Genomic DNA, 44,061 nt, shown 5'->3' with positions numbered 1-44,061 from the left:
AACCCTCACGGACGCTGATTCCCTCAGGGTTCCCCTCACGGACCGGAGCTACTTCTTGACCGGGTAGGCCTTCGGCGAGCCCTCCTTGTCGACACCAGCCGCCCCGTACTTGCTCACCCAGGCTGGCACGAAGCCGACACTGGTCGACAGGTCCTTGCCGGTCTTCGCGTCGAGAACGATCGGCTGCTTCCCGCTCGTGTAGCCGTACAGCGCGCCGTGCCAGGCGACGGTCAGGCCGCCCGGCGGGACGCGGTTCGCGGCCTGATCCGGCAGGCTCCACAGCTTGGTCCCGGCCTTGGCGTCGTACGCGGTCAGCACGCCCGAGTCGGTGCAGGCGAGCACCGACTGCTCGTCGTACAGGCAGTCACCGTACGAGTCGGGGCCCAGGTTCCGGGTGCCTTCCGCCGAGAACTTCTCCGCGCCGCTCGCCGGGTCGACGAACTTCAGGAAAGCGTGGCCGGAGCTGTACTCGCTCGCCTTGAGGACCACCATCGCCGGGTCGCCCTGGAGAATCTCGACCGCGCTCGATTTGGCGGCGGCGACCCATTTCTGCTGGCCCGTGGCGACGTCGAGGGCGGTCGCCTGGACCATCGAGGAGTTCTCGGCCACGTTGGAGTCGACGCCGACCACGACGTCGCCGTTCAGGCTGCCCGCGTCGTAGTCCTTGCGCTCCCACAGCTGCTTCCCGGTCGCCGGGTCCAGCCCGACCGTGAGCTGGTGGTCCGACTGCGCGAAGCTGGCGACCACGGCCTTGTCGGTGACCCCGACGACGTGCGTCACCGAACGGCCGCCGCTGATCCCGTACTGGTCGTCGGTGATTTTCGCGTTCGTCTGCCAGGCCTTGGCCCCGGTTTCGGGGTTCACCGCGATCACCGCGAGCGCGACATAGCCGGGCGTGGTGCCCTGCTCGGGCATCCGGAGCGGGACCGCGCCGACGGCCAGTTTGTCCGTGACGAGCGGCGGGCGCGGGCCGCTCTGCTCGACGAACGGCCCCTTGTGCGCGTTCGGGTCGGCGGGCGGGCCCTCGATCTTGGTGTTCCACTTCTCGCCGCCGGTGAGCACGTCGACCGCGCTCAGCGATTCGGGGGCGATGATGTAGCCGGTGCGGTCGCGCAGCGTCATGAACTTCGACGTCACCGAGCCGCCCATGTTGGCCTGCAGCGACGTTTTGGGCAGCGAGACGCCCTTGCCGATGTCGAAGGCCAGCGGCGGATCGGCGGTCACCGCCTCCGGCTGGGCGGACGAGCCGGGCGGCTGCTGCCCGACCGGTCCCCCGAGGTCGGTCGGCAGCTGGGGGACGGTTTCGCCGCACGCGGCCGTGGCGGCCAGCACCCCCAGGCAGGCCACTGTGATCAACGTTCGCCGCATCGGCATCCCCATTCTCCGGAACCCACTGCTCCATTCGGAGTCAGCACGGGAACCTAGCCGAACGAACGGCCGGATGCGCACGAGATCGCACAACTGCGGCGAAAAAGGCGTCCCGGACGTCGAAGCCCGCCCGGACGGGTGAAACTCCGACCCATCCGCCGCCGGTCCGGCCGCGAATGCCCGGCATGACCTCCCGTCTGCGGATCCTCCCGGCGGCGCTCTGCGGAGTGCTCGCCCTGGTCGCGGCGCTGGCCGCCGGACATCTGGCGGCATCGCTCGGCAACGTCAACGCCTCGCCTTATCTCGCGGTCGGCAACGGGGCGATCGATCTGACGCCGCTGCCGCTGAAGGACTTCGCGGTGCGGACGTTCGGCACCTACGACAAAGCGGTCCTGCTCGGCGGCATGGCGGTGGTGTTGCTGCTCGTGTCCGCCGCGGCCGGGGTGCTGTCGCGGCGCTCGCCGTGGCCGGGGGCGGCGATCATTGTCGCGTTTGGACTGATCGGCGGAGTCGCGGTAGCCGCCCGGCCGGACCTGACCGTCGTCGCGTTGCTGGCTCCCCTGGTCAGTTTGCTCGTCGGGGTCGCGGTTTTCCTGCTGCTGCACCGGATCGCGTCGCGGCAGCAGGCGACGGAATCCTCCCGGCGGTCGTTCTTGCTGGGCAGTGTCGGGACTGTCGTTGGCGCCGGTGTCCTCGGTGGTGCTGGGCAGCTGATCAGCGGCACCCGAGACGCGACCGCTTCCCGGGCGGCGATCGGGCCGCTCGTGCCCGCGGTTCCCGCCCCGCCGATCCCGGCCGACGCGGATTTCGCCAAGCTGGGCACCCCGGCGTTCCTCACGCCGAACCGGAGCTTCTACCGGGTCGACACCGCGTTGTCCGTTCCGCAGGTGCGGGCCGAGGACTGGAGCCTGCGGATCCACGGGATGGTCGAGCGGGAGGTCCGGTACCGCTATCGCGATCTCCGCGACCGGCCGCTCGTCGAGCGCACCGTCACGATGACGTGTGTGTCCAATGAGGTCGGTGGCGACTATGTGTCCACTTCGAACTTCATCGGCGTCGATCTCGCCGATCTGCTGGCCGAAGCCGGAGTACAGCCCGGTGCTGAGCAGCTGTTCTGTTCCAGTGTGGACGGTTGGACGTCCGGCACCCCGGTCGCCGCCGCGCTGGACCGGTCGCGCGGCGCGATGCTGGCGATCGGGATGAACCGCGAACCGCTGCCGCTGGAACACGGTTTTCCCGCGCGGCTGGTCACTCCCGGGCTTTACGGCTACGTCTCGGCGGTCAAATGGGTGGTGGACATCGAGGTCACCACCTGGAAAGCGCGCCAGGCGTACTGGCTCCGGCGCGGCTGGGGCGAGCAAGCGCCGATCAAAACCGAATCGCGGATCGACACGCCCAAAGGGTTCGCGACGGTTCCGTCCGGCGCGGTGCGGATCGCGGGCGTCGCCTGGGCACAGCACACCGGGATCACCGCCGTCGAGATCAAAGTGGACGGTGGTGCCTGGCAGCCGACAACGCTGTCCGCTGAGGTGAATACGAACACCTGGCGGATGTGGTGGACCCAAATCTCGGTGAAGCCCGGAACGCATCAGGTTCTCGTGCGCGCGAAGGACAAATCCGGCTACACGCAGACCGAAGCACGCGCTGGCACCGTGCCCGACGGGGCGACCGGCTGGCATTCGACCACTTTTATCGCTTCCTGACCAATCCGGCTCCGCCCTGGTGCCGAATACCCGCTGAACAGTCCACTGTGAACGGAGAATTCCCGTGAAGACCCTTCGCCTCGCCGGTATCGGCGCCGTCGCCGCTCTCGCCCTGACCGCGTGCGGCAGCAGCACTGACAACAAGGCCGCGGACAGCGCCCCGCCGGCGGCACCGTCATCGGCACCATCGTCGGCACCGATGTCCAGCAGCAGTTCCGGCGTCACCACCAACGACCAGGTGTTCGGTCCCGCCTGTTCCCAGCTTCCGCAGGGCAGCGCGCCGGGCTCGCTCGACTCGATGGGCCCGCAGCCGGTCGCGTCCGCCGCCTCGACGAACCCGCTGCTCACGAAGCTGGTCGCGGCGGTCAAGGCCACCAACCTGGTCGACACGCTCAACAGCCAGCAGGCCATCACCGTCTTCGCGCCGGCCGACCCGGCGTTCAACGCGCTCGGCGACGCGAAGTTCAAGGAACTGGCGAGCAAGCCGGACCAGCTCGCGCCGATCCTGCAGTACCACGTGGCGGGCAAGCGCTACGACGCCAAGGGCCTCGAACAGGCCGGTACCGTCACCTCGCTGAACGCCGCGGGCGGGCCGCTGAAGATCGAGGGCTCCGGCGAGAACATGACGGTCAACGGGGCGAAGGTCCTGTGCGGCAACATCCCGACCAAGAACGCGACCGTCTTCGTGATCGACAAGGTGCTCACCCCGGGCACCAACAAAAACTGAGCCAACCGGCGCGGGCCTCGTGAGTGGCTGTGCCGGTTAGAACCGGCACAGCCACTCACGAGACTTGGGTGCCGGGCTTGCGCAGCGGCCATGCGCCCCAATGTGGCATTGGGTGCGTCAGATGCACCCAATGTGGCGTTCGGTGCGTCCCACGCACCCAATGCCACATTGGGGCCGCGCTCGCCCTGGCTTCCCGGCGCCGCGCTGCCGACGCCGTCGCAGCAGGCCTGCCGCGCGTGGGGTCTTGTGAGTGGCTATGCCGGTTAGAACCGGCATAGCCACTCACGATCAGCTGAGCGAAGAAGCCACGTTCAGGTCGGTATTCCTGGTCTCCGGAGCCATGAACACGCTCACGATCGCGCCCAGCGCGGCGATCCCGGCGGCGATGTACATCGTCGCCGACAGCCCGAGATTCGTGAGCGACCACGGTGTGGCGAAGGTGCCGATCGCCGCGCCGATCCGGCTGATCCCGGTGCACAGGCCCACCGCCGACGCGCGGATGTCGGTCGGGAACAGTTCGTTCGGGTAGATCCATTCCAGAATGGACGGTCCGCCGTTGAACACCGCGTACACCGCGAAGGCCAGCGTGATCAGCCACAGCGCGGCACCCGGTTGCAGGCCGAGGTAAAACAGCCCGGCGGCGGAAATCGCGAAGCCCCAGATCAGGACCGGGCGACGGCCGAGCCGGTCCACCAGCAGCAGTGCGGCGACATTGCCGACGAAGAAGAAGAAATTGATCAGCCCGTAGCCGAGGTGCGAAAGGTTGCCGTCGCCGAGGTTGAACAGTTCGAGAATCTGCGGGCCGAACGCGTAGATCGCGAACAGCGGGACGACCGTGCACGTCCAGAACACCGAAATGAACACGACCCGCTTGAGATAGCCGCTCCGCCACAACGCCGAGAACGGGGTTTTGGCTTCCGGTTCCGGCAGATCGTCCAGCGACGCGTGCTCGCCGATCGTCGTGCGCAGCACCTCCAGCGCTTCGGCGTCGCGGCCCTTGCCGTGCAGCCAGCGCGGCGATTCCGGAATGCTGGTGCGGGCGATCACGATCAGCAGCGCGGGCACCGCCGACGACAGCAGCATCCACTTCCAGCCCTCGTCCACGTTCAGCAGGAAGAACCCGACGAACGCGGCGACCGTCGCGCCGACGAACCACATCGCGTTCAGCCCGCCGACCAGCCGGGCCCGCCACGCCTTCGGCGCGAATTCGGTGACCAGCGCGGTGGCGATCGGATAGTCCGCGCCCACCGCGATGCCGATCAGCAGCCGCAGCACGAACAATTGCGCCGCGTCGGCGACGAAGAACTGCAGCACCGAGCAGACGATGATCGCGATCAGGTCGATCGTGTACATCAGTTTCCGGCCGATGCGGTCGGTGAGCGGGCCGAACACCGCTCCCCCGATGAACACGCCGACCAGCGCGGACGCGCCGATCAGGCCGGACCACAGCGCGTCCATCTGCCACTGCGGGCCGATCTGCACCAGCGCGATGCCGATGATGCTGAGGATGTAGCCGTCCAGGAACGGCCCGCCGGACGAATACAGCGCGAGTTTGCGGTGAAACCCGTTTAGCTTGGCGGAATCCAGGGTCGCACGGACCACATTGTCCGATGCGCGGTCAGTCTTCATGTCGGTTGGTCTCCTCGCTGCCGACCGCCGCCACGGCGTCGATCTCGATGCGTTTCGTCCCCCGGAATCCGGCGACCTGGACCGTGGTCCGCGGCGGCAGGTCGATGCCGGCGAAACGGTCGAGGTAAGCCTGGTGGTAGGCGTCGAACTCGCCGAGGTCGGCGAGGAACACCGTCAGTTTGAGCAGTGTGCGCAGGCTCCCTCCCGCGGCCCGCAAGGTGTCCTCGAGGTTGTCGAGGGCGACCCGCACCTGCTCGTCGATCTCCTCCGGGACGCTGCCGTCCCGCCGTGCCGGAACCTGCCCGCACGCCCAAATCACTCCGCCGAAAACAGCGGCACCGGCGTACGGCCGCGGTCCGTGCGGATGCGCAACCAGCTCGCGCGACGCGGTCATCGGCCCTCCCGGTGGTCCGGAATCAAGAACCCGCGCGCGATCGAGTACACGTGAGTCCACAGTGGAGTTGAGACAGCCACACCGTTCGTGACCGCTTCGCGATGCCGTTGTTTCCGTTCCCCCGCAGTAGAAAGCACTTCGCCAGCAGGAACTTCGGACAACGGCCGGATCACCAAACCCGCGACCGGCGGACGCGGCTCGGCGATAGCGGGAAGCCGAAGCAGGTCGCCGTCCGGAGTGACGACAGTACGTTCGCCACCGTCCGAAAGGGACAGTGCCCGGCCGGCCCGCTCGGCAACGTCCAGCGCTGCCCAATCCAGCACCGGGCTTCCCGCGATCCCCGGCACCACCAAGGTGCCCACGACCGCAGCCGTCTCGCACGCCGGGACGAACGCCTGCAGCGGACCGCGTGATGCCGGGTCGTGCGCCACGGCGTAGCCGTCGCAGTGCTCCAGCCGCAAGCCGACGCGTCCGGCCGGAACCCGTGCCGTCTCGGTCCGCAAGGCATCGAGCCCGACCCCCGCATGGACCTCGGCGGATGCCACTACCTCGGCCAGGTATTCCGCCTCGCCGCTGCTGAGCCCCGAAGCCCGCAGCGCACGCAAGGCGACCTCGTGGATCTCCCGCACGGACACCCGGGTCCGCACGGTTTCGGCCGCCGAGACCCGCTCGGCCCTGGCGGCGGTCATTGCTCCGCTCCCGGGAACACCGTGTCGAACAGCCGGAGCCAGTTGCCGCCGAGCACCTGCGCCACCACGGTTTCCGGCAGTCCGGCTTCGAGCAGGCCTTCGGTGAGCACCGGGAAGTCGGCCGGTCCGCCGAACCAGCTCGGCCACACCGGCCACTGCGGCTCCACCGGCACCGCGGACGCGGGTCGCCAGCGGCCGTTGCGCAGCCACGCGACGTAGTCCTGCGACCAGTTGCGCGTGCAGTCGCTGCCCAGCGCGACGTGGTCCGGCCCGATCTTCTCGACCAGCCCGGCGACCATGTCGCAGAACTGCCGCCGGGTCGTCTTCTCGCCGCCGATCACGTTGGGGTACAAGCAGCAGCCGAGCACTCCGCCGCGCGCGGCGAGGGCTTCGATGACGTCGTCCGGCTTGTTGCGCGGAGAGTCCACAAACGACAGCGGGTTCGCGTGGGTGATCGCCACCGGCCCGGCCGAGGCGTCGATCGCGTCGCGGCAGGTGCGGTTCCCCACGTGCGAAAGGTCGACCAGCATCCCGACGCGGTTCATTTCCGCGACGATGAACCGGCCGTAGGCGGTCAGCCCGGAATCGTGTTCGTCGTAGCAGGCGCCGCCGACGAGGTTCTGGATGTTGTAGGTCAGCTGCGCGACGCGGACGCCGAGCCGGCGGAACACCTCGACCATCCGGTAGTCGTCGCCGAACGGCGAGGTGTTCTGGAAGCCGAGCAGCACCGCCAGCCGTCCGTCGCGTTTCGCCGCGCGGATGTCGTCGGCGTTGTCCGCGAGCACGACCAGATCGGAGTTTTCCCGTGCGAGTTCGTACCAATCCGCCACCGCGCGCAGCGTTTCCTGCGGGCCTTCCCAGACCGCGCACGTCGCGTTGACGCCGGTGACGCCGCCCGCTTTCAGCTCCTCCAGTACCTTGCGGTCCCAGTTGTTGATCTGCAGTCCGTCGACGACCGTGAGGTCGCCGTGCTCCAGGCGGTCCACTTAGGACTCCTTTCTGGGCTTGCGGGTGAACAGCCAGTCGTCGTCCACTCCGGGCTCGACGTCACCGGCCCGGGGCGCGCCCGAAAAGAGCGTGACGCGCAACCAGTCGGTCGACTGCGGGCTGTAGTTCTCCATGCCATAAAGGGCGAGCTGGAATCGCTGCAGGTGCAACGGCAGGAAATCGTCGGCGAGCAAATTCGCGCGGACCTCGCCGTAGCGAAGCCCGGCGACGGACTGCACTCGCGCGACAATCCCGCGGTGCCACGGGAATTCCAGCAGGAATTCGGCCACCGACCGGCCCGAGTCGGCTCCGGCCAGGTCGTGCCGGAGGGCGTGCACGGCGCGGGCGACGTCGATCGGGTGCTCCATCGATTCGCCGGGGTCCTGTCCGCGCTTGCCTCGGCGCGGCTCTTCGTTGTCCTCCGCGGAAAACCAGAACCGCGCCTGTTCGTCCGGGTCGGTGAAGTCGAACTCGCGGGTCCAGTCGTACCGGTCGGCCAGCAGGTCGCGCAGCTGCCCGCAGGTCTGGGCGACCTCGACCCGACGGCGCTGGTCGCAGGTCAGCAGCTCCTCGATCGCCGTGTCGAGCGAGTCGTCCAGCTCGACCAGGACGGTGTGCAGCACCGCCTGTGCCTCCGCACCGAACTCCGCCACCCGGTCGTCTAGGTCCCGCCACCGGAAGCCTCCGCCAGGGAATTCGGCCAGGATACGAGCGATTCCGTCCAGCCGGTCAGCCAGTTCGGGGCCAGTCAGGTACGGCGCGGTCGTCAGGGTGTCGCGCTCGCGGAAGTACCGGCGCGCGCGGTCCAGCAGTTCGCTCGCCCGCCGCACCGAGCCAGCGTCGGCCGCAGTGTCGAGGGCATGGGCCAGCGGCAGTTCCCGCGCCGAGCACCACGCGTCGAGGATGCTCGGATGGTTCACCACGAACGGGACCATGCCGAGCCCGGTCGCGTTCCCCAGGCCGAGGTATCGCCGCCAGTCGCCGGAAAGCGTTGCCGCCGCTGGGTTTCGGCAGGCGGCGCAGTGTTCGGCCAGGTCGTAGCTGAACTCGCGCAGCAGCCACGCGGCCAGCATCTGTGCCCGGTACGGCACCCGCAGCGGCGGGATCTCGGCGAGCCGGTCGAAGTCGGCGAGGCCGAACTTTCCGTTGCTGTAGAAGGCGGTGCTGCGCAGGATGTAGCACGCGTCGCCCATCGTGGCGCAGTCCGGCTGGGCACCGGCGGCCAGCTGAGCGACCACGTAGTCGAAGAATCGCTCGCTGCGGTTCGCCCGGGTCCACACCAGCGTCGCGGCGTCGGCCCGGCCCGCCTCCTGACGAGGCACTTCACGACGCAGCTCGGCCAGCCGGTCGTCCGGGACTGGGCCTTCCACCAGCGCGGCGGTCACGTCCCAGCGCTTCGCGATCACGCGGTCGGTGCGCTCGTTTTCTTGCAGTACAGTGGAAAACACCGCGAAGTGCAGCAGCGTACCGTCGGCGTCGATCCGGTACACGGCTTCTCCGTGCCCGTTGTCATCGAACTCCCAGCGGACGGTGGAGACCGTCCAGCGCTCCCGCGCCGCCTGGCGGAGGAACGACCGCGCGAAGCTGTGCCGCGTGTAGCGGGCGGCACCCAGCTCCGCTGGCGCGAGCGCGGCGTCCGCTGGCCGGGTCACGATTTTTCCTGAGAAGTCCGCAGGTACGCCGTTTTGGTCCAGGTGAAGAATTCCGCGGCGGATTCGCCGTTCTGCTCGCGGGGAGCGGGGAACGACGAGTCCTTGAGCCCGCCGAACGGTGCGTGCACCTCGGACCCGGTGTTCGGCGCGTTGACCTTCACGATGCCCGCGTCCAGATCGCGCAGGCACTTCCGCACCGCGCGCTCGTCGTCGGTGAACACCGCCGCGGTGAGCCCGAACCGGGTCCCGTTCGCCAGCCGGATCGCCTCGTCCAGGTCGGCGGCGCGCAGCACGGTGGCGACCGGGCCGAACACCTCCTCCTGGCTGATCGTCAGCTCGGGCGTCCCGGCCAGCAGCGTCGGCGCGACGAACGCGCTGCCCTCCGGCCGATCCGCGCGAGCCAGCACCGTCGCGCCCTCGTCGACCGCCTGCTGGATCGCACCCTCGACCTCCTCGGCGGCCCGGGCGGACACCAACGGCCCGATCTCGACCCCCGGCGTCGTCCCCGGCCCGACAACCAGGCCCTTGACCCGGGCGGACAGCTCATCGACCAGCCGGTCGTAAGCGTCGCCGACCGCGATGATCCGGCGGGCCGCGGTGCACTTCTGCCCGGCCCCGCTCATCGACGCGGTGACCAGCGCCGCCGCGGCCTCCGCCGGGTCCGCGTCGGGAAGGACGATCGCCGCGCTGTGCCCGCCAAGCTCCAACTGCACCTTCGCCCCGCGCGGCACGACCGCGGCCTGGATCGCACGGCCGACCGGAACCGAGCCGGTGAAGGTGACGCCGGACAGCTCCGGCCGCTCCACCAGCTCCGCGCCGAGCGAACCGGGCGCGAGCAGCAGGTTCAGCACACCGCCCGGAACGCCCGCCTCGATCAGGATCTCGGCGAACGCGACCGCCAGCGCGACCGTGTCGCTGGCCGGCTTCCACACCACGGCGTTGCCCCACAACAGCGCGGGCGCCAGCTTCCACGCCGGGATCTGCACCGGGAAGTTCCACGGCGTGATCACGCCGACGACACCCAGCGGACGGCGCACGGTCCGGACCACCTCGTCCGGGTTGCCGGACGGGTAGAGCACGCCGTCGGCGCTACGCGCACGGCCCGCGTGATAGTGCAGCGTCTCGACCGAGGCGGCCACCTCGCCGCGCGACTCCGCGAGCGTCTTGCCCTGCTCACGGGTCATCAACGCGGCCACCGACTCGGCGCGCTGGGCCAGCAGCTCCGCGGCCCGCCGCAGCACGAGACCGCGCGCGATGGTGCCCCGCCGATCCCACTCCGGCTGCGCCGCGACCGCCGCGCGCACCGCCTCGTCGAGCAGCTCCGGACCGGCCGTCCGGTACTCGGCCACGATCTGTGCGGGATCCGCCGGGTCGGCACTCTGCGCGACCGGTCCGTCGCCGGGAACCCACCGTCCCGCTACGAAGTGCTGCAACGACAATGCGTGATCCACGGGTGCTCCTCGACGTTCGCGACGGTGCTTGTCGTCCATCACGCTAAGTCGCGCGGAACACAGAGTGAAGTATCTATTGCCTACACACTGATAAGGAACCATTATCAGCGGCGTGGAACTCCGCCAGCTTCGCTACTTCGTCGCGGTCGCCGAGGAACGCAGCTTCCGGCGCGCGGCCGAACGGCTGCACCTCGCCCAGCCCGCGCTCAGCCAGCAGATCGCGAAGCTGGAGAAGGAGCTGTCCGTCCGGCTGCTGCTGCGGACCACCCGCAGCGTCGAGCTGACCGAACCGGGCCGGGTGCTGCTCGCCGAGGGCCGCCGGGTGCTCGCGGACAGCCAGCACGCCCTCACCGCGGTCGCGCACGCCGCGCGGGGCGAACTCGGGCTGCTGCGGGTCGGGTTCGTCAGCTCGGCCGCGCTGGAAATCGTGCCCGCCACGGTGCTGGAGATGCGCCGGCAATGGCCGGACGTCCGGTTCGAACTGACCGAATCGACCACCGACGCGCAAATCGCCGCACTCGGCGACGGCCAGCTCGACGTCGGCATCGCCCGCGAGGTCGGCGGAGCCGCCGGGCTGACCGTGCACCCGCTGGGCCGCGAACGGCTGATCGTGGCCGTGTCCGAGACGCATCCGTTGGCGGACAACGAAACCGTCGAGATGGCGGAGCTGGCCGACGAGCCCTTCCTCGCCTTCCCGCGCACGCGCGTCTCCCGGCTGCACGACCACATCGAGACCCTGTGCCTGCGCGCCGGCTTCCGGATGCGGGTGGTCCAGGAAGCCGTCCAGTTCCCCACCATGCTCGGCCTCGTCGCGGCCGACACCGGCATCGCGATCGTGCCGAACGCCCTGCGCGCGCTGCAGTTGCCCGGCCTGCGCTATCTCTCCCTCGCCGACCCCGGCGCGTTCTCCACTGTCTCGGCGATCTCGCGCACCGATCACCAGAACAACCCGGTGGTCGACCGTTTCCTCAGCGTCGCCCGCGTCGGATGATGGCCACCGTGGACTTCGAACCGCACCGCGGCGAACTGACCGCCTACTGCTACCGGATGGCGGGTTCGTTCCACGAGGCCGAGGACCTGGTGCAGGATCTAGCCGCTCCGCGATCGCCGATGCCAGGGACCTCGTCCGTGAGGGGAACCCTGACGGACTCTGATTCCCTCAGGGTGCCCCTCACGGACGGCAAACTCCCGCCCCCGCGTGATCACTCGCCGGGCCGGTAGCGCCGCTCGATGTGCCCCTCCAGCTCGTCCGGATAGAAATACACCGGCCGGAGGTCACCCTTCGCGTACCGTTCGGCCTGGTCGGTGAAGTGCGGCGAGTCCGGATGCCCGCTCGCGCCGCCCTCCCGTACCGCCATCGCCCGCAGCCTCGGCCCGAACTCCACCACCGCCACGAAGGTGTTGCCACTGGTCCCGTAATACCGCTTCGTCGTGCCACCGGACGGGGTCGGCTGGGGTTTCGCCCCGAACGAGGCGAGGGAACCCGCCGCCCCGGGCGCGAACGGCACCGGGATGCTCGGCTTCGCGTCGTCGAATTTCTGGTCGATCGCGTCGTCGAGGCGCTGGAACCGGTTGATCTCGCCCCAGGGCACCTGCCAGCTGCCGAAATCGCGCGTGAGCTGTCCCATCGCCGTCTCCAGCGAGGCGAGCAGCTGCTCGTCGGTGCCACGGGGCAGGATGGCCCAGAACATGGCCAGCGAGGTCGCGGTCGAGTCCGCGCTCCAGCGGCAGTCCCAATCGCGCAGCAAGCCGACCGGCCCGGCAAGCTTCGCCTTTTGGGCGCTGTCCGCAGGCAGTTTGCTCCACGCTTCGACCAGTCGCGGAACGAGACCGCTCAACGGCTCCCCGTTCCCCGCGTCCGGAGCGAAGGCGGGGAGATGGGAATCGAAGGCGACGTCGCGCAGCGTCTGCGCGCTGAAGACGGGGTGCGACGTCAGCAACTGGGCGGCATGCGGCCCGCGTTCGGTCTCGCCGGCCTGGTCGAAATACCGCGGATAGTCGGCGGCCCGGGGACTGTCCGGGCCGGCACAGGTCCACGGCCAGTTGTTCGTATTGAACACCCAGCCGTTCTTCGGATTCACCGCCTGCGGCAGGTTTTCGAGGCGGTAGAGCCCTTTCCAGTCGGTCGCCGGGTCGCTGCCGTCGACGGGTTTCGCGTAGTCGAACCGATCGTCGCGGATCGGCATGAACTGCGGCATGAGGAAGGCGACGTCACCCTGAGAATCCGCGAAGATCGTGTTGTTCGAGCTGTTGGCCTTGAACTCCGCCACCCGGAGGTATTCCCGGTAATTTCGCGCCTTGGTGCGCAGATAGCTTTGCTGCAGCGCCTCGACCGGCTTGTTCATCAGCGCGAACGCGATCCACTTGCCGTCCGCCTCGCCCACGATCGGGCCGTGGTGCGTGGCGAAAACCGGGAAGGTGCGCTGACCCCGTCCGCCGTCGGCGGTGCGGTACGCCAAGGTGATCTTTTTCGTCGTCACCGGCCGCGTTTCGGTGCCGTACCGGTAGAAAAGCCCGCCGTCCGCCTTCCGCACGATCGTCTCGGCGAACTCGTCGACGTTGTCGGTGCCGGTCGAAGTGTGCATCCAACCGGCGTTTTCGTTGAATCCCTGATAAAGGAAGAACTGACCCCAGGTGGCCGCGCCGTAAGCGTTGAGTCCTTCGCCGCTCGTCACGTGCTGTTCCGAGCGGAAGTAGAAAGTGGTGTGCGGGTTGATCAGCAACAGCGCATGGCCGTTTTGCGTGCGGTGCGGCGCGATCGCGATGCCGTTCGACCCGGTGGGCTCGCGCGGCGGCTCGGGCTCCTCGTCGGTGCGCGCCGCCGTGTGGTCGTAGAAAGCCTGGAGCCGGGGAAGCGGCACCCGCGTGATGTCGCCGCCGATGCTGCCTTCGGTGAAGCTCAGCGCCATCCACGGCTCGAACCGCGTGAGCACGAGCGGCCGCACCTCGGGATGCGTCGCGAGGTAGTAGTTCAGCCCGTCCGCCCACGCCTGCATCAGCTTGCGCAGCCAGGCCGGGCACCGCGGATAGAGATCGCGCTTCAGCACCTCCGGATCGACGAACAGCCGCTGGCGCAGGTCCTGCCAGAGCGCGCTCTCGCCGTTGGCCTCGGCGAGCCGGCCGAGGTTGGTCAGGTAGTTGATTTCGATGCGGGCGAAGTCGTCCTCGGCCTGGGCGTACATCATCCCGAACACCGCGTCCGCGTCGGTCCGGCCCTTGACGTGCGGGATTCCCCAGTCGTCGCGGGTGATCGTCACGCACGCCGCCCGTCCGCGCCACCGCGCGAGGTCGGGTGCCTGCGCCGGAGCGGCGGCCGCCTGACCGGAGGTCAGACCCGCCGCGGCGACGGCCGCCGCACCGCCCAGGAACAGGCGACGGCTCAGCAGTTCGCGGTGCGCGTCGTTCATGAGGTAGTCCGCCTTCCCCCTTGGCTCATGCCTCGTCGAGATAACGACACTCCCCCGCCATGGCCATGTCAACCGCCGAAGACCGATGAGTTCTCGCGGGCCCGCCGGTACGTACTGGCGGCACCGACTGAAGGACCTCCGCCATGAGCGTCATCGTCATCTCATTCGTCACCCTCGACGGCGACCTGGCCGACGCGGTGAAACACGAGGAGCGCGGTGCATACGCTGCAGGCGGCGGACCTGATCGACGAGTACCGGCTCCTGACCTTCCCCACCATCCTGGGCACCGGGACCCGGCTGTTCCCGGCCGACACCGGTACCGCGCACCTGGAATGCGTATCAGCCGAACGCGTCGGCGCGGCCACGCTGACGCGGTACGTGCGCGATAATTCGGTGGAGGAGTCCGGGCAGTAGGCCGTAACGTCGCTGGCCATGTTGCTGCTCGTTTCGGGCGCGTCCGGCGTCGGCAAGACCACCGCCCGCCTGCACGCGCGGCACCTGCTCGGCGAAACGTTCGAGACCGCCGAACTGTGCACGCTCGGGCCGATCCCGGCCGCGCCGACCGTCGCGTGGCGGCAGGAGCAGGTGGAAGCCGCGGTCCAGCGCGCGATCGTGCTCGAAGCCGAGGGCAGGCATCTGCTGTTCGCCGGCGATCCGGTGCCGGTCGGGGAAGCGCTGGCGGCCCCGAGCGCGGACCGGATCGACATCGCCGCCTGCCTGCTCGACGCCCACGACGAAGCCCACCTGGCCCGGCTCGCCCGCCGCGGCGAGCCGAGCCAGACCATCCCCCTGCATCAAGGGTTCGCGACGTGGCTGCGCGCGCACGCCCACGACCCCGGGCACGTCCCGGAAGCCGTCACGACGGGTGCTTGGCCGGAAATGCGCTGGGACCGCTGGGTCGGCCGCCAGCCGGGTCCGGAGTGGGCGATGACAGTGCTGGACACGTCTTCGCTCGGCCCGGAGGAGGTCGGCGAGGCGGTCGCGGGGTGGTGCCGCCGGGCGGTGGCCGGGGAGGCTCCGGTCTTTCCGGCGGGCTGGTTCGTGCGCTGAGCTGGCCTTCCGCAGCTGGACCATCCACAAAGGACACCAGAACCGCCGAATTGCCCGATTAATGCCCGAACGACCGCATTCGAAGGTCCGTGAGGGGAACCCTGCGGGAATCAGAGTCCGTGAAGGTTCCCCTCACGGACGACCCCAGCCCCGCGCCAGCCCGGTTCCGCAAGGGGGCCTTCACGGACCTCCGCCGCTCAATCCGCGTAACCGTGCTCGTGCGCGTACCGCACCGCCTGCGCCCGGGTCCCGCACCCGGTCTTCGCGAAAATCCGGTTCACGTGCGTCTTCACCGTCGCCTCGCTGACCAGCAGCTCCCGCGCGATCTCCCGGTTCCCCCGCCCGGCCGCGATCTGCTTCAGCACCTCCACCTCCCGCGCCGTCAGCCCGTGCTCCGGCGGCGCGGCCGGACGCCGGGCCGCGGCCAGCAACGTCCGCTGCACCGCCAGGTCCATCACGGTCTGCCCGGCGGCCGCGGCGTGGATCGCGCGGCCGATCTCGTCGCCGTTCGCCGCCTTGGTCACGTAGCCGACCGCGCCCGCGTCGAGCGCGCGCACGATCGACTCGCTGTCCGCGTAGGTGGTGAGCACGACGACCCGGGTGCCCGGCAGGTCCGCGACGATCCGCCGGGTGGCCGTCGCGCCGTCGCAGCGCGGCAGGTCCAGGTCCATCAGCACGACGTCGGGCTGCAGCCGCGCGGTTTCCTCGATCGCCGCGAGACCGTCGCCTGCCTGCCCGACGACCTCGATGTCCGGCAGCAGCCCGACCAGCAGCACCAAGCCCTCCCGCACGGCGGGCTGGTCCTCGGCCACGAGCACGCGCACGATCGTCATGCCGGGATCCTCACCGACAACCGCCACCCCGCGCCATCCGGACCCGCGGCCACCTCGCCGCCGACCAGTTCCGCGCGCTCGCGCAAGCCGGTCAGGCCGTATCCGGAGCCGGCCAGGCCAGAGCTGGAACCAGTCCGGTTGACGACCGACATCATCACGACATCGTCCAGATAGGACAGTTCGACCGACACCGGGGCGCCGGCGGCGTGCTTGCGGGCATTGGAAAGTCCTTCTTGGACAGTGCGGTACAGCAGCAGCGTGACGTCCGCGGCGAGTTCCCGGGGTTCGCCGGTCACCTGGATCGACGCGTTGTCTGGCAGCGAACCGAACAGCTCCGGCAACGCCATCGGATCGCCGCGCAAGGCGTGCACCGCGCGGCGCGTCTCGATCAGCCCCTCCTGCGCCAGCTCGCCGGCCTTCCGCACACACGCGGCGAGCTTGTCCTCCGGAGACGGCAGCTCGGCCACCAACCGGGACGCGGCCTGCAAATGCAGCGACAGCGCCGAAAGCGAATGCGCCTGGATGTCGTGGACCTCCCTGGCCAGCCGGGCGCGTTCCTCCAGCGTCGCGCCGCGCGCCACGGCCTCCTGGGTGAGCCGCGTCTGGTCCAGCAGCTCCCGCGCCTGCCGCGCCTGCACCCGGTACTGCCGCCGGTTGAGCCCGAGCAGCACCACGACGGCCACCGCGAGTGCGTTCCCCGCCACCAGACCGCCCGGCTGACCGGCGAAGTACCCGCCGACGGTCACCGCGACCCCCAGGAACGCGGCGACCGTGACGATCTCCGCCGGGCGGATCGCCGCGAGCGAGGACAACACGAGCAAGGACAGGCACACCAGCGACGGCCCGGTGAGGCTCTCGTCCGCCACCGTCACGACCGCCCCGAAGACCGCGGCCATCGAGAGCAGCACTCCGGCCACCCGCGGCCAGCGCAGGTCGAGCGCGCCGAACGCCAGCCCGCTCGCCGCGGAAGCGGCCAATGGCACCCACTCCCACTCCGCCGCGGGCCGCGCGGTGAGGAGGATCGCGACGAAGGCGACCGGCGTGAGCAGCCGCAGCAAGACCACCGGCAGCCGAGTCATCGCAGTCCCCCTCCGTCCGATGCTCAGCGTAGTCAGGCCCGCACCGGCTGCGCGTCGGCGGATTCCAGCCGCCGCGACCGCCACAGCACCCCGCCGGCCCGCACCGCGACCATGGCCAGCGCCATCAGCACGAAGAACAGCCCCACCCCGTCCTTGTCCACCTGCGTGCTGACCAGGAACTCGCCCACCTGCACGGCGAACGGGCGCACGTTCTCGACCGCCCACACGAACACCAGGCGTCCGACCAGCACGACGAGCCAGATCAGCAGGTACGGCCAGCCCGCCCAGGTCTGCACGCGCCCGGTGACCGGGCTGCGCTCCACCCGGGTGGTGGCGATCAGCCCGGCTCCGGCGATCGCCCCGAGCACGGCCCCGACCAGCCCGGAGACCACGTTCGGCGCGGTGATCGCGATGCCGCCGGTGAAGTACAGCACCCCGATGACGGTGCACGAAACGAACGGCATGATGCCCATGACCAGGTTGTGCCTGCGGCGGCCCACCTGGGTGAAAAGAACGAGGGCGAGCAGGATCCCGCCCATGATGAGAGCGTCGGTCATCGCGGCCTTCCGTGGAGTCAGGCGGGCCGGAACACCCGCGTTTCCGACGCTAGGGCGCGGCGCCCGCCGAATCGTCCACCCATTGCCCGATTCCGGGTGGACGTGACGTACACCCGGATCACCGGATCGGGCGCGTCCCGGTCGGTACACTGTGGAGCGTCAGCGGCCGGAGCCGGCTGGGCCCGACCGGAAAGCCGTGGAGCCGCACGAACGATGTTGATTCCCGCACTGATTGTCCTGTCGGCCGCGGTTCTCATGCGCGCGCTCGCGGCCAAGCAGCTCGACCGGTGGAACATCGCCGCCCCCGTGCTGATGGTGGCCTGCGGGGTCGCGACGGCACTGTTCGCGAATCCGGAAAAACTGCTCGAGGTGTTCAACACCGAAATCGCGCAGCACGTCGCCGAACTCATTCTCGCGATGCTGCTTTTCGTCGACGCCACCGAAGTCCGCGGCGGACGTCTGTGGGGTCACGCGCCAGGCCTCGTCGCGCGGGTGCTGTTCCTCGCGCTGCCACTGAGCCTCGGCCTGGCGATGCTGGCCGGCTGGGCGTTCTTCCCGGATCTGTCGTGGCCGCTGCTGCTGATCGTCGCGTGCATCGTCATCCCGAGCGATTTCGCCGCCGCCGAACGCGTAGTGCGCGACAAAACCCTGACCCCGCAAGTGCGCAGCGTGCTGAATGTCGAAAGCGGATACAACGACGGGCTCGTTTCGCCGCTGTTCCTGTTCGCGCTCATTCTCGCGCGCAGCGACAATACCGCGAACACCGCCGGAAAAGCGCTCGCGACCGCGTTGCCGTTCGCGATCAAAGCCATCGTCGCCGGCGCGATCATCGGAACGGTGATCGGCTTCCTGCTGTTCCTCGCGGTGCGCGCCGGCTGGACTTCCGGACAGGGGCGGCGCATCGCGATCCTGACGACTCCTTTGCTGGCGTACGCGGCCACAGTCGCCATCGACGGCAACGGATTCGTCGCCTCGTTCGTGTGCGGGATCGCCTTCCGCTACGTCTACCGCGCCTTCGCCGCGCGGCACCTCCGCACGCCGGCCAGCCCCGGCCGGGAGCACTTCGCCCGGCCGTCCGAGGATCTGCAGCTGCTCGAAGAGGTCACCGGAATCCTGACGATGGCGATGTGGTTCGTCGTCGGCGCGGCCGCGGTGGTCGTGGTGGCCTTCGGCGTGCCGTGGGAGCCGATCGTGTTCTGCCTGCTCGCGCTGACCGTGCTGCGGATCGTCCCGGTGATGCTGTCGCTGACGCGCACCCGGATGCCGTATCGGGACCGGTTCCTGGTCGGCGCGCTGGGCCCGCGCGGCACGACGTCGATCGTGTTCGGGCTGCTGGCGATCAACGGCCTGTCCGGCGAGGAGAGCGACACGGTGCTCACGCTGACGGTGGTCTGCGTCCTCGGCAGCGTGGCGTTGCACGGCCTCGGCTCCACGCCGCTCATCACACGGTTGATGACCCTTCGCACGCACCCGGCCGAACGTCCGTGAGGGGAACCCTGGGGGAATCAGAGTCCCTCAGGGTTCCCCTCACGGACGATTCGCCACGGTCAGCCCGCGTCCGTCACCGTCCCGGTGAGGTCGCCTTCCGGACCGGTATCCGTCATGTGCAGCGACACATGCTTCACCGGATCAGACCCGGAATGCCGGACCGTCGGAATCGTCAGGTCGGCGCTCAGCTTTCCCGCCGGAATCTGCACCGACACCGTCAACCTGGTCTCCGACAACGGCTGCGACTTGTCCGGGTCCAGGTAGTGCTCGATCAGCCACTGCCGGTCGATGTCCGAGGTCATCAGTTCCGGCCCGGTCTTCGGCGCTTTCACCTCCGCCGTCAGGTAGACGTCCGAATCGGCCACAGTGGACAGATTGATCGGCCAGGCCAGCACGCCGCCCTCGACCGCCGACACGTCCGCCTTGCCGACGCTCACCACCGGCTCCGGGTCGTCGTTCTCGACGTTCACCCCGCCCTCGGCCGCCCCGACGACCGTGCCGCGGGTGGCTTTCACTTCGGCCTGCAGCCGGTACGGCCAGCTCCACCGGGTGTTCCCGACGACCGTCGCGGGCAGGTCGAGCGTGTGCTGTCCCGGCGCGAGCGTGACCGCCTGATACGTCCACTTCGTCGCACCCGACGAGGTCGGCTCGCCCCGGAAGACGCGCAGCGAACCGCCGCCGTCCCCGGTCACCGTGACCGGGATCTGGTACGTCTTCGAGCCGGAATCGCCTTCCTTGACCGTCATCGAGCCGAGGTCGATCCGCGTCAGCGGAGCCGGGTTCGGGTCGGGCAGGCCGGGCCGCCACGCGTACGCGTCCAGCAGCCACGCTTCGCTGCCCGCCTTCTGCGGCGTCAGTTCCAGGCTCGCCACCTCCTGGTGCGGCGGCAGCGGGACGCGGACTTCCTGTCCCCAGAACGACTTCGTCCGTTCCGTCCCGGCCAAACCGGTCACCGTGAACGAGCCCAGTTTCGTGCGCTTGCCCCGGGAATCGGTAGCCGCCACGTCGAACGACTCGGCCGGGGCGTTCTCCGGCGCGATGACCCGCATCGCCAGCGAACGCGCGCCGCCGGCGGAAACCGGGCGGGGCAACTGGATCCGCGCCGGAGCCCCCGCCGAACGCACGTGCACGGCAGTCCGGGTCGGATCCGGAGCGTCTTCCAGACCGACGAAATGCGGCGACTTGAATGCACCGGCACCCGTGAGGCACCGCTGATCCGGGCCGACCTGCTGGCAGACGTCGCCGCTGCCGGTGACCTTGGTCGACGAATCCGGGATCAGCACCGGCGTCCGCGCACCGCCGAGCGCATGCGCCAGCACGTGTGCCGGATCGGCGGATGGCGCCCGCACGCCCGAACCGTCCAGCAGCGGCTCCACGCGCAGATCGTGCTTCTGGAACAGCTGCGCCGCCGCGGCGACATAGGTCGCGCCGACCGCCCGCTGCTGCGCGTCGGTCAACCGCGCGGGCACTCCGGGCGAGCAATTCGGGTCCGGCTCGGGAGAGTAGAAATCATCATTGGCCGGAGCCACCGCGACGCCCGGGGTCCATTCGGAGTTGAAGTAATTGTGGTTCGCGCCCGAGATGTAAAGCGCACTGTGCAAGGCCGTGTCCCGGCTGACCCCGCGCGCCGCGTCGATGTATTGCTGCCCTTGGAGATCCGAGACGTCACCGTCGCAGGACGGCAGGAAGGTGACCGACGGGACGTCCGGCGCCGGGTTGAGCCCGAACACGGTCGGCGCGATGAAGACGTTGCCGCGGATCTTCCACCGGACCGGCCCGGAGAACCCGGTGTCGCCCGGCGGCGGATACAGACTGTCCATCGCGGCCCGGTTCACGCCCTCGCCGCCCCGGGAATGCCCGACCAGCAACACATTCGACAGATCCGCCGTCGGCGAATCCCGCACGATCGCCGGAGCGCCCGCCCGCGCGCTGCCGGACCAGTCCGCCCAGTGCGCGAGGTGCAGCCGGACCAGCGACGACCGGGCCTGCGCCCCGCCGTCCTCCGCCGCGTGGTCGAGCGCGTTGATCGCGTCGGCCGAAACGGACACCGTCACGAATCCCTGCGACGCCAGCAATTCCTGGGTCTGCAGGTAGCCGCGGTAGCTCGGGACCGGCAGCGTCCCGGCCTTGCACGGCCACGCGGCCGAGAAGTCGTTCGGATCGTTCGGGTTGTAACAAGGCTGGTGCCTGCCGTGCAGGAACACCACCAGCGGCCGGTTCCCTGGCGCGTTTTTCGGCGCGACGACGAGGCCCTGCATCTCGATCGGCCCGTCCAGTCCCGGCAGCCGCACCGGGTCGAGCGAGTACTCGCCCTTGACTGTCGAGAACTGCCCGGGTTTACCCGGATCCGTCGCATTAGCGGGCAACGCGGGCAGCGGTGCCGGGGACGGCTGATTCGCCGTGGCCCGGGGCGCTTCGGTCAGCGAACGGCCGCCGACGCGCACTTCCAGCCCGCGCGGATCGCGGATCCCGGCCGCGGGCAGCGAGAACGTCCGCAGGTCCGCGCCCGGCTGGGCGCGCCCGAGCAGCTTGCCGCCGGACCAGAATTCCACCGCACCGTCGCCGAACAGCGGTTTCGGCGCGGTCCAGACCAGCTTTCCGTCCGCGACGCGCCATTCGGGCGATGCCGCCGGACCAGGGGCGGGACTCGCCGCCGCGGGCTGCGCCAGCGTGATCGCCATGACCGCGGCCGCCGCGATCGGGACAAATTTGCGCAGAAGGACCTTCACTGGGTGCTCCCTCCCCGAAGATCTTTCCTTTCTACCGGGAGAGCAGTCCGCCGTGCCAGGCCGAGGGTCAGCCGCGGCCCTCCGGAAGCGACCCGGTGCGCAGCCCGGCGACGACGATTTCGCCGAACGCGTCGCCGATCTGCCGGGGCGTCATCGCGCCGCGCGGATCGAGCCAGGTGTGCGCCCACGCGGCCACGCCGATGACCGCGAACGCCAGCACCCGCGCGGTCGCGACCGGTTTGAACGCGCCGCTTTCGATCCCGCGCTCGACCACCCGCGTGACGAGCGCTTCGAATTCCTCGCGCTTGCGCTCGACCGAGGCGAACGCTTCGCTGGAGAGAAACCGGCGTTCCTGCTGGAGAATCGAAATCTCGGACCGGTAGATGCCGATCGGCTCGACCAGGACCTCGGTCATCACCCTGCGGAGCACCCGCTCCGGCGCGCCGCCCTCGGCGAGCACCTCACGGATCCGCCGCAGCTGGAAATCCATGAACTCGTCGTGGATTTCGTGCAGCACGTCCTCTTTGGTTTCGAAGTGGTAGTAGAACGCGCCCTTGGTGAGCCGCGCGGCGTCGACGATCTTCTGCACCGAGGTGGCGTGGAAACCGTCCTGTTCGAACAGCTTGAGCGCGGCGCTCAGCAGCGCCCGCCGGGTGGCGTCGGGATCGCGCGGCGCCCGGCGTCTCCCCGCGGACGGCTGGACAGCGGCCATCGAAACGCTCCTCACTGGCATGCCGAGCCAAGAACGTAACAAACAATCGCGCCCGGCCAGCGCGAAATCAGCAGATCCGGGCCCGCCGCGCCAGGGCAGAATTGCCCTCGCACCAACCGGGTGCCCCGAACGGAGCAACGGGCTTACCATGGACCGGAGCAGCGGAAAGGCGGTGCGGCCATGGCGACTCTCTCCCGGTTCTCCGTGCTGCACACCGCCGACCTGGAGCAGTTCCGCGCCACCGCCTCCCGGTATCTCACCCCGCACCGGCTCTCCCCCGCCGGGCGGGACGAGGGGCTGCAGACCGACGTCGCGATGGTCGAACTGGGCCCGGTCACGCTCGTCTACTGCCGCAATACCGGCGCTGAGCTGCGGGTGGAGCTGACCGAACAGGTCGACTACTACGACGTCAACCTCGCCCTCGGCGGCGCCAACCTGCTGTACGCCGACCGCGACGAGGTGTACGTCGACGCCGGTACCGCGGGCATCCTCTCCCCCAGCATGGTCGCCCGCATGGCGCTGTCCGACGGCTACCGCCAGCTGCACGTCCGCGTCGAACGGCACGCGCTGGAACGGCACCTCGAAGAGTTGCTCGACCGGCCGATCGCGGCCCCGATCCGGTTCCGCCCGGGCATGGACCTGGCCCGGCCCGCCGCCGCGTCCTGGGCGCAGGCCGTCCGGCTCCTGCTGCGCGACCTCGACCAGCCCGCCGGGCTCGCCGGCGCGGGCGGCGACAGCCCGTGGCCGCGGTTCCTGATGACCGGGCTCCTGCTGGCCCAGCCGCACAACTACCAGCGCGAACTGGAGCACCGGCGGACGAGCCCGCGCCGGTCGTCGCCGGTCAAGCGCGCGATCGAGCTGATCGAACGGGACCCCTCGGCCGAGCTGTCGATCGAGCGGCTGGCGCTCGAGGCCGGGACCACCCCACGGTCGCTGCAACGGCATTTCAAGGAATACGTCGGCTGCACCCCGCGCGAATACGTGCAAAGCATTCGCCTCGCCCGCGCGCACGAAGACCTGCGTTCCGCGCCGCCCGGTACGACGGTCACCGAAATCGCGTACAAATGGGGATTCAGTCACGTGCCGCGATTCGCCGGGGCGTATCAAGCGCGCTACGGCGTACGGCCGTCGGAGACCCTGCGCTGACGATTCGTGTCGCGCGGCGGATCGGCCTGTCGCGAAGCGGATCGGCGCTGCGGCCAACCGTTCCTAATCTCCTCTCACGGGTTCCTTCCCGATGGGAGACAACAGATGCACCACGACTTCGACGTCGCAATCGTGGGCTACGGACCGACCGGACTGGTCCTCGCCTCGGCACTGGGCAAGAAGGGGCACCGCGTCGCGGTGTTCGAACGCTGGCCCGGCCTGTACGGGCTGCCCCGGCTGACGCACATCGACGGCGAGACCGCGCGGATCGTCCAGGCGACCGGCGACCTTGACCACGCCCTGCGCGACGCGATGCCGCTGCCGCACTACCGCTATCTGAGCGCGGACGGCGAACTGCTCATCGAACTGGACTGGCGGGGCACGTCGTGCGGGCATCCGGCGCATCTGTCGATCTACCAGCCGGACATCGAGGACGCGATCGACCGGCACGTGCGGGCGACCGGGAACGTCGAGGTCAACCAGGGCTGGGCGGTCGTCAACCTCCGTTCGGGCGCCGACGGCGTGCAGCTGACCGCCCGGCCGTGGTCGAAGGACCGCACCGGCCAGTGGTCCCACTCCGGCGAAGAACGCACTGTCACCGCGAAGTACCTCGTCGGCGCGGACGGTGCCGGCAGCTTCGTGCGCGCCACGCTGGGCATTGAGCGCAGTGACACCGGCGTGCACGACCAGTGGCTGAACATCGACACCGAACGCCTGCGACCGCTGCCGGAACGGTTCAGCCGGGTCACCCAGTTCTGCGACCCGGAGCGCGGCCACATGCACATGCCGATCGGCCGCAGCAGGCAGCGGTTCGAGCTGGCGGTGCTGCCCGGCGAGGACGTCACGGCGTACGAGGACCCGGAGTTCGCCTGGCGCTGGCTGGGCGAAAAGCACGGCCTCGGCCGCGCGGACGTCCGGATTCTGCGCCAGGTCGTGTACACCTTCCAGGGCCGGATCGCCGAATCCTGGCGGCGCGGCCGGGTCCTGCTCGCCGGGGACGCCGCGCACACCACGCCGCCGTACCTCGGGCAGGGCGCGTGCTCGGGCATGCGCGACGGGATCACGCTGGGCTGGAAGCTCGACCTCGTCCTGCGCGGCCTGGCCGGCGACCAGCTGCTCGACACCTACGAGGCCGAACGCAAACCGCACGCCACCGCGATCACGGAGACCTCCACGGCGCTGGGCAAGGTCGCCAACACCCACGATCGGGCCGAAGCCGCGGCTCGCGACGACGCCTTCCGGCGCGGTGACGTCCCGCCTCCGCCACCGTTCCCGACCATCACCGCCGGAGTGATCCACCCGCACAACTCGTTGGCTGGAACGCTTGCGCCGCAAGGGATTGTGCGCACCTCCGCCGGTGAAGGCCGGTTCGACGATGTCGTCGGCGGCGGGTTCAGCCTGGTGTGCCGGGCCGATCTCACCGAGGTGCTCGACGCGGATCAGCGTGCGTTCCTCGCCCAGCTCGGCGCGACGATCGCGACTGACGAGGTCGAAGACCTCGTCGGGACTTACCAGCGCTGGTTCTCCTCGACCGGGACGGAAGCGTTCCTCAGCCGTCCGGACTTCCACCTCTTCTGGGCCGGTTCCCTCGCTGAGTTGCCCTCGGCCGTCGACCAGCTCCGCCAGCAGCTCAGCGCGGCGGTGCCGGCATGAGCCGGACCGAGGCGCTCTGGCGCGCCATGCCACCGACCCGGCTGCTGGACGGCGGCATGGACTACGCCGACATCCTCGCCCTGCAAACCCGCACCGCCGCCGGACAGCCGTGGGATATCGCCGCCGAAGAACTCGCCGACGCCCGGCTCTCCCGCACCCCAGCCAACCCGGTCACCGCGTTGGCGGATTTACGTTACGCCGCAGCGGATCTGCTCTTCGCGCAAATGGCGTACAACTTCGACGAGCCTCGGAAAGTCTCGCTCTACGAACGGTTCACCTCGGTCGTCGCACGTGCCGCCGAACTCGCGACCCCTGCTTGGGAACGGCTGGAACTATCCTTCGCCGGTGGAACCTTGTTCGGCTGGCTAGTCCGTCCAGCCGGTCCGATCGCCGGGACGGTCGTGGTCTTCGGCGGGCAAAGCGGTTGGGGCGCAACCTATCTCCCGATCGCCGACGCACTCGCCCAGCGCGGCATGGCGGCGCTGCTCGCCGAAGGCCCCGGACAAGGCGAAACCCGGATGCGCGGCGGAATCCTGCTGGACGCCGACGTCCGGGCGGCGTACTCGACCTTCGTCAGCCACGCCGCAAGCGAGCGCATTGGGTTGTGGGGCAACAGCATGGGCGGCCTCTACGCCGCCACGACCGCAGCGTCCGACGACCGGGTCACCGCGGTCTGCGTGAACGGCGCACCCGCCGCTCCCCGGTTGCTGGGCTTCCGGACCTTCGACGAACAAGCCTGCGCCATGCTCGGCACCGAAGACCACCAAGCCGTCCAAGACAATTTCGACCGGCTCGCCCTGAAGCCGGAAGACCGGATCCGCAGCGCACTGCTCGTCCTGCACGGCGGCGAGGACCCCATTGTCCGCCTTGAGGAACAGAAACCGTTCCTGGCCGCCGCCGAAGGCCGCGCCGACCTGAAGCAGTGGCCCGACGGCGAACACACCATCTACAACCACGCCGCCGAACGCACCGCCTACGTCGCCGATTGGTTCGCCGACCGCTTCCGCGAGAAAGAGGACTGACCACTGTGGACTTCACGGAAACCTCAGCCGAGCAAGCAGTCGTGGACAGCTTCGCGGCAACCACCGACCCACGGCTCAAGGAGATCCTGGCCGCCGTCACCCGGCATCTGCACGCCCTCGTGCGGGAAGTCCGCCCGACGATGGCCGAGTGGGAGCAGGCGATCGAATTCCTCACCGACGTCGGCCACACCTGCGACGCCACCCGCCAGGAATTCGTGCTGCTTTCCGACGTATTCGGCGTGTCCATGCTGGTCGAAACCCTCAACGACAGCGACGGCGGCACCGAAGCGACCGTGCTCGGCCCGTTCCACCTGACCGAGTCTCCGCAACGCGAACTGGGCGATTCGATCGACCTCCTCGGCACCGGCACCCCGTGCGTCATCACCGGAATCGTCCGTGCCACCGACGGCACCCCGTTGCCCGGCGCGAGCGTGGACATCTGGCAGTGCACTGAGGACGGTTTCTACGACGTCCAGCAGCCGGACAGGCAGCCGCCCGGCAACGGACGCGGCCGCTTCCGCACCGACGGGGACGGAAAATTCTGGTTCCGCACCGTCGTCCCCAGCCACTACCCGATTCCCGCCGACGGCCCCGTCGGCCGCCTGCTGAACGCGACCGGACGGCATCCGTACCGCCCGGCGCACGTCCACGTGATCGCCGAAGCCGCCGGGCACCATTCCCTGACCACGCACATGTTCGTCGCGGACAGCCCGTATCTGGACAGCGACGCGGTATTCGCCGTGAAGCGAAGCCTGATCACCGAATTCGCCGACCGCGGTTCCCATCGCGAAGCCCATTTCGACATCCGCCTCACCCCAGATGGGAAATGATGGACTCCTTCACCTACGAAGCCCTCCCCATGCGAGTCGTCTTCGGCTCCGGCGCGCTGTCCCGGCTCGCCGAGGAAACCGATCGCCTTGGCCTGCACCGGGTTCTCGTACTGTCCACTCCGGAACAACGCGACCTGGCCGACCGGGTCGCCGCCGTCCTCGGCGAGCGCGCCGCCGGAGTCTTCGACCAGGCCCGCCCGCACGTCCCGGTACCGACCGTCGCCGCCGCCGCGCACGCAGCCGCCGAGCTCAACGCGGACGGCTGCGTCGCGGCAGGCGGTGGTTCGACGATCGGTCTGGGCAAAGCCCTTGCCCGGCAACTGGATTTGCCCGTCGTCGCGCTCCCGACGACGTACGCGGGCTCCGAGATGACCCCGATCTGGGGACTCACCGAAAACCACCGGAAACAGACCGGCCGGGACCGGAAAGTGCTGCCCCGCAGCGTGGTCTACGACCCGGACCTGACCGCCAGCCTGCCCGCGACCGTAGCCGCGACCAGCGGCCTCAACGCCATCGCCCACGCCGTCGAAGCCCTTTACGCCCCGGATGCGTCCCCGGTGATCGCCGCCATGGCCGAACAAGGCGTACGCGACCTGGCCACGAGTTTCACGGGAGCCAGCGCATTACGCGGAGCCTGGCTCTGCGGTGCCTGCCTAGGCGCGACAACCATGGGCCTGCACCACAAACTGTGTCACGTACTAGGCGGAATGCTCGACCTGCCGCACGCCGAAACCCACGCGATCCTGCTCCCGCACGTCGCCGCCTTCAACCTGCCCGCCGCCGCGGCCGCGGCCGCGGCCCTGTCGCGGGCCTTGCACACCGACGATCCGGCAGCTTCGCTGGCCAAACTCGCCGCCGGCACCGGTGCCCCAGCCAACCTGGCCGCGCTAGGCGTCACCGAACCCGACCTGGCCCGGGTCGTCGACGAGGTGCTGGCCAACCCCTACGCCAACCCTCGCCCAGTGCACCGTGCGGACCTGGAATCCCTGCTGCACCAAGCGTTCAGGCCCAGATAGCGGTCTCAGCCCATTCTTCGAAGCTGGTCAGCGGGATCCCGAGGTCCCGGGCGAACTCGGGCCGCGCCGGCTGTCCGAGCTCGTTCAGCATCGTGTGCGAGAAGCCCATCGGCGGCATCCCGGCGGCGAGCGCCTCGTCCACCGTCATGTCCGGCACGGTCAGCGATACACCCAGCACCCGGGACAGAACCGGCGTGATCTCGGCCATCGACCGGTAGTCGCTCGCCAGTTCCAGCTCCACCCGGTCAAACCGCTCCGGCTCCGCGATCGCCGCCGCGGCGGCCCGCCCGATGTCCCGCGTCGCGGCCAGCGACAACTTCGTCTCCGGACGAAGAAGCGTCACCAGCCCGCCCTCAATGCCGCGCGGGAACACATACTGCGTGGACGGCAGGAAGTTGTCCATGAAGAACCCCGGCTTCAGCAACGTCCACCGCGGGAACTCGGCCGCACGGAGCCGATCCTGGATCTCCGCCTTCGCCTCCATCGACGGCGCCAGGAACGCCCAGCGCTCCTCCGCCAGCTCCGGACTCCCGGCCCCGCTCACCGACGTGTGCACGAACTGCGGTACCTCAGCGCTTTTCGCCGCCTCGATGAGGTTCACCGCTTGAGTCACCTCACCGGCGAAGTCCGGCTCGGCCCCGCTCATATCCGGCATTTGCACGCTGAACACCGCCCGCGCGCCCTTCGCCGCGCGCACCACGCTGTCCCGGTCATGCAAATCCCCGGCGACCAGCTCGGCCCCCAGCGCCTCAACCGCCTTCGCCCGCTCGCTCGCCGGATCCCGGACCAGCGCCCGGACCGGCACCCCCGCCGCCCGCAGCTCGCGAGCGGTCGCGCCGCCCTGCCGTCCGGTCGCGCCGACGACCAGAACCGGTGCTTGCTCAGCCATGACTCTCCTTCGAAAACACTAAGTGGCGGACCCCGCCGTTTCGTGTCCGCTACGATACGGCGGGGCCCGCCACTTAGCAAACCCGGAGGTCACGCCATGCCCGGCCAGCAACGCGCCGACGCGCGCCGCAACTACGCGCGAATCCTCGAAGTGGCCGAGGCGGAGGTCGCCGCACACGGGGCGAACGCGTCGCTGGAACAGATCGCGCGCACCGCCGGGGTCGGCTCGGCGACCGTGCGCCGCCACTTCCCGACCCGGCACGCGCTGCTGGAAGCGGTCTCGCAAGAACGGATCGCACTACTGGCCGCGCGCGCCCAAGAACTGGCCGGCGAGCCCGACAGCCGCCGCGCGCTTCTCGAATGGCTGGACGACGTGGTCAGCTACTGCGTCACCGCGCGCGGCCTCGCGGCTGCCCTGGCGTACGACACGCCCGACCCCGTACACGGCAACTCCTGCTCGATGACGCTGGAAGAGTCCGCCGCCCCGCTGCTGGCCCACGCCGCCCGTGACGGTGCCGTTTCGCCGGACGTGACGGTGGGGGACCTGATCGCCCTGATCGTCGGCATCACTCTCACCACGGAGCGCCATACCGACCCGGAAGGCGAGGCCCGGAGGCTGTTCCGGATCGCGGTGGCGGGGATAAGTCCGTCCTCGTGAGTGGCAACACCGGTTCTAACCGGCAGGAACACTCACGACCGCCCGCACCCCGGCAAGCAGCAGCTCCAGCCCGAACTCGAACCGCTCCTCGAAGTCGAGCAGCGACTCCACCGGCCCCGACTCCAGATGCGGATACTGCCGCGCCCCCAGCACTCCCTTGAGCACCTCGATCTCGTCCCCCGTAGCGCCCTGCTCCTCGAGCGCCTCCCCCAGCACGTAGCAAAACACCGCACTAGACGCCCAAAACGCCTGCTTCCGCGACAGCCCGGAGGCCAGCATGCAGCCAAGCAGAGTGTCCACATAGGTCAGATTGCTGCGCTTGGCGGCATAGTTCCCGCCGACGATCCGCGCCCCGTCCCGGTACGCGAGCAGCGCCGAACGCAATCCGCCCGCCAGGCTCCGCACCCGGTTCTCCCAGCCGCTGTCCTCGGCGGGCAGATTCGCGACCGCGCCGGCCAAGATCGCCTCGGCCATCTCGTCGATCAGCGCGTCCTTGCCGTCGAACAGCCGGTAGATCGCGGGCAGGTGCAACCCGAGCCGGTCGGCCAGCTGGCGCATGGTGAGCGATTCCAGCCCGCCGGCGTCGACCAGGTCCAGCGCCTCCCGCACCGCCCGCTCGGCGCGCGTCGCCGCGATTCCCGCCCGTTTCGTCTCGGTTGACATGTTAACGACGTTACCAATACCCTCGGCGAGGCGGCAAGTAACAACGTTAACAAAGGAGGGAGCCCATGGCCCCGAATGCCGGACCCGCAGGCTCGCTGGACGTCGTCGTCCGGCAGCTGCGCTGGGAGGCCGACGGCGTCGTCTCGATCGACCTGGCTTCCGCGGCCGGAAACCCGCTGCCGAGCTGGGCTCCGGGCGCGCACATCGACCTCGTGCTGCCGAACGGCCTCGAACGGCAGTACTCGCTCTGCGGCCCGCCCGGCGAACGCTCGTACTACCGGATCGGCGTCCGCCGGGAACGCGCGAGCCGCGGCGGTTCGGAATACGTGCACGCGTTTCTCCGCCCCGGGCAGCGCATCTCGATCAAAGGCCCGCGCAACAATTTCGGCTTCGGCCCCGCCGGGTCGTACGTTTTCGTGGCGGGCGGCATCGGCATCACGCCGATCCTGCCGATGGTCCGCGCGGCGGAAGCGCAAGGCGCGGACTGGCAGCTGTTTTTCGGCGGCCGCACCAGCGCGTCGATGCCCTTTCTCGACGAACTCGGCGGCTACGGCAAGCGAGTGCGCTGTCATCCGTCGGACACCGCCGGCCGCATCCCGCTGGCTGAACTCGAAAGGCCCGTCGAGGCGGGCGCGAAGGTCTACGCCTGCGGCCCGGCCTCCCTGCTGTCCGATTTGGACACCGCGGCGGAGAACTGGCCCGCCGAAGCACTGCACCTGGAACGTTTCAAGGCCCCGCAGCTCGCCCCGGCGGAGAACAAGCCGGTCGAAGTGGAATGCGCGGCCTCGAAGAAAACGGTCTCCGTCGGAGCCGACGAAAGCATCGTCAACGCACTGGACAAGGCAGGCATCCCAACGGTGACCTCGTGCCGGTCCGGGATCTGCGGCTCGTGCGAGACCAAGGTGCTCGACGGCGTCCCCGACCACCGCGACGGGATCCTCTCCGCGAGCGAACAAGCGGCGGGCGACCGGATGTTCATCTGCGTGTCCCGGGCCTGCACCCCACGTCTGGTCCTCGACCTGTGACTCGACCGGTGAAGGGAGAAATCATGAACACCGCGGCAGACGACTACAAGCCGATCACCATGGCGCGCATCCGGGAAATCATCGGCTTCCCGGACCAGTTCATCGCCGAGAAAAAGGAAACCTACCTCGGCGAATTCTCCATCCGGTTCATCGCGCACAGCCCGTTCTTCTGCGCCGCCACCATCGGCGCGGACGGCATGGTGGACGTCAGCCCGAAAGGCGACCCGCCCGGTTCGGTGCGGGTCCTGGACCCGTGGACGCTCGCCATCCCCGACCGTCCGGGCAACAAACTGGCCGACACCTTCGAAAACATCACCGCCAACCCGTCGATCGGGCTCGTCTTCTTCGTGCCCGGCGTGCGCGAGGTGATCCGGGTCAACGGCGACGCCTTCGTCACCGACGACCCGGAACTGCTGGGCATGCTCAGCGCGGACAGCAAACCCGCGGTGCTCGCGACGATCGTCCGGGTGCGCGAGGTGTTCGGCCAATGCGGGAAAGCCGTGATCCGGGCCCGGCTCTGGGAAGGCGACACGCGCGGCCTCGCCGAAGCGGTGACCCTCGGCGGGGATTTCTACACCCTCAGCATCGCCGAACAGGCGCAGAAGATCAACAACAGCCTCGGCGACCTCGTCAACGGCGCCCTCTACGACATGGTCGACGACAAGTACCAGAACGACCTGTTCTGAAACTCCGTTGCCACTGTCGCTGAATTGTCCCTACGATCCGTTTCGTGCGATCCCGACCTTCCTTCGTCACCGACGCCGCCATCACCGAAGCACTCGCCGAACACTGGCGGCCCGTCACCGAGATCGCTTATCTGCCTTGGGGTTTCGGCGCACACCACTGGCGCGCCGAAACCCTGTTCGTCACGCTGGACCAGCTCGAACCCCGGCACACCGCGGCGTCGCTGGAAAGCACCTACGCGAGCGCCGCAGAACTGGCCGCGTCCGGGCTGGAGTTCGTCTGCGCCCCGCTGCCCACGCGGTCCGGACGTTTCACCGCCGGCATCGGAGCCAGCGCACTCAGCGTCACCCCGATGCTGAACGGCCGCAGCCCCGCGGAGGACGAGGTCGACAAACCGGCAATTCTCGCCGCGCTGGACGCCCTGCACCACGCCCCGCCTCCCGCCGGGCTGCGGCACTGGTCCCCTCAAGTCGGCCCGGAATTCGCCGCCGAACTGCGGTCCCGCACCGCCGCCCCGTGGACGTCCGGCCCGCTCGCCGAAGAGGCCCGCGCCGCTTTGGCCGCCCGCAGCGACGAGATCACCCGCTGGACCGCCCGGTACCGGGAACTGTCCGCCCTCGCCGCCTCCCGCCGGGACACCTGGGTCCCCACCCACGGCGAACCGCACAACGACAACCAGGTCACCACCCCCGACGGCCTGCGCCTGGTCGACTGGGAAACCCTCGCCGTCGCCCCGCGCGAACGCGACTACGCCGACCTGCCGGACGCCGCGGGCCTTGACCCGGAAATGATGGAACTGTTCGCCCTCGACTGGCGGCTCTCCGAACTGCGCGAGTATTCCGACTGGTTCGCCGCGCCGCACACCGGGACCGAGGACGACCGCATCGCACTGGAAGGCCTGTTCGAGGAGCTGGCGGCCTAGCTCACCGGATGCGCGTGACGGTGTCCGGCTTCCCGCGCTTTCTTCGGCGCGACGGGGCGAGCTTGCGATTATGCATGATTACGAGCCTGTCCCCGGTGTCGGCGAACAGGTAGGTGCAGGCGTAAACCTGCCTCCGGTGCGTCCATTCGCAACGCACGACCGGGCGACGCAAGATCGCCTCGAACCAGTCCGCCGCGCTCGCCGCCAGCTCGCTCGGTCCGCCGGTCGCGGCGAAGGCGAGACTGGTCGGCACGTCCGGCAAGGTGAGCAGCTGGTTGTGCAGCTCGTCGCCGCGCAGAGTCCGGCCGTCGAGATGCACGCCGACGGTCAGGAGGACGAGCCGCTCGGCGGGATCGCTCAGGTCCAGCCAGGCGACCAGCGGAAGATCCGGGCTGGGCGGGTCCACCTGGCTGTCGATCGGCTTCGCGGGCCAACCGGCCGCGCGAACCCGAAGCGCCTCGACGAAGCGTCGCTCGTCCTCGCCGAGATCCCCGTGGTATTCAAACCACTCGTCCGCCGCCACGCCCTAAGCATTCAGCAACTCCGGCCGCCAATCCTCCCCAAACAACCGCCGGTTCTCGTCAAACAACGCACTAAACCACGGAACTATCTCGGCGCCCGCTCTCTCACCCTCAGAACTAAACGCGTTTACTACCCAGCGCCAACCGCTACGATGCCTCCCGATGGACAAGGACGCGCTCGCCGAACTCTTCGCCACCGCCTCGCTCGGCGCCCCCGAGAACGCGGTGGGCTTCGTGATGTGGCGCGTCGTGCACCGCTACGTCCGTGAGGTCGACCAGGCACTCTCCCCGCTCGACCTGACCCACCTGCAGTTCCAGACGCTCGCGCTCGCCGCCTGGCTGAACCGCACCGGCGGCCCGGTGACCCAGTCCGGCCTGGCCGCGTCCGGCGACATCCACCCGATGCAGGTGTCGCAGATCCTCAAAACGCTGGAGCGCAAGGGATTCGTCGCCCGCGCCCGCAGCGCCGAGGACGTCCGGGCCAAACGCGTCGAGGTCACCGACCCTGGCGGGGCCGCCCTGCGCGCCGCGCTGCCGCTCGTGATCGAGGTGCAGCACCGGATCTTCGGCGACGAGGGACTGCCCGGCGGAAACCTGCTGAACACCTTGCTGCGCCTGGACAACGCCTGACCGCTGCTAAGGTGGAAGTGCACGGTAGCCCGTCTTGGGGAGGGACGATGCCGGGAACTTTCGCCAACCCGAAAGCACAAGAACGCTACTTCGCCGCCTACGCGGAGGCCCTGCGGAAGTGGCCGGTTCCGGCCGAGGAACGGGACGTCGAAACGAAGTTCGGCCCCACTCGCGTCCGTAGCAGCGGCCCCGCCGGCGGCACGCCGATCGTGCTGCTGCACGGCGTCATGGGCTCGTCCCTGTCCTGGTACCCGCACCTCGCCGAACTAGCCGCCCGCCATCCGGTCTACGCCATCGATTCGATCGGCGAACCGGGCCACTCGGTCGAGACCGTCGCGGTACGCACCGACGACGACCTCGCGGAATGGCTTTCCGAAGTCCTCGACAGCCTCGGCCACGAAAAAGTGTGCCTCGCCGGCGTTTCGCGCGGCGGTTTCCTCGCGCTGAACCTCGCGACCCGTTCTCCCGGCCGGATCGCGGGCGTGATCGGCCTGGAACCGGCCGGATTCGCGGCGATCAACGTCGCGAAGTTCGTCCTCTGGGCGCTCAAGGAAATCGGCCCGTGGCTGCTGCCCGCCGCGATCCAGCGCCGGATCGTCGCCGGCGACCCGGAGGTACGGCGCACCCTGCGGCCGCTGCTGTTCGCCACCTTCGCCTACAAAGCACAACTACCGCCGCAGCACGTCTTCACCGACAACGAACTCCGCGCGATCGAAGTTCCCGTTCTGCTCGTCCTCGGCGAACGCAGCCACATCCACCGCGCCCGCGAGGTCGCCGACCGGGTCGCGGCGCTGAAGAATCCCCGCATCCGCACGGAAATCGTGCCAGGCGCCACGCACGCCTTGACGCTGCAGCAACCCGGCCTGGTCACCGCCCGCGTGCTTGACTTTGCCGAAGCGAACCCGGGCTGACACGGCGTCAGACCTGCCGCGCCGTCGCCATCGCCCGCTCCGTCTCCCAGAACGCGCGCATCGAAACGACCAGCCCGTCCTCGTTGACCCGGTAGACGAACACCCCGTCGGTGTCGACCCGGTAGCCGCCCGGCAGGAACGTGGTGATGGTGCCGACGTTCGCGACCTCCGACCCGGCCGCGTGCGAATCGCGGATCACGAACTCGAACTTCTCGACGTTCCCGATCGTCTTGTCCCAGAAGGCGGAGAGGCCGTCGCGCCCGTGGTGGCCCTTGCCCTCCTCGTCGAACATCGACGGCCCGACCGGGTCCTCGACGCACGCGTCCGGGGCGAACAGCGCGAGCCAGCCGTCCTTGTCCCCGGCGGTCGCCGCCGTCATCGACTTGAACGCCGCTTCCCGCGCGGGCGGCTGCTTAGCCGCGGGGTCCCAGCAGACCTCGACACCCATGTCACTCCTCGATTTTCGCGATGATCTCGTCGCCGAACTTGCGGATCGCGTCGACCTTCGGGCCCAGTTCGGCGCCGAACCCGTGTCCCTCGAACACCCACGGCATGGTGATCGCGTCGGTGACGCCCGCCTCGGCCTGCTCGCGGAACCCGTCGAGCCCGAACCGGTCGACGCATACCGCCTGGAACTCGAACGGATCGCCGCCGCGCCCGCGCTCGGCGAGCAGGCCCTTGAGCTTGCCGATGGTTTCGCGCAGCTGGTCGAGCGTCATCATCGCGGACGACCAGCCGTCCGCGACCCGCGCGGCCCGACGCAGCGCGACGTCGGTGTGCCCGCCGATGTAGAACGGCACCCGCGACGGCGGCTTCGGGCTCATCTTGAGCTTGTCGAAGTCGAAGAACTCGCCGTGGAACTCGACCATGTCGCCGCTGAGGATCAGCCGCAGCACCTCGATCGCCTCGTCGAACCGTTTGCCGCGGCGCGCGTACGGCGCTCCGCACCATTCGAATTCCTCCGGCGACCAGCCGATCCCCAGCCCGAGCCCGAACCTGCCGCCGGTCAGCGCGGCGACCGAGTTGACCTGGCGGGCGAGCAGCACCGGATTGCGCGAGCCGAGCTTCAGCACCGACGTGTAGAACTGGATCCGCTCGGTCACCGCGCCCATCGAGGCGGTCGCGACCAGCGGATCCGCCCAGGGCGTCTCCTCGTCCCAGAACCGGCTTCCGTCCGGCGTGTAGGGATAGTCGGCGGACACCTTTTCGGAGTAGAAGAGCGAATCGGGCAGCACGATCGAGGAGAACCCGGCCTCCTCGGCGGCGCGGGCCAGCCCGCCGAGCTGGTCGAGCGGGCTCATCGCGATCGACAAGGAGAACTTCATGCCGCGGACTATAACGTGTTCTAGTTTTGCCTGCCACCGCCCGATCGGAGGCGCCGCCGGGAACTCTCCGCGCACGGTCCGCGTTGTCCGTTTCAGAGACGGCTGCCCGGCCGTCGCGTCAGATCGAGACACGGAGTGACCCATGGGCACCGCGATCCTCCTGATCGTGCTGGTCGTCGTCATCGTCGGGGGCGGGTTGTACCTGGCCAGGAAGCAGGCCGCGACCAGACAGAGCCAGCTCGACGACGCCAAGGCCGACGCGCGCCGGCTCGTCGAACGCCTCGGCGGCCAGGTCCTCAACATCACCGGCACCGACACCGCCTCCCAGCAGGCGATGGCCGACGCGAGCGAGCGCTACAACGCCGCCGGTTCGCAGCTGGAACAGGCCAAGACGATCGAACAGGCCCGGCTGGTGAAGGAAACCGCCGTCGAAGGCCTCTACTACGTGCGCGCCGCGCGCACCGCGATGGGCATGGACCCCGGCCCCGCGCTGCCGGACGAGGCCGAACGCGAACGCGCGGGCAAGGTCACCGAACGCCGCGACGTGGACGTCGAAGGCCAGCACTACGCGGCCTCGCCCGACCCGGGCCAGGACACGCCGTACTACTACCCCGGCGGCCGCGTCGCGGGCCGCCCGGTGCCGCAGGGCTGGTACAGCGAGCCGTGGTGGAAGCCCGCGCTCGTCGCCGGCGCGTGGGGCCTTGGCTCGATGTTCCTGTTCAGCGCGATGTTCTCCGGCATGGGCGGCATCGCCAGCGCCTCGGCCTGGGAGTCGGGCTATGACGCGGGCCAGGCAGACGCCCTGGACGCAGGCGGCGGCGCCGACGGCTTCGACGGAGGAGGTTTCGACGGCGGCGGCTTCGACGGCAGCCAGGACATCGGCGGCGGCTTCGATGCGGGCGGCTTCGACGGCGGCGGGTTTGACGGCGGCGGCTTCGACTTCTGACCGATGACTCCGGTGAAGGCCCCGTGGCAGATTAGCCGCGGGGCCTTCGTCGTTCCCGCAGGAGGAAACTGGCCGGATGCCCAGCAGCGAACGGAAAAATCAGGCGAACCTGCGCCGTGCCGCGGTTGAAGCCGTGGCGTCCTACCTCGCCGACGAGGACGCGGATGTCTCCAACCTCACCGACGCCGCCGTCCGGCAGGACGCGCGGCTGGCGGCGCTGAACCTGGTCGCACTGGCCGCGGCGGCAGTCACCGCCCTCGCCGAGGCGACCGGCCGCACACCGCACGAGGCCCTGCGCTCGATCGACCGTTGACGAACAATAAGCGGCCAGCAATACGAGAGCCGCTCTCGCGTCCAACCGCCGAACTCAAGCAGGCTGGCAAGTAGGGCACCAATAAAGATTCCGCGCCGCCAATTCCTTCTGCGCCACCGGCGTCCCGCACACCAGACACGGCATCCCGGCCCGCCGGTACACGTAAACCTCGCCCCCGTGCCGGTCCTCCCGCGGCGCCCGTCCCATCGCCTCGGGCAGATGCTCCGCCGCGACCGTGTCGATCCGCCCGACCCGCACCCCGGCGCGCATCAGCGTCACCAGGTCTGCCCAGATGTCATCCCACAGCGCCCGGTCCAGCGAACGCCCCGGCACCATCGGCGAAACCCCGTGCCGGAACAGCACTTCCGCGCGATACACATTCCCGACCCCAGCCAGCACAGCCTGGTCCATCAGCAACGCCGCGATCGTCGTACGAGACCGCGAGATCCGGTCCCAAGCACGATCCGGCTTGGCGTCGCGACGCAACGGGTCCGGACCGAGCCGGGCCTTGATCGCGTCGACCTGGACTGGGTCGAGCAGTTCGCACCGGGTCGGGCCGCGCAGGTCGGTCCAGTGGGTGCGGCCGACGAGCCGCATCCGCACCTGGCCGACCGGCGCCGCCGCAGGCAACGGCGCTTCGCCGAAGGTGCCGTACAGACCTAAGTGGACATGAACCGTCCCGATAGGACCGTAATCGTGAAACAGGTGTTTCCCGTACGCCTCAGCGGAAACGAGCACCTGCCCGTCAAGTTTTCCCGCCTCCGCGGCGAACCGGCCCTGCGGACTGCTGACCGCGACCGGTCCGCCCGCGTACCGGCGTTTGTGGAGACGGGCGAGCCGATGGAGCGTGTGCCCCTCGGGCATCAGGCCTCCGGCAACGCCGGCGGGGTGCCGGTGCGCTCGTAGTCGAGCAGCTGCTGCACGCGCCGCGCGTGGCGCTCTTCCGGGTCGACCGGCGTGGCCAGGAACGCCTCGACGATCTCGGTGGCCTGCTCTTCGGTGTGCATCCGCGCGCCGACGCCCAGCACCTGGGCGTGGTTGTGCTGCCGGGTCAGCTGCGCGGTCTCGACGCTCCAGCCGAGGCCGGCGCGGATGCCCTGCACCTTGTTCGCGGCGATCTGCTCGCCGTTGCCGGACCCGCCGATGACGATCCCGAGGCTGCCCTCGTCGGCGGCCACGCGGCGCGCGGTCTCGACGCAGAACGCCGGGTAGTCGTCGGCCGCGTCGTAGACGAACGGACCGATGTCGGTCACCTCGTGCCCCTGTTCGCCGAGGTGGCGGACAAGGTGGTTCTTCAGCTCGAAACCGGCATGGTCGGATCCCAAGTAGACACGCACAGCGGGAGTGTGCCATCTCGCCGCGGACCCGGCATGCTCCGGGGGTGGAGATCGGAACGCAGTCCGGAGCCGGCGTCCGGCTCGAATGGGGCGGCGAAGGCGTCCGGGCGCTCGGCCGGGAATGCGCCGTGCTGATCATCGTGGACGTGCTTTCCTTCAGCACCACAACGGATCTCGTCGTCAGCCGCGGCGGCCGCGTGCTGCCGGTGCGCTGGCGGGACGACCGCGGGATCGCCGAGGCGCGCGGGGCGGGAGCGGTCGTCGCGGGCGAAGAGGCGTGGACGCTCCGGCCGTCTTCTGTGACGGAGATCCCGTCCGGCACGCTCCTCGCCCTCCCCTCCCCCAACGGCGCGACGCTCTGCGCGGCCGCGGCCAAAACCGGCGCGCACGTGCTGACCGGATGCCTGCGGAATGCGTCGGCCGCGGCGACGAGAGCCATGGAAATCGCCGACGGACGGCCGATCGGCGTCATTCCCGCCGGGGAACGCTGGGGCATCGACATCTCCGGCGGCAGCACCGAGTTCGGCCCGCTGCGGCCGTGCGTCGAGGACCACCTCGGCGCGGGCGCGATCGTCAGCGCGCTGACCGGCTCCCGGTCCGCCGAAGCCGCGCTGGCCGCCGCTGCCTGCGCGGCCACCGACGTACCGGCCGCACTGCGCGCCTGCACCTCCGGCCGGGAACTCGCCGCCGCGGGCCACGGGAACGACGTAATTCTCGCGGCCCAGCAGGACGTCAGCGGTAGCGTGGCGAGGCTGTCGCACGGAATCCTGGAGGGGCAATGAGCTGGACCGAGGTCGCCGACGGGATTTTCGCCCGCCGGTACGACGAGCTGGACCTCACCACCGGGCTCGTCCTCGGCCAGGAGCAGTGCCTGGTGATCGACACCCGCGGCGACGTCGACCAGGGTGCCGAATTCGCCGCCGCCGTGCGCGAGCTGACCGAGCTGCCGTGGTCGGTCGTCTACACGCACGCGCATTTCGATCACTCTTTCGGCACCACGCCGTTCCTGCCCTGCGACGTCTGGGCCCACCCCGGCTGTCTGCAGGCCATGCTGCACAACGGCGAAGCGGACAAACAAAAATGGGCCGCCCGCTACCGCAAGGACGGCAAGCCGGACATCGCCGACGCCATCGAACGCACCGGGCTCATGCCGCCGGACCGGCTGGTGGCCGACCGCGCCGAACTCGACCTCGGCGGCCGCACCGTCGCGCTCGTGCACCCTGGACCGGCACACACCGACCACGATCTCCTGGTGCACGTGCCTGACGCGGACGTCGTCTTCGCCGGAGATGTCGTGGAACACGGGCCCCACGGGTTCACTGCGTACTCGTTCGGCCCGGATGACCAGCTCGACGCCTGGGCCCTCGCGATGGACGCGCTGCTCGCGCTCGAACCGCGGGTGATCGTGCCTGGCCATGGCGAGCCGGTGGACAAGGCGTTCGTGCGGAGGCATCGCGACGGGCTGCTGCGGCTGCACGAGCTGAAGACGGCCAAGGTGCCGCGCGAGGAGGCGTTGCGTCGCTCGCCGTATCCCGAGGACGTTACTAAGGCGGCGCTCGGGTTCTCGTGAGTGTTGATCACGGTTAGAACCGCGATCAACACTCACGAGGGAGTCGCTCAGTCGAAGTTGAGGTCCCCGGTCCGGGTGCGCTTCAGCTCGAAGAAGTCCGGGTAGCTGGCCAGCGCGACCGCGCCGTCGAACACCTTCAGCGCGTCCTCGCCGCGCGGGATCGACGACAGCACCGGGCCGAAGAACGCGGTTCCGTTGACGTGGATGGTCGGCGTGCCGACGTCCATGCCGACCGGGTCCATGCCCTCGTGGTGGCTCTTGCGCACGGCCTCGTCGTACTCGGTCGTTTCGCCGTATTCGGCGTATTCGGCCGGGGCGCCGATCGCCGCCAGCGCCTCCTTGATGACGAGCTTGCGGTCCTCGTTGTGCTGGTTGTGGTAGCGGGTGCCGAACTCGGTGTAGAAGTTCCGGACCGCTTCCTGGCCTTCGAGCTGCGCCAGCGCGGTGGCGACGCGGACCGGAGCCCAGCCCGAGCTCAGCAGCGCCTTGTAGCGCTCCGGCAGCTCTTCGCGGCCTTCGTTCAGGACCGACAGGCTCATCACCCGGAAGGTCAGGTCCAGCTCGCGGTGCTTTTCGACCTCGAGGATCCACCGCGACGCGATCCACGCGAACGGGCAGACCGGGTCGAAGTAGAAATCGACCGTCGTGGGCTGGGACGAGTCAGTCATTTTTCACGGGCTCCTCGGCGAGGCTGCTCCCCGGCATGCGCCGGAGGGCGGGGCAAACCCCCGCACTGCGAGGCAACGCGGGGAACCCTCCGCATTGTTCCCTGGTCGCCGCTCCCGGGCGCGTCATGATTGGATGCTGAACGTCGTGCCAACCGGAACCGAAGACCAGAGGTGCCCGTGCCCGCCCCCAACCTGACGCGTGACGAAGCCAAGCAGCGCTCCGGCCTGCTGGACGTGTCGTCCTACGACATCGAGCTGGACCTGACCGACGGCAACGGCCGTCCAGGGGAGAAGACCTTCCGCTCCACCACCACGGTGCGGTTCTCCAGCAGCCGTCCCGGCGAAGCCTCGTGGATCGACCTCGTCGCCGAGGGCGTCCGCTCCGCCGTGCTGAACGGCGCCGAGCTCGACGTCAGCGGCTACGCCGAGGAAAAGGGCATCGCGCTGCCCGGTCTCGCCGCGGAGAACGAACTCGTCGTCACCGCGGACTGCCGCTACATGAACACCGGCGAGGGCCTGCACCGCTTCGTGGACCCGGTCGACGACGGCGTGTACCTCTACACCCAGTTCGAGACCGCCGACGCCAAGCGCATGTTCGCCTGCTTCGACCAGCCGGACCTCAAGTCGGTCTACCGGGTCGCGGTGCACGCGCCGCGCGACTGGAAGGTCGTGTCCAACGCGCTGGTCCAGAGCGCCGAGGACACCGAGGACGGCGCGCGCCGCACCCAGTTCGCCGAGTCCGAGCGCATTTCCACCTATCTGGTGGCGCTGGTCGCCGGCCCGTACGCCGAATGGCACGACGAGTTCAGCGACGAGCACCGCACCATCCCGCTCGGCATCTACTGCCGCGCGTCGCTCGCCGAGCACATGGACGCCGACCGGCTGTTCGTCGAAACCAAGCAGGGTTTCGCCTTCTACCACGAGAAATTCGGCACCCCGTACCCGTTCTCCAAGTACGACCAGCTGTTCGTGCCGGAGTTCAACGCGGGCGCGATGGAGAACGCCGGCGCGGTCACCTTCCTCGAGGACTACGTCTTCCGCAGCCGCGTCACCCGCTACGCCTACGAGCGGCGCGCCGAGACGCTGCTGCACGAGATGGCGCACATGTGGTTCGGCGACCTGGTCACCATGCGCTGGTGGGACGACCTGTGGCTGAACGAGTCGTTCGCGACCTTCGCGAGCGTGTTCGCCCAGGCCGAGGCGACCGAGTACAAGAACGCGTGGACCAGCTTCGCGAACATCGAGAAGTCCTGGGCCTACCGGCAGGACCAGCTGCCCTCGACGCACCCGATCGCGGCCGACATCGTCGACCTGCACGCGGTCGAGGTGAACTTCGACGGCATCACCTACGCCAAGGGCGCGAGCGTGCTCAAGCAGCTCGTGGCCTACGTCGGCATCGAGCACTTCCTCGACGGCCTCAAGGTGTACTTCGGCAAGCACGCGTGGGGCAACGCCACGCTCGCCGACCTGCTGGCGGCGCTGGAGGAAGCGTCCGGCCGCGACCTGTCGTGGTGGAGCGCGGAATGGCTGGAGACCACCGGCCTCAACTCGCTCAGCCCGCGCTACGAGATCGCGCCCGACGGCACCTTCGCGTCGTTCGCCGTCGTGCAGACCGGCGCGAAGCCGGGCGCGGGCGAACTGCGCACGCACCGCGTCGCGGTCGGCGTCTACGACGAGGACGGCGACGGCAAGATCGTCCGCACCCGCCGCGTCGAACTGGACGTCACCGGCGAGCGCACCGAGGTGCCGGACCTCGTCGGCCAGGCCGCGGGCAAGCTCGTGCTGGTCAACGACGACGACCTGACCTACTGCCGGATGCGCCTCGACCCGGCGTCGCTCACCACGCTGATCGACCGGATCGGCGACATCACCGACTCGCTGCCGCGCACGCTGTGCTGGTCGGCGGCGTGGGAGATGACCCGCGAGGCCGAGCTGAAGGCCCGCGACTTCGTGACGCTGGTGGCGCGCGGGATTCACGCCGAGAGCGAGGTCGGCGTGGTGCAGCGGCTGCTGCTGCAGGCGCAGACCGCGCTCAACTCCTATGCCGACCAGAAGTGGGCGGCTGCCGAGGGGTGGCCTGCGTTGAGCGGGCGGTTGCTCGAGTTGGCGCGGACTGCGGAGGCCGGGTCGGACCATCAGCTGGCGTTCGTGAACTCGCTGGCTGGGGGTGTGCTGGACGAGGAGATCCTGACCGCGATCGCTGGGTGGCTGGATGGGTCTGCGCCGTTGCCTGGGCTGACTGTGGACACTGACCTGCGGTGGCGGTTGCTGCAGGCGTTGGTGGCGCACGGGAAGGCTGGTGCGGACGAGATCAACGCTGAGCAGGAGCGGGATGACACCGCTGCTGGGCGGCGGCATGCCGAGCGGTCTCGGGCGTTGCGGCCTACTGCGGAGGCTAAGGCGGATACCTGGCAGCGGGCGATTTACGACGACGAGATTCCCAATGCGGTCAGTGACGCGTTGATTTCCGGGTTCTCGCATCCTGGGCAGAAGCATCTGCTTGGGGAGTACATCGAGCGGTACTTCGAGGTTATTGACGATGTGTGGGCTCGGCGGTCCAGCGAGCGGGCGCAGCCTACGGCGATTGGGTTGTATCCGTCTTGGGCGGTTGAGGCTGCCACGGTGAATGCTTCGGATGAGTGGCTTGCGGGCGAGCATCCGGCGGCGTTGCGGCGGTTGGTTTCGGAGGGGCGCGCCGGGATCGTGCGGGCGCTGGCTGCTCGGGACTTCGATAGCCAGGTTTGATGTTCCGGGGGCTCGTCGCCTGGCGGCGACATTGCTCCTCGTTTGGCGGGGGGCACCCCGAAGCCCGATTGTGACTACGGACGGAGGGTGCTTGTCAAGGCGGGAAAGATGCCTTGACAAGCACCCTCCGTCC

Annotated in this window: 43 protein-coding genes; 22 read left to right on the top strand and 21 right to left on the bottom strand. The window is 69.5% G+C overall.

The genetic code is table 11. The annotated features are described in order from the left end of the window. Positions 1-48 precede the first annotated feature (48 nt). Positions 49-1,368, bottom strand: coding sequence for an outer membrane protein assembly factor BamB family protein (locus ACFSVL_RS16355; RefSeq protein WP_378304971.1), 1,320 nt, complete (start codon positions 1,366-1,368; stop codon positions 49-51). A 185-nt stretch (positions 1,369-1,553) separates the two neighbouring features. Between ACFSVL_RS16355 and ACFSVL_RS16350 the strand changes: the two genes are divergently transcribed. After that, positions 1,554-3,071, top strand: coding sequence for a molybdopterin-dependent oxidoreductase (locus ACFSVL_RS16350; protein ID WP_378304969.1), 1,518 nt, complete (start codon positions 1,554-1,556; stop codon positions 3,069-3,071). A gap of 64 nt (positions 3,072-3,135) precedes the next feature. Beyond that, entirely contained in the window at positions 3,136-3,798 is a 663-nt protein-coding gene (locus ACFSVL_RS16345; RefSeq protein ID WP_378304967.1) for a fasciclin domain-containing protein, read from the top strand. A gap of 288 nt (positions 3,799-4,086) precedes the next feature. On the opposite strand, the gene ACFSVL_RS16340 is transcribed toward ACFSVL_RS16345, so the two are convergent. The 6 genes from ACFSVL_RS16340 to ACFSVL_RS16315 are packed head-to-tail and all read right to left on the bottom strand — an operon-like array spanning position 4,087 to position 10,600. Then, complete coding sequence (locus ACFSVL_RS16340) at positions 4,087-5,427, bottom strand: MFS transporter (protein WP_378304965.1); 1,341 nt, start codon at positions 5,425-5,427, stop codon at positions 4,087-4,089. Further along, a complete protein-coding gene (locus ACFSVL_RS16335) occupies positions 5,417-5,821 on the bottom strand; it encodes a RidA family protein (protein WP_378304963.1) in 405 nt (134 codons plus the stop codon). The genes ACFSVL_RS16340 and ACFSVL_RS16335 overlap by 11 nt, the downstream gene beginning before the upstream one ends. Continuing rightward, entirely contained in the window at positions 5,818-6,510 is a 693-nt protein-coding gene (locus ACFSVL_RS16330; protein ID WP_378304961.1) for a hypothetical protein, read from the bottom strand. Before ACFSVL_RS16330 ends, ACFSVL_RS16335 begins: the two co-directional genes overlap by 4 nt. Then, positions 6,507-7,496, bottom strand: coding sequence for a membrane dipeptidase (locus ACFSVL_RS16325; protein WP_378304959.1), 990 nt, complete (start codon positions 7,494-7,496; stop codon positions 6,507-6,509). Before ACFSVL_RS16325 ends, ACFSVL_RS16330 begins: the two co-directional genes overlap by 4 nt. Further along, a complete protein-coding gene (locus ACFSVL_RS16320; protein WP_378304957.1) occupies positions 7,497-9,149 on the bottom strand; it encodes a hypothetical protein in 1,653 nt (550 codons plus the stop codon). Further along, entirely contained in the window at positions 9,146-10,600 is a 1,455-nt protein-coding gene (locus ACFSVL_RS16315) for an aldehyde dehydrogenase family protein (protein WP_378304955.1), read from the bottom strand. The genes ACFSVL_RS16320 and ACFSVL_RS16315 overlap by 4 nt, the downstream gene beginning before the upstream one ends. Before the next feature lie 112 nt (positions 10,601-10,712). On the opposite strand from ACFSVL_RS16315, the gene ACFSVL_RS16310 reads away from it, so the two are divergent. Then, positions 10,713-11,591, top strand: a complete 879-nt coding sequence (locus ACFSVL_RS16310; protein WP_378304953.1) for a LysR family transcriptional regulator — start codon at positions 10,713-10,715, stop codon at positions 11,589-11,591. Between the two features lie 211 nt (positions 11,592-11,802). On the opposite strand, the gene ACFSVL_RS16305 is transcribed toward ACFSVL_RS16310, so the two are convergent. Beyond that, the gene (locus tag ACFSVL_RS16305) at positions 11,803-14,007 is read right to left on the bottom strand and encodes a penicillin acylase family protein (RefSeq protein WP_378304951.1); all 2,205 of its coding nucleotides are present in this window, start codon (positions 14,005-14,007) and stop codon (positions 11,803-11,805) included. 216 nt (positions 14,008-14,223) lie between these two features. Here ACFSVL_RS16305 and ACFSVL_RS16300 point away from each other — a divergent pair, with 216 nt between their 5' ends. Together ACFSVL_RS16300 and ACFSVL_RS16295 are read left to right on the top strand one after the other, a co-directional pair. Beyond that, positions 14,224-14,421, top strand: a complete 198-nt coding sequence (locus ACFSVL_RS16300; protein WP_378304949.1) for a dihydrofolate reductase family protein — start codon at positions 14,224-14,226, stop codon at positions 14,419-14,421. A gap of 18 nt (positions 14,422-14,439) precedes the next feature. Then, positions 14,440-15,057 (top strand): hypothetical protein, encoded by a 618-nt coding sequence (locus ACFSVL_RS16295; RefSeq protein WP_378304947.1) that lies wholly within the window; start codon positions 14,440-14,442, stop codon positions 15,055-15,057. Between the two features lie 197 nt (positions 15,058-15,254). On the opposite strand, the gene ACFSVL_RS16290 is transcribed toward ACFSVL_RS16295, so the two are convergent. From ACFSVL_RS16290 to ACFSVL_RS16280, 3 genes are read right to left on the bottom strand one after another with little or no spacing between them, the layout of a single operon-like run. Further along, positions 15,255-15,890 carry a response regulator transcription factor gene (locus tag ACFSVL_RS16290; RefSeq protein WP_378304946.1) on the bottom strand — a complete coding sequence of 212 codons (636 nt, stop codon included), beginning with the start codon at positions 15,888-15,890 and terminating at the stop codon, positions 15,255-15,257. Then, entirely contained in the window at positions 15,887-16,969 is a 1,083-nt protein-coding gene (locus tag ACFSVL_RS16285; protein ID WP_378304944.1) for a sensor histidine kinase, read from the bottom strand. Before ACFSVL_RS16285 ends, ACFSVL_RS16290 begins: the two co-directional genes overlap by 4 nt. Before the next feature lie 32 nt (positions 16,970-17,001). Further along, on the bottom strand, positions 17,002-17,526 hold the full coding sequence (locus ACFSVL_RS16280) for a DUF1453 domain-containing protein (protein WP_378304942.1): 525 nt from the start codon (positions 17,524-17,526) through the stop codon (positions 17,002-17,004). A 213-nt stretch (positions 17,527-17,739) separates the two neighbouring features. Here ACFSVL_RS16280 and ACFSVL_RS16275 point away from each other — a divergent pair, with 213 nt between their 5' ends. Further along, positions 17,740-19,014, top strand: coding sequence for a cation:proton antiporter domain-containing protein (locus ACFSVL_RS16275; RefSeq protein WP_378304940.1), 1,275 nt, complete (start codon positions 17,740-17,742; stop codon positions 19,012-19,014). Between the two features lie 59 nt (positions 19,015-19,073). Here ACFSVL_RS16275 and ACFSVL_RS16270 read toward each other — a convergent pair whose 3' ends face one another. Together ACFSVL_RS16270 and ACFSVL_RS16265 are read right to left on the bottom strand one after the other, a co-directional pair. After that, the gene (locus tag ACFSVL_RS16270; RefSeq protein WP_378304938.1) at positions 19,074-21,743 is read right to left on the bottom strand and encodes a hypothetical protein; all 2,670 of its coding nucleotides are present in this window, start codon (positions 21,741-21,743) and stop codon (positions 19,074-19,076) included. 67 nt (positions 21,744-21,810) lie between these two features. Then, positions 21,811-22,455, bottom strand: coding sequence for a TetR family transcriptional regulator (locus ACFSVL_RS16265; protein WP_378304936.1), 645 nt, complete (start codon positions 22,453-22,455; stop codon positions 21,811-21,813). Between the two features lie 180 nt (positions 22,456-22,635). On the opposite strand from ACFSVL_RS16265, the gene ACFSVL_RS16260 reads away from it, so the two are divergent. The 5 genes from ACFSVL_RS16260 to ACFSVL_RS16240 all read left to right on the top strand — a co-directional run bounded on the left by ACFSVL_RS16260 (position 22,636) and on the right by ACFSVL_RS16240 (position 28,122). Then, positions 22,636-23,601: an AraC family transcriptional regulator gene (locus tag ACFSVL_RS16260; protein WP_378304934.1), complete on the top strand. Its 966-nt coding sequence runs from the start codon at positions 22,636-22,638 to the stop codon at positions 23,599-23,601. A gap of 105 nt (positions 23,602-23,706) precedes the next feature. Further along, positions 23,707-25,254 carry a bifunctional 3-(3-hydroxy-phenyl)propionate/3-hydroxycinnamic acid hydroxylase MhpA gene (gene mhpA, locus ACFSVL_RS16255; protein WP_378304932.1) on the top strand — a complete coding sequence of 516 codons (1,548 nt, stop codon included), beginning with the start codon at positions 23,707-23,709 and terminating at the stop codon, positions 25,252-25,254. Next, positions 25,251-26,276, top strand: a complete 1,026-nt coding sequence (locus ACFSVL_RS16250; protein ID WP_378304930.1) for an alpha/beta hydrolase family protein — start codon at positions 25,251-25,253, stop codon at positions 26,274-26,276. The genes mhpA and ACFSVL_RS16250 overlap by 4 nt, the downstream gene beginning before the upstream one ends. 5 nt (positions 26,277-26,281) lie before the next feature. Then, entirely contained in the window at positions 26,282-27,106 is an 825-nt protein-coding gene (locus ACFSVL_RS16245) for a dioxygenase family protein (protein ID WP_378304928.1), read from the top strand. After that, a complete protein-coding gene (locus tag ACFSVL_RS16240; RefSeq protein ID WP_378304926.1) occupies positions 27,106-28,122 on the top strand; it encodes a maleylacetate reductase in 1,017 nt (338 codons plus the stop codon). Before ACFSVL_RS16245 ends, ACFSVL_RS16240 begins: the two co-directional genes overlap by 1 nt. On the opposite strand, the gene ACFSVL_RS16235 is transcribed toward ACFSVL_RS16240, so the two are convergent. Beyond that, entirely contained in the window at positions 28,109-29,011 is a 903-nt protein-coding gene (locus ACFSVL_RS16235; protein WP_378304924.1) for an NmrA family NAD(P)-binding protein, read from the bottom strand. The two genes, ACFSVL_RS16240 and ACFSVL_RS16235, sit on opposite strands and share 14 nt — an antisense overlap. 96 nt (positions 29,012-29,107) lie before the next feature. Between ACFSVL_RS16235 and ACFSVL_RS16230 the strand changes: the two genes are divergently transcribed. Further along, the gene (locus ACFSVL_RS16230) at positions 29,108-29,668 is read left to right on the top strand and encodes a TetR/AcrR family transcriptional regulator (protein ID WP_378304922.1); all 561 of its coding nucleotides are present in this window, start codon (positions 29,108-29,110) and stop codon (positions 29,666-29,668) included. 15 nt (positions 29,669-29,683) lie between these two features. On the opposite strand, the gene ACFSVL_RS16225 is transcribed toward ACFSVL_RS16230, so the two are convergent. Then, positions 29,684-30,331, bottom strand: coding sequence for a TetR/AcrR family transcriptional regulator C-terminal domain-containing protein (locus ACFSVL_RS16225; RefSeq protein ID WP_378304920.1), 648 nt, complete (start codon positions 30,329-30,331; stop codon positions 29,684-29,686). A gap of 65 nt (positions 30,332-30,396) precedes the next feature. Here ACFSVL_RS16225 and ACFSVL_RS16220 point away from each other — a divergent pair, with 65 nt between their 5' ends. The 3 genes from ACFSVL_RS16220 to ACFSVL_RS16210 are packed head-to-tail and all read left to right on the top strand — an operon-like array spanning position 30,397 to position 32,962. Further along, positions 30,397-31,356, top strand: a complete 960-nt coding sequence (locus ACFSVL_RS16220) for a PDR/VanB family oxidoreductase (RefSeq protein WP_378304918.1) — start codon at positions 30,397-30,399, stop codon at positions 31,354-31,356. 23 nt (positions 31,357-31,379) lie between these two features. Then, positions 31,380-32,042, top strand: coding sequence for an MSMEG_1061 family FMN-dependent PPOX-type flavoprotein (locus ACFSVL_RS16215; protein ID WP_378304916.1), 663 nt, complete (start codon positions 31,380-31,382; stop codon positions 32,040-32,042). A 44-nt stretch (positions 32,043-32,086) separates the two neighbouring features. Continuing rightward, positions 32,087-32,962: a phosphotransferase family protein gene (locus tag ACFSVL_RS16210; protein ID WP_378304914.1), complete on the top strand. Its 876-nt coding sequence runs from the start codon at positions 32,087-32,089 to the stop codon at positions 32,960-32,962. 1 nt (position 32,963) lies between these two features. Here ACFSVL_RS16210 and ACFSVL_RS16205 read toward each other — a convergent pair whose 3' ends face one another. Next, complete coding sequence (locus ACFSVL_RS16205) at positions 32,964-33,485, bottom strand: hypothetical protein (protein ID WP_378304912.1); 522 nt, start codon at positions 33,483-33,485, stop codon at positions 32,964-32,966. Positions 33,486-33,645: 160 nt separating this feature from the next. Here ACFSVL_RS16205 and ACFSVL_RS16200 point away from each other — a divergent pair, with 160 nt between their 5' ends. Both ACFSVL_RS16200 and ACFSVL_RS16195 read left to right on the top strand, forming a co-directional pair. Next, positions 33,646-34,113 (top strand): MarR family winged helix-turn-helix transcriptional regulator, encoded by a 468-nt coding sequence (locus ACFSVL_RS16200; RefSeq protein ID WP_378304910.1) that lies wholly within the window; start codon positions 33,646-33,648, stop codon positions 34,111-34,113. Positions 34,114-34,160: 47 nt separating this feature from the next. Beyond that, positions 34,161-35,024: an alpha/beta fold hydrolase gene (locus ACFSVL_RS16195; RefSeq protein WP_378304908.1), complete on the top strand. Its 864-nt coding sequence runs from the start codon at positions 34,161-34,163 to the stop codon at positions 35,022-35,024. A 7-nt stretch (positions 35,025-35,031) separates the two neighbouring features. Here the strand turns inward: ACFSVL_RS16195 and ACFSVL_RS16190 are convergent, their stop codons facing one another. Next, complete coding sequence (locus ACFSVL_RS16190) at positions 35,032-35,472, bottom strand: nuclear transport factor 2 family protein (RefSeq protein WP_378304906.1); 441 nt, start codon at positions 35,470-35,472, stop codon at positions 35,032-35,034. 1 nt (position 35,473) lies between these two features. Beyond that, positions 35,474-36,349: an LLM class F420-dependent oxidoreductase gene (locus tag ACFSVL_RS16185; protein ID WP_378304904.1), complete on the bottom strand. Its 876-nt coding sequence runs from the start codon at positions 36,347-36,349 to the stop codon at positions 35,474-35,476. 142 nt (positions 36,350-36,491) lie between these two features. On the opposite strand from ACFSVL_RS16185, the gene ACFSVL_RS16180 reads away from it, so the two are divergent. Both ACFSVL_RS16180 and ACFSVL_RS16175 read left to right on the top strand, forming a co-directional pair. Continuing rightward, a complete protein-coding gene (locus ACFSVL_RS16180; protein WP_378304902.1) occupies positions 36,492-37,295 on the top strand; it encodes a hypothetical protein in 804 nt (267 codons plus the stop codon). A gap of 76 nt (positions 37,296-37,371) precedes the next feature. After that, on the top strand, positions 37,372-37,608 hold the full coding sequence (locus ACFSVL_RS16175; protein ID WP_378304900.1) for a hypothetical protein: 237 nt from the start codon (positions 37,372-37,374) through the stop codon (positions 37,606-37,608). Positions 37,609-37,662: 54 nt separating this feature from the next. On the opposite strand, the gene ACFSVL_RS16170 is transcribed toward ACFSVL_RS16175, so the two are convergent. Together ACFSVL_RS16170 and ACFSVL_RS16165 are read right to left on the bottom strand one after the other, a co-directional pair. After that, a complete protein-coding gene (locus ACFSVL_RS16170) occupies positions 37,663-38,472 on the bottom strand; it encodes an Fpg/Nei family DNA glycosylase (RefSeq protein WP_378304898.1) in 810 nt (269 codons plus the stop codon). After that, positions 38,472-38,945 carry a ribose-5-phosphate isomerase gene (locus ACFSVL_RS16165; protein ID WP_378304896.1) on the bottom strand — a complete coding sequence of 158 codons (474 nt, stop codon included), beginning with the start codon at positions 38,943-38,945 and terminating at the stop codon, positions 38,472-38,474. Before ACFSVL_RS16165 ends, ACFSVL_RS16170 begins: the two co-directional genes overlap by 1 nt. A 44-nt stretch (positions 38,946-38,989) precedes the next feature. Here ACFSVL_RS16165 and ACFSVL_RS16160 point away from each other — a divergent pair, with 44 nt between their 5' ends. Both ACFSVL_RS16160 and ACFSVL_RS16155 read left to right on the top strand, forming a co-directional pair. Next, positions 38,990-39,727, top strand: a complete 738-nt coding sequence (locus tag ACFSVL_RS16160) for a 2-phosphosulfolactate phosphatase (RefSeq protein ID WP_378304894.1) — start codon at positions 38,990-38,992, stop codon at positions 39,725-39,727. After that, positions 39,724-40,515 (top strand): MBL fold metallo-hydrolase, encoded by a 792-nt coding sequence (locus tag ACFSVL_RS16155; protein ID WP_378304892.1) that lies wholly within the window; start codon positions 39,724-39,726, stop codon positions 40,513-40,515. The genes ACFSVL_RS16160 and ACFSVL_RS16155 overlap by 4 nt, the downstream gene beginning before the upstream one ends. A 47-nt stretch (positions 40,516-40,562) precedes the next feature. On the opposite strand, the gene ACFSVL_RS16150 is transcribed toward ACFSVL_RS16155, so the two are convergent. Beyond that, positions 40,563-41,183, bottom strand: a complete 621-nt coding sequence (locus ACFSVL_RS16150; protein WP_378304890.1) for a mycothiol-dependent nitroreductase Rv2466c family protein — start codon at positions 41,181-41,183, stop codon at positions 40,563-40,565. Positions 41,184-41,360: 177 nt separating this feature from the next. Here ACFSVL_RS16150 and pepN point away from each other — a divergent pair, with 177 nt between their 5' ends. Continuing rightward, the gene (gene pepN / locus ACFSVL_RS16145; RefSeq protein WP_378304888.1) at positions 41,361-43,928 is read left to right on the top strand and encodes an aminopeptidase N; all 2,568 of its coding nucleotides are present in this window, start codon (positions 41,361-41,363) and stop codon (positions 43,926-43,928) included. The last annotated feature ends 133 nt before the right edge of the window (positions 43,929-44,061 follow it).

This window comes from Amycolatopsis silviterrae (genome assembly GCF_042684085.1).
In the GTDB taxonomy this organism is placed as follows: Bacteria; Actinomycetota; Actinomycetes; order Mycobacteriales; family Pseudonocardiaceae; genus Amycolatopsis; species Amycolatopsis silviterrae.
The sequence above is the reverse complement of the archived record's forward strand: the minus strand, read 5'-3'. Positions and strand labels throughout refer to the sequence as shown.

Excerpts from the sequence above, each read along its gene's own strand:
- ACFSVL_RS16355 (WP_378304971.1), bottom strand. The coding sequence starts at position 1,368 with ATGCGGCGAACGTTGATCACAGTGGCCTGCCTGGGGGTGCTGGCCGCC.
- ACFSVL_RS16350 (WP_378304969.1), top strand. The coding sequence starts at position 1,554 with ATGACCTCCCGTCTGCGGATCCTCCCGGCGGCGCTCTGCGGAGTGCTC.
- ACFSVL_RS16340 (WP_378304965.1), bottom strand. The coding sequence starts at position 5,427 with ATGAAGACTGACCGCGCATCGGACAATGTGGTCCGTGCGACCCTGGAT.
- ACFSVL_RS16335 (WP_378304963.1), bottom strand. The coding sequence starts at position 5,821 with ATGACCGCGTCGCGCGAGCTGGTTGCGCATCCGCACGGACCGCGGCCG.
- ACFSVL_RS16330 (WP_378304961.1), bottom strand. The coding sequence starts at position 6,510 with ATGACCGCCGCCAGGGCCGAGCGGGTCTCGGCGGCCGAAACCGTGCGG.
- ACFSVL_RS16305 (WP_378304951.1), bottom strand. The coding sequence starts at position 14,007 with ATGAACGACGCGCACCGCGAACTGCTGAGCCGTCGCCTGTTCCTGGGC.
- ACFSVL_RS16295 (WP_378304947.1), top strand. The coding sequence starts at position 14,440 with ATGTTGCTGCTCGTTTCGGGCGCGTCCGGCGTCGGCAAGACCACCGCC.
- ACFSVL_RS16290 (WP_378304946.1), bottom strand. The coding sequence starts at position 15,890 with ATGACGATCGTGCGCGTGCTCGTGGCCGAGGACCAGCCCGCCGTGCGG.
- ACFSVL_RS16285 (WP_378304944.1), bottom strand. The coding sequence starts at position 16,969 with ATGACTCGGCTGCCGGTGGTCTTGCTGCGGCTGCTCACGCCGGTCGCC.
- ACFSVL_RS16280 (WP_378304942.1), bottom strand. The coding sequence starts at position 17,526 with ATGACCGACGCTCTCATCATGGGCGGGATCCTGCTCGCCCTCGTTCTT.
- ACFSVL_RS16275 (WP_378304940.1), top strand. The coding sequence starts at position 17,740 with ATGTTGATTCCCGCACTGATTGTCCTGTCGGCCGCGGTTCTCATGCGC.
- ACFSVL_RS16265 (WP_378304936.1), bottom strand. The coding sequence starts at position 22,455 with ATGGCCGCTGTCCAGCCGTCCGCGGGGAGACGCCGGGCGCCGCGCGAT.
- ACFSVL_RS16260 (WP_378304934.1), top strand. The coding sequence starts at position 22,636 with ATGGCGACTCTCTCCCGGTTCTCCGTGCTGCACACCGCCGACCTGGAG.
- mhpA (WP_378304932.1), top strand. The coding sequence starts at position 23,707 with ATGCACCACGACTTCGACGTCGCAATCGTGGGCTACGGACCGACCGGA.
- ACFSVL_RS16250 (WP_378304930.1), top strand. The coding sequence starts at position 25,251 with ATGAGCCGGACCGAGGCGCTCTGGCGCGCCATGCCACCGACCCGGCTG.
- ACFSVL_RS16240 (WP_378304926.1), top strand. The coding sequence starts at position 27,106 with ATGGACTCCTTCACCTACGAAGCCCTCCCCATGCGAGTCGTCTTCGGC.
- ACFSVL_RS16235 (WP_378304924.1), bottom strand. The coding sequence starts at position 29,011 with ATGGCTGAGCAAGCACCGGTTCTGGTCGTCGGCGCGACCGGACGGCAG.
- ACFSVL_RS16230 (WP_378304922.1), top strand. The coding sequence starts at position 29,108 with ATGCCCGGCCAGCAACGCGCCGACGCGCGCCGCAACTACGCGCGAATC.
- ACFSVL_RS16225 (WP_378304920.1), bottom strand. The coding sequence starts at position 30,331 with ATGTCAACCGAGACGAAACGGGCGGGAATCGCGGCGACGCGCGCCGAG.
- ACFSVL_RS16220 (WP_378304918.1), top strand. The coding sequence starts at position 30,397 with ATGGCCCCGAATGCCGGACCCGCAGGCTCGCTGGACGTCGTCGTCCGG.
- ACFSVL_RS16215 (WP_378304916.1), top strand. The coding sequence starts at position 31,380 with ATGAACACCGCGGCAGACGACTACAAGCCGATCACCATGGCGCGCATC.
- ACFSVL_RS16200 (WP_378304910.1), top strand. The coding sequence starts at position 33,646 with ATGGACAAGGACGCGCTCGCCGAACTCTTCGCCACCGCCTCGCTCGGC.
- ACFSVL_RS16195 (WP_378304908.1), top strand. The coding sequence starts at position 34,161 with ATGCCGGGAACTTTCGCCAACCCGAAAGCACAAGAACGCTACTTCGCC.
- ACFSVL_RS16190 (WP_378304906.1), bottom strand. The coding sequence starts at position 35,472 with ATGGGTGTCGAGGTCTGCTGGGACCCCGCGGCTAAGCAGCCGCCCGCG.
- ACFSVL_RS16185 (WP_378304904.1), bottom strand. The coding sequence starts at position 36,349 with ATGAAGTTCTCCTTGTCGATCGCGATGAGCCCGCTCGACCAGCTCGGC.
- ACFSVL_RS16180 (WP_378304902.1), top strand. The coding sequence starts at position 36,492 with ATGGGCACCGCGATCCTCCTGATCGTGCTGGTCGTCGTCATCGTCGGG.
- ACFSVL_RS16175 (WP_378304900.1), top strand. The coding sequence starts at position 37,372 with ATGCCCAGCAGCGAACGGAAAAATCAGGCGAACCTGCGCCGTGCCGCG.
- ACFSVL_RS16170 (WP_378304898.1), bottom strand. The coding sequence starts at position 38,472 with ATGCCCGAGGGGCACACGCTCCATCGGCTCGCCCGTCTCCACAAACGC.
- ACFSVL_RS16155 (WP_378304892.1), top strand. The coding sequence starts at position 39,724 with ATGAGCTGGACCGAGGTCGCCGACGGGATTTTCGCCCGCCGGTACGAC.
- ACFSVL_RS16150 (WP_378304890.1), bottom strand. The coding sequence starts at position 41,183 with ATGACTGACTCGTCCCAGCCCACGACGGTCGATTTCTACTTCGACCCG.